This is a genomic window from Serpentinimonas barnesii (genome assembly GCF_000696225.1).
Taxonomy (GTDB): domain Bacteria; phylum Pseudomonadota; class Gammaproteobacteria; order Burkholderiales; family Burkholderiaceae_C; genus Serpentinimonas; species Serpentinimonas barnesii.
In genome coordinates, this window is sequence record NZ_BAWN01000006.1 from 1 (window position 1) to 55,704 (window position 55,704).

At 67.1% G+C, this 55,704-nt stretch carries 52 protein-coding genes, 1 tRNA gene and 1 other RNA gene (1 of these 54 only partly in view); 26 read left to right on the forward strand and 28 right to left on the reverse strand.

Going from position 1 to position 55,704, the window contains the following annotated elements; genetic code table 11:
* Positions 1–415: 415 nt before the first annotated feature.
* The 4 genes from ssrA to ompA all read right to left on the reverse strand — a co-directional run bounded on the left by ssrA (position 416) and on the right by ompA (position 3,071).
* Positions 416–804, reverse strand: a transfer-messenger RNA (tmRNA) gene (gene ssrA, locus SRAH_RS11890).
* 12 nt (positions 805–816) lie between these two features.
* The gene (locus tag SRAH_RS01840; RefSeq protein ID WP_045475830.1) at positions 817–1,485 is read right to left on the reverse strand and encodes an HAD-IA family hydrolase; all 669 of its coding nucleotides are present in this window, start codon (positions 1,483–1,485) and stop codon (positions 817–819) included.
* The gene (gene ubiG, locus SRAH_RS01845) at positions 1,482–2,195 is read right to left on the reverse strand and encodes a bifunctional 2-polyprenyl-6-hydroxyphenol methylase/3-demethylubiquinol 3-O-methyltransferase UbiG (protein WP_029461654.1); all 714 of its coding nucleotides are present in this window, start codon (positions 2,193–2,195) and stop codon (positions 1,482–1,484) included. Before ubiG ends, SRAH_RS01840 begins: the two co-directional genes overlap by 4 nt.
* A 159-nt stretch (positions 2,196–2,354) precedes the next feature.
* Complete coding sequence (gene ompA, locus SRAH_RS01855; protein WP_029461655.1) at positions 2,355–3,071, reverse strand: outer membrane protein OmpA; 717 nt, start codon at positions 3,069–3,071, stop codon at positions 2,355–2,357.
* A gap of 328 nt (positions 3,072–3,399) precedes the next feature.
* Here ompA and gyrA point away from each other — a divergent pair, with 328 nt between their 5' ends.
* From gyrA to SRAH_RS01910, 11 genes are all read left to right on the forward strand, one after another.
* The gene (gyrA, locus tag SRAH_RS01860) at positions 3,400–6,144 is read left to right on the forward strand and encodes a DNA gyrase subunit A (protein WP_029461656.1); all 2,745 of its coding nucleotides are present in this window, start codon (positions 3,400–3,402) and stop codon (positions 6,142–6,144) included.
* 43 nt (positions 6,145–6,187) lie between these two features.
* A complete protein-coding gene (gene serC, locus SRAH_RS01865) occupies positions 6,188–7,345 on the forward strand; it encodes a 3-phosphoserine/phosphohydroxythreonine transaminase (RefSeq protein ID WP_029461657.1) in 1,158 nt (385 codons plus the stop codon).
* A gap of 96 nt (positions 7,346–7,441) precedes the next feature.
* Positions 7,442–8,647 carry a prephenate dehydratase gene (pheA, locus tag SRAH_RS01870; protein WP_082210013.1) on the forward strand — a complete coding sequence of 402 codons (1,206 nt, stop codon included), beginning with the start codon at positions 7,442–7,444 and terminating at the stop codon, positions 8,645–8,647.
* A 12-nt stretch (positions 8,648–8,659) separates the two neighbouring features.
* Positions 8,660–9,649, forward strand: a complete 990-nt coding sequence (locus SRAH_RS01875) for a prephenate dehydrogenase (RefSeq protein WP_076606960.1) — start codon at positions 8,660–8,662, stop codon at positions 9,647–9,649.
* A gap of 23 nt (positions 9,650–9,672) precedes the next feature.
* Positions 9,673–11,739: a bifunctional 3-phosphoshikimate 1-carboxyvinyltransferase/cytidylate kinase gene (locus tag SRAH_RS01880; RefSeq protein ID WP_029461660.1), complete on the forward strand. Its 2,067-nt coding sequence runs from the start codon at positions 9,673–9,675 to the stop codon at positions 11,737–11,739.
* A gap of 163 nt (positions 11,740–11,902) precedes the next feature.
* Positions 11,903–13,582 carry a 30S ribosomal protein S1 gene (rpsA, locus tag SRAH_RS01885; RefSeq protein ID WP_029461661.1) on the forward strand — a complete coding sequence of 560 codons (1,680 nt, stop codon included), beginning with the start codon at positions 11,903–11,905 and terminating at the stop codon, positions 13,580–13,582.
* Between the two features lie 7 nt (positions 13,583–13,589).
* The gene (locus SRAH_RS01890; RefSeq protein WP_045475833.1) at positions 13,590–13,898 is read left to right on the forward strand and encodes an integration host factor subunit beta; all 309 of its coding nucleotides are present in this window, start codon (positions 13,590–13,592) and stop codon (positions 13,896–13,898) included.
* A 73-nt stretch (positions 13,899–13,971) separates the two neighbouring features.
* Positions 13,972–14,265, forward strand: coding sequence for a lipopolysaccharide assembly protein LapA domain-containing protein (locus SRAH_RS01895; protein WP_029461663.1), 294 nt, complete (start codon positions 13,972–13,974; stop codon positions 14,263–14,265).
* Complete coding sequence (locus SRAH_RS01900; RefSeq protein WP_029461664.1) at positions 14,255–15,403, forward strand: lipopolysaccharide assembly protein LapB; 1,149 nt, start codon at positions 14,255–14,257, stop codon at positions 15,401–15,403. Before SRAH_RS01895 ends, SRAH_RS01900 begins: the two co-directional genes overlap by 11 nt.
* 21 nt (positions 15,404–15,424) lie before the next feature.
* On the forward strand, positions 15,425–17,050 hold the full coding sequence (locus tag SRAH_RS01905) for an FAD-dependent oxidoreductase (protein WP_029461665.1): 1,626 nt from the start codon (positions 15,425–15,427) through the stop codon (positions 17,048–17,050).
* Positions 17,047–18,699: an acetolactate synthase large subunit gene (locus tag SRAH_RS01910; protein WP_029461666.1), complete on the forward strand. Its 1,653-nt coding sequence runs from the start codon at positions 17,047–17,049 to the stop codon at positions 18,697–18,699. Before SRAH_RS01905 ends, SRAH_RS01910 begins: the two co-directional genes overlap by 4 nt.
* Before the next feature lie 23 nt (positions 18,700–18,722).
* On the opposite strand, the gene gcvP is transcribed toward SRAH_RS01910, so the two are convergent.
* From gcvP to SRAH_RS01965, 11 genes are all read right to left on the reverse strand, one after another.
* Positions 18,723–21,749 carry an aminomethyl-transferring glycine dehydrogenase gene (gene gcvP / locus SRAH_RS01915; RefSeq protein WP_029461667.1) on the reverse strand — a complete coding sequence of 1,009 codons (3,027 nt, stop codon included), beginning with the start codon at positions 21,747–21,749 and terminating at the stop codon, positions 18,723–18,725.
* Between the two features lie 163 nt (positions 21,750–21,912).
* The gene (gene gcvH / locus SRAH_RS01920; protein ID WP_029461668.1) at positions 21,913–22,278 is read right to left on the reverse strand and encodes a glycine cleavage system protein GcvH; all 366 of its coding nucleotides are present in this window, start codon (positions 22,276–22,278) and stop codon (positions 21,913–21,915) included.
* Positions 22,279–22,326: 48 nt separating this feature from the next.
* Entirely contained in the window at positions 22,327–23,508 is a 1,182-nt protein-coding gene (gene gcvT, locus SRAH_RS01925; RefSeq protein WP_045475835.1) for a glycine cleavage system aminomethyltransferase GcvT, read from the reverse strand.
* A gap of 175 nt (positions 23,509–23,683) precedes the next feature.
* The gene (locus tag SRAH_RS01930; protein ID WP_029461670.1) at positions 23,684–23,908 is read right to left on the reverse strand and encodes a hypothetical protein; all 225 of its coding nucleotides are present in this window, start codon (positions 23,906–23,908) and stop codon (positions 23,684–23,686) included.
* A 121-nt stretch (positions 23,909–24,029) separates the two neighbouring features.
* Complete coding sequence (locus tag SRAH_RS01935; protein WP_029461671.1) at positions 24,030–25,718, reverse strand: electron transfer flavoprotein-ubiquinone oxidoreductase; 1,689 nt, start codon at positions 25,716–25,718, stop codon at positions 24,030–24,032.
* A 177-nt stretch (positions 25,719–25,895) separates the two neighbouring features.
* On the reverse strand, positions 25,896–26,111 hold the full coding sequence (locus tag SRAH_RS01940) for a hypothetical protein (RefSeq protein WP_029461672.1): 216 nt from the start codon (positions 26,109–26,111) through the stop codon (positions 25,896–25,898).
* A gap of 110 nt (positions 26,112–26,221) precedes the next feature.
* Positions 26,222–26,368 (reverse strand): lmo0937 family membrane protein, encoded by a 147-nt coding sequence (locus tag SRAH_RS12540; protein ID WP_149028906.1) that lies wholly within the window; start codon positions 26,366–26,368, stop codon positions 26,222–26,224.
* A gap of 102 nt (positions 26,369–26,470) precedes the next feature.
* Positions 26,471–26,686: a YMGG-like glycine zipper-containing protein gene (locus SRAH_RS01950; RefSeq protein ID WP_029461673.1), complete on the reverse strand. Its 216-nt coding sequence runs from the start codon at positions 26,684–26,686 to the stop codon at positions 26,471–26,473.
* Between the two features lie 167 nt (positions 26,687–26,853).
* On the reverse strand, positions 26,854–27,609 hold the full coding sequence (locus tag SRAH_RS01955; RefSeq protein ID WP_045475837.1) for a Crp/Fnr family transcriptional regulator: 756 nt from the start codon (positions 27,607–27,609) through the stop codon (positions 26,854–26,856).
* Between the two features lie 120 nt (positions 27,610–27,729).
* Positions 27,730–28,878 carry a cytochrome-c peroxidase gene (locus SRAH_RS01960; RefSeq protein ID WP_082210028.1) on the reverse strand — a complete coding sequence of 383 codons (1,149 nt, stop codon included), beginning with the start codon at positions 28,876–28,878 and terminating at the stop codon, positions 27,730–27,732.
* 115 nt (positions 28,879–28,993) lie between these two features.
* Positions 28,994–29,986 carry an NADPH:quinone oxidoreductase family protein gene (locus SRAH_RS01965; RefSeq protein WP_029461676.1) on the reverse strand — a complete coding sequence of 331 codons (993 nt, stop codon included), beginning with the start codon at positions 29,984–29,986 and terminating at the stop codon, positions 28,994–28,996.
* A gap of 101 nt (positions 29,987–30,087) precedes the next feature.
* Between SRAH_RS01965 and surE the strand changes: the two genes are divergently transcribed.
* From surE to rlmD, 4 genes are all read left to right on the forward strand, one after another.
* Positions 30,088–30,951, forward strand: coding sequence for a 5'/3'-nucleotidase SurE (gene surE / locus SRAH_RS01970; protein WP_082210014.1), 864 nt, complete (start codon positions 30,088–30,090; stop codon positions 30,949–30,951).
* The gene (locus SRAH_RS01975; protein ID WP_045475839.1) at positions 30,948–31,796 is read left to right on the forward strand and encodes a protein-L-isoaspartate(D-aspartate) O-methyltransferase; all 849 of its coding nucleotides are present in this window, start codon (positions 30,948–30,950) and stop codon (positions 31,794–31,796) included. The genes surE and SRAH_RS01975 overlap by 4 nt, the downstream gene beginning before the upstream one ends.
* Positions 31,797–31,898: 102 nt before the next feature.
* Positions 31,899–32,837 (forward strand): peptidoglycan DD-metalloendopeptidase family protein, encoded by a 939-nt coding sequence (locus SRAH_RS01980; RefSeq protein WP_232840965.1) that lies wholly within the window; start codon positions 31,899–31,901, stop codon positions 32,835–32,837.
* Positions 32,837–34,396 carry a 23S rRNA (uracil(1939)-C(5))-methyltransferase RlmD gene (gene rlmD, locus SRAH_RS01985; protein WP_082210016.1) on the forward strand — a complete coding sequence of 520 codons (1,560 nt, stop codon included), beginning with the start codon at positions 32,837–32,839 and terminating at the stop codon, positions 34,394–34,396. The genes SRAH_RS01980 and rlmD overlap by 1 nt, the downstream gene beginning before the upstream one ends.
* A 63-nt stretch (positions 34,397–34,459) precedes the next feature.
* Here the strand turns inward: rlmD and SRAH_RS12830 are convergent, their stop codons facing one another.
* Positions 34,460–35,077 (reverse strand): hypothetical protein, encoded by a 618-nt coding sequence (locus SRAH_RS12830; protein WP_197537842.1) that lies wholly within the window; start codon positions 35,075–35,077, stop codon positions 34,460–34,462.
* A gap of 108 nt (positions 35,078–35,185) precedes the next feature.
* Positions 35,186–35,875 (reverse strand): Bax inhibitor-1 family protein, encoded by a 690-nt coding sequence (locus SRAH_RS02000; RefSeq protein WP_029461681.1) that lies wholly within the window; start codon positions 35,873–35,875, stop codon positions 35,186–35,188.
* Positions 35,876–35,999: 124 nt separating this feature from the next.
* On the opposite strand from SRAH_RS02000, the gene SRAH_RS02005 reads away from it, so the two are divergent.
* The 9 genes from SRAH_RS02005 (at position 36,000) to SRAH_RS02045 (ending at position 44,722) form a co-directional block, all read left to right on the forward strand.
* A complete protein-coding gene (locus SRAH_RS02005) occupies positions 36,000–36,407 on the forward strand; it encodes a GlcG/HbpS family heme-binding protein (RefSeq protein WP_029461682.1) in 408 nt (135 codons plus the stop codon).
* Between the two features lie 18 nt (positions 36,408–36,425).
* Positions 36,426–36,872 carry a nickel-responsive transcriptional regulator NikR gene (gene nikR / locus SRAH_RS02010; RefSeq protein WP_045475844.1) on the forward strand — a complete coding sequence of 149 codons (447 nt, stop codon included), beginning with the start codon at positions 36,426–36,428 and terminating at the stop codon, positions 36,870–36,872.
* Positions 36,873–37,054: 182 nt separating this feature from the next.
* Positions 37,055–39,130, forward strand: coding sequence for a TonB-dependent receptor (locus SRAH_RS02015; RefSeq protein ID WP_171816016.1), 2,076 nt, complete (start codon positions 37,055–37,057; stop codon positions 39,128–39,130).
* On the forward strand, positions 39,130–39,915 hold the full coding sequence (locus SRAH_RS02020; RefSeq protein WP_045475846.1) for a DUF4198 domain-containing protein: 786 nt from the start codon (positions 39,130–39,132) through the stop codon (positions 39,913–39,915). Before SRAH_RS02015 ends, SRAH_RS02020 begins: the two co-directional genes overlap by 1 nt.
* The gene (locus SRAH_RS02025; RefSeq protein ID WP_029461686.1) at positions 39,912–41,462 is read left to right on the forward strand and encodes an ABC transporter substrate-binding protein; all 1,551 of its coding nucleotides are present in this window, start codon (positions 39,912–39,914) and stop codon (positions 41,460–41,462) included. Before SRAH_RS02020 ends, SRAH_RS02025 begins: the two co-directional genes overlap by 4 nt.
* On the forward strand, positions 41,462–42,406 hold the full coding sequence (locus tag SRAH_RS02030) for an ABC transporter permease (protein ID WP_029461687.1): 945 nt from the start codon (positions 41,462–41,464) through the stop codon (positions 42,404–42,406). Before SRAH_RS02025 ends, SRAH_RS02030 begins: the two co-directional genes overlap by 1 nt.
* An 8-nt stretch (positions 42,407–42,414) precedes the next feature.
* Positions 42,415–43,236: an ABC transporter permease gene (locus tag SRAH_RS02035; protein WP_171816017.1), complete on the forward strand. Its 822-nt coding sequence runs from the start codon at positions 42,415–42,417 to the stop codon at positions 43,234–43,236.
* Complete coding sequence (locus tag SRAH_RS02040) at positions 43,233–44,021, forward strand: ATP-binding cassette domain-containing protein (protein ID WP_052369046.1); 789 nt, start codon at positions 43,233–43,235, stop codon at positions 44,019–44,021. The genes SRAH_RS02035 and SRAH_RS02040 overlap by 4 nt, the downstream gene beginning before the upstream one ends.
* Complete coding sequence (locus tag SRAH_RS02045) at positions 44,018–44,722, forward strand: ABC transporter ATP-binding protein (RefSeq protein WP_029461690.1); 705 nt, start codon at positions 44,018–44,020, stop codon at positions 44,720–44,722. The genes SRAH_RS02040 and SRAH_RS02045 overlap by 4 nt, the downstream gene beginning before the upstream one ends.
* Before the next feature lie 185 nt (positions 44,723–44,907).
* On the opposite strand, the gene SRAH_RS02055 is transcribed toward SRAH_RS02045, so the two are convergent.
* Complete coding sequence (locus SRAH_RS02055) at positions 44,908–45,120, reverse strand: (2Fe-2S)-binding protein (RefSeq protein ID WP_029461691.1); 213 nt, start codon at positions 45,118–45,120, stop codon at positions 44,908–44,910.
* 195 nt (positions 45,121–45,315) lie between these two features.
* Here SRAH_RS02055 and SRAH_RS02060 point away from each other — a divergent pair, with 195 nt between their 5' ends.
* Together SRAH_RS02060 and SRAH_RS02065 are read left to right on the forward strand one after the other, a co-directional pair.
* Positions 45,316–45,744, forward strand: a complete 429-nt coding sequence (locus SRAH_RS02060) for a MerR family transcriptional regulator (protein ID WP_029461692.1) — start codon at positions 45,316–45,318, stop codon at positions 45,742–45,744.
* A gap of 76 nt (positions 45,745–45,820) precedes the next feature.
* Positions 45,821–45,897: transfer RNA gene (locus SRAH_RS02065), tRNA-Pro, on the forward strand.
* Between the two features lie 208 nt (positions 45,898–46,105).
* Here the strand turns inward: SRAH_RS02065 and SRAH_RS02070 are convergent.
* The 10 genes from SRAH_RS02070 to dnaJ form a co-directional block, all read right to left on the reverse strand.
* On the reverse strand, positions 46,106–46,525 hold the full coding sequence (locus SRAH_RS02070) for a HEPN domain-containing protein (protein ID WP_029461693.1): 420 nt from the start codon (positions 46,523–46,525) through the stop codon (positions 46,106–46,108).
* Positions 46,522–46,887, reverse strand: a complete 366-nt coding sequence (locus SRAH_RS02075; protein ID WP_029461694.1) for a nucleotidyltransferase domain-containing protein — start codon at positions 46,885–46,887, stop codon at positions 46,522–46,524. The genes SRAH_RS02070 and SRAH_RS02075 overlap by 4 nt, the downstream gene beginning before the upstream one ends.
* 285 nt (positions 46,888–47,172) lie before the next feature.
* Positions 47,173–48,663: an NAD-dependent succinate-semialdehyde dehydrogenase gene (locus SRAH_RS02080; protein ID WP_029461695.1), complete on the reverse strand. Its 1,491-nt coding sequence runs from the start codon at positions 48,661–48,663 to the stop codon at positions 47,173–47,175.
* Between the two features lie 70 nt (positions 48,664–48,733).
* Entirely contained in the window at positions 48,734–49,150 is a 417-nt protein-coding gene (locus SRAH_RS02085; RefSeq protein ID WP_029461696.1) for a type II toxin-antitoxin system VapC family toxin, read from the reverse strand.
* The gene (locus tag SRAH_RS02090; RefSeq protein WP_029461697.1) at positions 49,147–49,401 is read right to left on the reverse strand and encodes a FitA-like ribbon-helix-helix domain-containing protein; all 255 of its coding nucleotides are present in this window, start codon (positions 49,399–49,401) and stop codon (positions 49,147–49,149) included. The genes SRAH_RS02085 and SRAH_RS02090 overlap by 4 nt, the downstream gene beginning before the upstream one ends.
* Before the next feature lie 94 nt (positions 49,402–49,495).
* A complete protein-coding gene (locus tag SRAH_RS02095) occupies positions 49,496–50,722 on the reverse strand; it encodes a CaiB/BaiF CoA transferase family protein (protein ID WP_082210029.1) in 1,227 nt (408 codons plus the stop codon).
* A gap of 84 nt (positions 50,723–50,806) precedes the next feature.
* Positions 50,807–51,991: an acyl-CoA dehydrogenase gene (locus SRAH_RS02100; RefSeq protein WP_029461699.1), complete on the reverse strand. Its 1,185-nt coding sequence runs from the start codon at positions 51,989–51,991 to the stop codon at positions 50,807–50,809.
* Positions 51,992–52,066: 75 nt separating this feature from the next.
* Positions 52,067–53,392, reverse strand: a complete 1,326-nt coding sequence (gabT, locus tag SRAH_RS02105; protein ID WP_029461700.1) for a 4-aminobutyrate--2-oxoglutarate transaminase — start codon at positions 53,390–53,392, stop codon at positions 52,067–52,069.
* 53 nt (positions 53,393–53,445) lie between these two features.
* The gene (locus SRAH_RS02110) at positions 53,446–54,813 is read right to left on the reverse strand and encodes an MBL fold metallo-hydrolase RNA specificity domain-containing protein (protein WP_029461701.1); all 1,368 of its coding nucleotides are present in this window, start codon (positions 54,811–54,813) and stop codon (positions 53,446–53,448) included.
* Positions 54,814–54,833: 20 nt separating this feature from the next.
* A protein-coding gene (gene dnaJ, locus SRAH_RS02115; RefSeq protein ID WP_029461702.1) for a molecular chaperone DnaJ crosses the window boundary here: on the reverse strand, positions 54,834–55,704 show its 3' portion. 272 nt of this gene lie beyond the right edge of the window; 871 of the gene's 1,143 nt are visible here — the last part of the coding sequence; the start codon falls outside the window, past its right edge — the gene reads right to left on this strand; its stop codon occupies positions 54,834–54,836.

Genomic DNA, 55,704 nt, shown 5'->3' on the forward strand with positions numbered 1-55,704 from the left:
AGTGGACACGATGGTCTCAGGATGATCGGCTGTCTGCAAGATGGGTTGGCGGGACGCTTACGCATGATCGCCAAGATCGGCGGCACAACGGCGGCGGACTGAAACAGACCCATTCAGCCCGAATACCAGAATCTAGCACTCAGGTATTTTCATATTTCAGTTCTTGACTGGAGAATATCTGCCCGCCACAACTCGACCCTCGCAAGCCATTGATTTTTAACGATCAGGCCTCGCGAGTACTCGCGAGGCTGGCACAGAAAAACAGAGAATTCTCCGTTTTTTGGGCAGTTTTTGAGGGGATTTTGGGGGGTTTTGGGCAGCGGGAAGTCTTCAGCCAAGGCGCGTAAGTATTTGACGCCATTGGGAAAATTCCAAAAAAAATCCCAGCCGGAGAAGGGCTGGGATTGGGGGTGAGTGGTGGAGCTGGGCGGAATCGAACCGCCGTCCGCAAGCCTTCTGTGAGCAGTTCTACATGTGTAGTCGTCTGATTTGGGTCTCGCCGGGTGCGCCGCGCAGCGACACGCTGTGCATCCAGCCAGCAACCTTGAGTCTTACCGTTGCGCAAGTTGCCCGCGCCCCGGCCAGCCTATGTAGATTCCCTTGCAGCCTGGACGGTGCCGGTATTGCTACCTGTACCGCCCTTGCCCAGCCCATTGGCCAACTGTTGCAAGGCTCACCGGGTTAAGCGGCGAGTGCGAAACGTTCGTCGTTTGCAGTTACTTTTTTTCTGCTGATTAACGAGGTGACAGAACCTCGACATGCCCTGCAGCGCATCCGTTCCCACGTCGAAACCAATGCAGCCCCATACAGCTTAGTTTAAGGCATTTCCAGAAAGTTCAAGAGCCCGAGCGGATTTTCTATGGCGGCGTCGGCGCCCCAGGTGTGGGGGTCGTCGGCGCTGCCGATGTAGCCGTATAGCGCCGCTACCGTGGCCATGCCGGCGGCGCGCCCGGCTTCGATGTCGCGCCGGTCGTCGCCCACATAGATGCAGCGCTCTGGGGCCAGCCCCAAGCGGCGCGCCGCCTCCAGCAGCGGCGCTGGGTGCGGCTTGGGGTGTGGGGTGGTATCGCCGCCGATAACCGCCCCCGCACTGGCAAACAGCGGCAAAGCGGCCGTGATGGGCAGGGCGAAGCGCTCGATCTTGTTGGTCACCACGGCCCAAGCCATGCCGTTTTGGAGCAAGGTGGCCACCAATTCGTTCACCTGCTCAAAGGCTTGGGTGCGCTGGTTCATGCAGCCTTGGTAGGTGTCGAAGAACTCGTGTTTCAGGCCTTCGAACTCGGGGTGTTCCGGCCCTAGGCCGAGGGCGGCGTGGATCAGGCCACGGGCTCCGGTGCCCACGGCGGGGCGGTAGTGCGCCACGGGCAGCGGCTCCAGCCCGCGCGCCAGGCGCAGTTGGTCGGCCGCCCAAGCCAGGTCGGGGGCGCTGTCGATCAGGGTGCCGTCGAGGTCGAACAGCACGGCGCGGATGCCGCCAAACTTCACGCTTCGGCCTTTTGTGTGGCCACCAGGTAGTTGACGCTGGTGTCGGCGTTGAGCCAATAACGGCGGCTGAGCGGGTTGTACTGCAGGCCGCGCATGGCTTGCGCTTGCAGACCGGCCGCACGGCAGTGCCCCACCAGTTCGCTGGGGCGTATGAACTTGGCGTACTCGTGGGTGCCTTTGGGCAAGAGATTGAGCACGTACTCGGCCCCCACAATGGCAAACAAAAAGGATTTGGGGTTGCGGTTGAGGGTGGAGAAAAACACCCAGCCGCCGGGTTTGACCAAGGTGGCGCAGGCGCGCACCACCGAGGCCGGGTCGGGCACGTGTTCGAGCATTTCCATGCAGGTGACCACGTCGTACTGCCCGGGCTGCTCCAGCGCCAGTTGCTCGGTGCTGACTTCGCGGTAACGCACGCGTGGCGTTTCGGCCTCCAGCGCGTGCAACTGGGCCACCTTGAGCGCCTTGCTGGACAGGTCTATGCCCAGCACGTGCGCGCCCTTGCGCGCCATGGCGTCGGAGAGGATGCCGCCGCCGCAGCCGACGTCGAGCACCGTTTTGTCTTTCAGCGGGGTGAGGGTTTCGATCCACTCCAGCCGCAAGGGGTTGATCTGGTGCAGCGGGCGAAACTCGCTCTCCGGGTCCCACCAGCGGTGCGCCAGCTCGGAGAATTTGGCCAGTTCGGCCGGATCGGCGTTGAGGGTTTTGTCCATGGTGGAATTATGGCCCGACTGCGGCAAAAAAATAAAAACCAGCCGTTGCGCCCGGGCATCAAGCCGCATCACAAGCCCGGGCATAAAAAAACCGCGCCCAAAGCGCGGTTTTAAGAGAGCAGGGCAGGGGCTGATGCACCCACCCAAGCTCGGCAGGGATCAGTTGCGGCGGGTGCCCACCACTTCGATCTCGACGCGGCGGTTTTGTGTGCGGCCTTCGCGGGTGCGGTTGTCGGCCACGGGCTGGGTTTCGCCCTTGCCTTCGGTGTACACGCGGTCGGCGCTGATGCCTTTGCTTACCAGATAAGCCTTGACGGCTTCGGCGCGGCGCTCGGACAGGCCTTGGTTGTAGGCGGCGGCGCCGGTCGCGTCGGTGTGGCCGACGGCGATGATCACTTCGAGGTTGATCGGGGCGATTTTTTCGACCAGATCGTCGAGGCGGGCACGGCCTTCAGGCTGCAGCACGGCGCTGTCGAAGGCAAAGAAGGCATCGGCCGAGAAAGTGACGCGTGCGGCTGCAACTGGAGCGGGTGCAGGGGCGGGAGCCGGTGCGGCGGCAGGTGCTGGAGCCGGAGCAGCCGCCGGGGCAGGAGCCGGAGCCGGTGCGGGAGCAGGAGCCGGTGCGGGAGCGGGAGCAGGAGCCGGTTGGGGCACGATCCAGCCATCGCAGCCAGGAGCGGCCGTGGCCGGGGTCCAGCTCGCGTTGCGCCAGCACAGGCGGTCGGCGCTGCGCCAGACGGTGCCGTCGGTGGCGCGCCAGTTGTCGATCGTGGCGGCAGCTGGGGCACCGTGGTTGTGGGCGTGGGCCGGCATGCCCGCAACGGAAGCCAGGGCGACAGCGGCAAACAGGGCAGCGATTTTGTTCAGTTTTTTCATTGCGTTCCTCTTAATTAGGGTGTGAACTGGAAATCAACCGAAGCCTTGCAGCTTCGCCCGAAAGTTCGACCATTGTGCCACAAGCCCGCCGCACCCCGATGCACGCGCGCTAACTGGTGCGCCAACGGCGCGGGGTCCGATACGAAACTGTTGCACGATCGCAACAGCCTTTGCATTCCAGCAGACTTCACGCAATGACCCGGGGCAGCCGAAGCTCAGTCGCTGGGGTGGTTGGTCGCTTCACACCGAGCGTGCGGCTGGGCCAGGCCCGCGCGCCAGCGCCTAAAATGTCGGATTGCCTTCTCTGTATAGCCTACCCTGCCGCCCCATGACTGCTTTCGCCAAGGAAACCCTGCCCATCAGCCTCGAAGAGGAGATGCGGCGCAGCTACCTCGACTACGCCATGAGCGTGATCGTGGGCCGGGCCTTGCCCGATGCGCGCGATGGCCTCAAGCCGGTGCACCGGCGCGTGCTGTTTGCCATGCACGAACTGGGCAACGACTGGAACCGGCCCTACAAAAAATCGGCGCGCATCGTCGGTGACGTGATCGGTAAGTACCACCCGCACGGCGACAGCGCGGTCTATGACACGATCGTGCGCATGGCGCAGGATTTTTCGCTGCGCCACCTGCTTGTCGATGGGCAGGGCAACTTCGGCTCGGTCGATGGCGACAACGCCGCCGCCATGCGCTACACCGAAATCCGGCTCTCCAAGATCGCGCACGAGATGCTGGCCGACATCGACCAAGACACGGTGAACTTTGGCCCCAACTACGACGGCAGCGAAAAAGAGCCACTGGTGCTGCCGGCGCGCTGGCCCAATTTGCTGGTCAATGGCTCGACCGGCATTGCGGTCGGTATGGCGACCAACATTCCGCCGCACAACTTAAGCGAAGTGGTCGATGCCTGCCTGCACCTGCTGCGCCACCCGCAAGCCAGCGTGGATGACTTGATGGAAATCATCCCGGCGCCCGACTTCCCCACCGCCGGCATCATCTACGGCATCCACGGCGTGCGCGAGGGCTACCGCACTGGCCGTGGGCGGCTGGTGATGCGCGCCAAATGCCATTTCGAAGACATAGACCGCGGCCAGCGCCAGGCCATCGTGGTCGATGAGCTGCCGTATCAGGTCAACAAAAAGACGCTGCAAGAGCGCATGGCCGAGCTGGTGCACGAGAAAAAAATCGAGGGCATCAGCCACATCCAGGACGAATCCGACAAATCCGGCATGCGGCTGGTGATCGAGCTCAAGCGCGGCGAAGTGCCCGAGGTGGTGCTCAACAACCTGTACAAGCAAACGCAGCTCCAAGACACCTTTGGCATCAACATGGTGGCCCTTGTCGATGGCCAGCCCAAGTTGTGCAACCTCAAGGATTTGATCGACATTTTCCTGCAGCACCGGCGCGAGGTGGTGACGCGGCGCACCGTGTTTAAGCTGCGCAAGGCGCGCGAGCGCGGCCACGTGCTGGAGGGGCTGGCGGTGGCGCTGGCCAATATCGACGAGTTCATCCGCATCATCCGCGAATCGGCCACGCCGGTGCAGGCGCGCACCGAGCTCATGGCGCGGCACTGGGACAGCCAACTGGTGCGCCAGATGCTCACCCGCACCCGCGCCGACGGCAGCAGCGTGAATGCCGACGACTACCGCCCGGACGCGCTGGAGCGCGAGTTCGGCATGCAGCCCGAGGGCCTGTACCGCCTGAGCGAGACACAGGCGCAAGAAATTTTGCAGATGCGGCTGCAGCGCCTGACCGGGCTGGAGCAAGACAAAATCGTGGCCGAATACCGCGCTGTGATGGCCGAAATCGACGATTTGCTCGACATCCTGGCCACGCCGCAGCGGGTTTCGCAGATCATCGCCGACGAACTCACGGCCATCAAAACCGAGTTTGGCCTCACGCGGCTGGGCGCGCGGCGCAGCACCATCGAGCACAGCGCGCACGACCTTTCAACCGAAGACCTGATCACCCCGACCGATATGGTGGTCACGCTCAGCCACGGCGGCTACATCAAGAGCCAGCCGCTGGGCGAGTACCGGGCACAAAAGCGCGGCGGGCGCGGCAAGCTGGCCACTGCCACCAAAGAGGACGACTGGATCGACCAACTCTTCATCGCCAACACGCACGACTGGATTTTGTGCTTTTCCAACCGCGGCCGCCTGTACTGGCTCAAGGTCTGGGAGGTGCCATCGGGTTCGCGCGGCTCGCGTGGGCGCCCGATCGTGAACATGTTCCCGCTCGCCGAAGGCGAAAAAATCAATGTGGCGCTGGCGCTCACCGGGTCCAACCGGCGCTTCCCGGCGGACCAGTATGTGTTCATGGCCACCGCCATGGGCACGGTGAAAAAGACCGCGCTCGATGAGTTCTCCAACCCGCGCAAGGCCGGCATCATTGCCGTCGATCTGGACGAGGGCGACTTCCTGATCGGGGCCGCGCTCACCGACGGCCACCACGACGTGATGCTGTTCTCCGACGGCGGCAAGGCGGTGCGTTTCGATGAAAACGATGTGCGCCCGATGGGCCGCAACGCGCGCGGCGTGCGCGGCATGATGCTCGAAGAAGGCCAGCGCGTGATCGCCATGCTGGTGGCCGAGGCCTCCGAGGCCACCGAATCCGACACCGCATCCGACACCCCAACGGGCAGCGCCAGCGCCGCACCCCGCGCCAGCGTGCTGTGCGCGACCGAAAACGGCTATGGCAAGCGCACCGCCATCAGCGAATACACGCGCCACGGCCGGGGCACCAAGGGCATGATCGCCATCCAGCAAACCGAGCGCAACGGCAAGGTGGTGGCCGCCACCCTGGTGCACCCGGAGGACGAAATCATGCTGATTACCGACAGCGGCGTGCTGGTACGCACCCGGGTGGCCGAAATCCGCGAGATGGGCCGCGCCACCCAGGGCGTGACCCTGATCGCCACCGACGCCGGCGCCAAGCTCAGCGGCTTGCAGCGCGTGGTGGAAAACGACGCCGCCATTTCGACCGGGGCTGGGGTGGGTGAGGAATCGGAGCCTGCGACTGACGAACCCGGCCCAGCCCCCACCCCGGCCGCCGACGACGCTGCGGCCGAATGAACCCAAGCCCTGCCGCATTTGCCCCCCTCCACCGCAGCCCCCCATGACCCGCCCCTACAACTTCTCCCCCGGCCCCGCCACCCTGCCCGAGGCGGTGCTGCAGCAAGCCGCCGACGAAATGCTCGACTGGCACGGCAGCGGCATGAGCGTGATGGAAATGAGCCACCGCGGCCGCGACTACGGCCCCATCATCGAGCAGACCGAGGCCGATTTGCGCGAGCTGCTGGCCATTCCGGCGCACTACAAGGTGCTGTTTCTGCAAGGTGGGGCGCAGGCGCAAAACGCCGTCATCCCGCTCAACCTGGCCGCGCTCAAGCCGCAGCGGCAGATGGATTACGTGGTCACTGGCAGTTGGAGCCAAAAGTCGGCCCAAGAGGCGGCCAAATACGGCGATGCGCAGGTGGTGGCCGACGCAGCCCAGCCCTTCAGCCCGGCAGCGGGCGGCCAGAGCGGCTACACCCACATCCCCGACCCCGCCACCTGGCGCCTGCGCCCCGAGGCCAGCTACCTGCACCTGTGCAGCAACGAAACCGTGCACGGGGTCGAGTTTCACGAGCTGCCCGACTTGCGCGCGCTCGGCAGCCAGGCCCCGCTGCTGATCGATTTTTCCTCGCACGTGCTGTCGCGCCCGCTGGACTGGAGCCGGGTGGCGCTGGCTTATGGCGGGGCGCAAAAAAACATCGGCCCGGCTGGCCTGACGCTGGTGGTGCTGCGCGAAGACTTGCTCGGCCACGCGCTGCCAATCTGCCCCAGCGTGTTCGACTACCGCCTGCAAGCGGCGAACCAGTCAATGCTCAACACCCCCCCGACCTACGCCATTTACCTGGCCGGCCTGACGCTGCAGTGGATCAAGGCGCAGCGCGAAGTGGTGGGCCAGGGCCAAGCCGAGTTGCGCGGGCTGGCGGCGGTGGAGGCGCGCAACATCGCCAAGGCGCGCCTGCTCTACGACTGCATCGACGGCTCACAGCTTTACGAGAACCGGGTCGATCCGGCCTGCCGCTCGCGCATGAACGTGCCCTTCTTTTTGCGCGACGAATCGCGCAACGCCGCCTTTTTGGAAGGGGCCGCCGCGCGCGGGCTGTTGCAGCTCAAGGGCCACAAAATGGTGGGTGGCATGCGCGCCAGCCTCTACAACGCCATGCCACTGGCGGGCGTGCAGGCGCTGGTGGAGTGGATGCGCGAGTTCGAGCGCCAGTCCTGAGGGGGGCGGCAGATCGAGGCCCGATGGCACCTACTTGCATCCGATTGCAGCCTGATCCACCCCCCATCGCCCACCCCATCTCTCACCGCCCCGCCCATGCAGCCGCCCGCCCCCAAACCTTGCGCCGCCCCTGACACCAACGCGTGCCCAACCCCAGCAGCCGCTGCGGCCAGCCCGGCGCAATCGGCTCCGGCATCGGCCCTTGCCCAGCCAGTGCAGCAAACCCCGGCCCTGGCCGATTTGCGGCTGCAGATCGACACCCTCGACGCCCAACTGCTCGCGCTCCTGAACCAGCGCGCCCGCGTGGCCGAGCAGGTGGGGGCGATCAAGCGCGCCGAAGGCTCGCCGTTTTTTCGGCCGGACCGGGTGGCGCAGGTGATCGAGGGTTTGCAGGCGCGCAACGGCGGCCCGCTGCTCAACCAACACGTGGGCGCGATCTGGCGCGAGATCATGTCGGCCTGCCTGGCGCTGGAAGCCCCGCAGCGGGTGGCGGTGCTGGGCCCGGCGGGCACCTTCAGCGAGCAGGCGGCGGTGGAATACTTTGGCAGTGCCGCCAACCTGATTTTTTGCAGCAGCTTCGACGAGGTGTTTCACGCCACCGCCGCCGGCACGGCGCAGTTTGGCGTGGTGGCGATTGAAAACAGCACCGAAGGCGTGGTCACGCGCTCGCTCGATCTGTTTTTGCGCTCGCCGGTGCACGTGGTGGGCGAAGTCAGCCTGCTGATCCGCCACAACCTGCTGCGCCAGCTCAACACGCTGGATGGCATCGAGGGGGTGCTGGCGCACCCGCAGGCGCTGGCGCAGTGCCAGCACTGGCTGGCGCTGCACCTGCCGCAGGCCGAGCGGCGCGCGGTCGAGAGCAACGCCGAAGGGGCGCGGCTGGCAGCGGCCAACCCGGCTTGGGCGGCGCTGGCCAGCGAGCGCGCTGCGGCGCAGTTTGGACTGCACATCGTGGCGCATGCGGTGCAGGACGAAGCCTACAACCGCACCCGCTTTGCCGTGATCTGCTTGCCGCAGACCATGGCCATGCCGCCGCCTTCGGGGCGCGACTGCACCAGCCTCGTGCTCTCGGTGCCGAACCGCCCCGGCGCCGTGCACGATTTGCTGGTGCCGCTCAAGCAGCACGGGGTGCAGATGACGCGCTTCGAGTCGCGCCCGGCCAAATCGGGCCAGTGGGAGTATTACTTCTACATCGACCTGGCCGGCCACCCGAGCCAGCCCCACGTGGCTGCGGCCTTGCAACAGTTGCAGGGCCTGTGTGCGTTTTACCAGGTGCTCGGGGCCTACCCGGTGGCCGAATGAGAGGGCCACGATATGTTTGAGCAACTCGGCCTGATCGGCTGTGGCCTGATGGGCGGCTCCTTTGCGCTGGCGCTCAAGCGCGCGGGCTTGGTGCGGCGGGTGGTGGGCTACAGCAAATCGCCGCTCACGCTGGCGCGCGCCCGTGCGCTGGGGGTGATCGATGTCGAAGCGCCATCGGCGTTGCTGGCGGTCTCGGGGGCCGATCTGGTGCTGGTCGCCGTGCCGGTGGCGGCCTGCGCCGACACCTTCAAGGCCATCCGACACCTGCTGGCCCCGCAGGCGCTGCTGCTGGATGTGGGTTCGACCAAGGCCGACGTGGTGGCGGCGGCGCGGCAGCACCTGGGCGCGCACCTGCCGCAGTTCGTCCCGGCGCACCCGATTGCCGGCAAAGAGTCGGCCGGAATCGAGCACGCCGACGCCGAGCTCTACCGTGGCTGCCAGGTGATTCTTACCCCGCTGCCCGAGACCGACCCGGAGCAGACCGTGCGCGCGCAGCGGCTCTGGGGCGCGCTCGGGGCACAGGTGCGCCAGATGGAGCCGCAGGCGCACGACGCCGCCTACGCCGCCGTCAGCCACCTGCCGCATTTGCTGGCCTTTGCCGCCCTCAACGCCTTGCTGGCGCAGCCGAAGGGGCCGCAGTGGCTGGGGCTGGCCGGGCCGGGTTTCAGGGATTTCAGCCGCATTGCCGCCAGCGACCCGACCATCTGGGGCGATATTTTGCTGGCCAACCGCACCGAGGTGCTGGCGCAACTGCAACATTTCCGCGATGCCCTGGCTGCTCTGGAAGGCGCCATGCAGCAGCGCGACACGGCGGCGCTCCAGGCCCTGATCGGCCACGCCAGCCGAGGCCGCAGCCAGCATGCCCAGCAATGGCCGGCAGGCGGGCAGGGCGGGGCGGGTGCGGCTGCAAATGCGCATGCCGCTCCGGCTGCCACAGCGCCGGCCCTGGGTGGTGCCAGCAACCCCGCTGGCGCACCCGAGCCCCGGCTCTGCCTCGAATAATTCGGCCCCCCAACACCCGCCCCATGTACGCCACCGCCTTTCTCGACCTCCCCCCCTTGCACCGCGCCGGTGGCACGGTGCGCCTGCCCGGCTCCAAGAGCATCTCGAACCGGGTGCTTCTGCTGGCTGCGCTCAGCCAAGGCCAGACCCGGATCGAAGACCTGCTCGACTCCGACGACACCCGCGTCATGCTGACCGCGCTCGACGCGCTGGGCTGCCGCTTGCAACGCCACGGCCCGCACAGCCTCACGGTGCACGGCCTGGGCGGGCAACTGCCGGTGCGCCAAGCCAGCCTGTTTTTGGGCAACGCCGGCACCGCCATGCGCCCGCTGTGTGCCGCGCTGGCCCTGCTGGCCTGCCAGCACGGGGCGGCTTTCGAGCTCAGCGGCGTGGCGCGCATGCACGAGCGCCCCATCGGCGATTTGGCCGACGCGCTGCGCCAGCTCGGCTGTCCGGTGCAGCACCTGGGCCAGCCCGGCTACCCGCCGCTGCGCGTGGGCGACGGCGCGCCGCACGCGCTGCGGCTGGCCGAGCCCATCCGCGTGCGCGGCGACGTATCGAGCCAGTTCCTCACCGCCTTGTTGCTGGCGCTGCCGCTGGCGGCGCAGCAGCAGGCGATTGAAATCGAGGTCGTGGGCGAGCTCATCTCCAAGCCCTACATAGAAATCACGCTGGCGTTATTGGCGCGCTTTGGCGTGGCGGTGCAGCGCCAAGGCTGGCAGCGCTTTGTCATACCCGCCGGCAGCCGCTACGCGTCGCCGGGGCAAATCCACGTCGAGGCCGACGCCTCCTCGGCCAGCTACTTCATCGCGCTCGGGGCCATCGCCCAGCCCAGCCCAGGGCACAGCGGCATCACCATCGAAGGCGTGGGGCTGGACTCGATCCAGGGCGACATCCGTTTTGTGGAAGCCGCGCGCGCCATGGGGGCGCAGATCGAAGGCAGCGCCAATGCGCTGCACGTGCGGCGCGGCGCCTGGCCACTCAAGGCCATCGACCTCGACTGCAACGCCATCCCCGACGCCGCCATGACGCTTGCCGTGCTGGCGCTCTACGCCGACGGCCCCTGCACCCTGCGCAACATCGCGAGCTGGCGCGTCAAGGAAACCGACCGCCTCGCCGCCATGCGCTGCGAACTCAGCAAGCTTGGCGCCTCAGTGGAGGAGGGGCCCGATTATCTGCGCGTGCACCCCCTGCCCGCCGATGGCCGCGGCTGGCAAACGGCCAGCATCCACACCTACGACGACCACCGGGTGGCGATGTGCTTTGCGCTGGCCGCCTTCAACCCGGCGCAACTCGGGCTGCGCATCGAAGACCCCAAGTGCGTGGCCAAAACCTTCCCCGATTTTTTCGAGACCCTGTTTGGCGTCTGCCAGGCGCAGCCGTCGCACATCCCGGTGCTGTGCATCGACGGCCCCAGCGCCTCCGGCAAGGGCACGCTGGCGGCCGAACTGGCGGCGCGGCTGGGCTACCACCTGCTCGATTCGGGCCTGCTGTACCGGCTGGTGGGGCTGGCGGCCGAGCGCGCCGGGCTCGACACCGCAGCCGCCGCCTTGCAGCAGCCCCAGCAGGCCGCCGCCTTGGGCCGGCTGGCGCAGCAGCTCCTGGTGCGCTTCGAGCAGGGCCGGGTCTGGTTGGGCCACGAGGATGTGACAGACGAGGTGCGCAGCGAAGCCGCCGGCATGGCGGCCTCGCGCGTGGCCGTTGTGCCCGAGGTGCGCGCCGCCTTGCTCGACTTGCAACGCAACTTCCGGCGCTTGCCCGGCCTGGTGGCCGACGGGCGCGACATGGGCAGCGTCATCTTTCCCGACGCCGCGCTCAAGGTTTACCTCACCGCCAGCGCGGCCCAGCGTGCCCAGCGGCGGCTGTGGCAGTTGCAAGAGCGGGGCGAAAGTGCTACAATTAAAGACCTTTTGGCTGACTTAGAGGCACGCGATGAGCGCGACCGCTCGCGCAGCGCAGCGCCTTTGAAGCCGGCCGAAGGAGCCCTCCTGCTAGACAACTCCGCCCTGAGCATCGAGCAATCGGTGCAGCAGGTGTTGGACTGGTGGCAGGCAAGTCCGGTGTTGCGCCCAAGCGCTGCGCTGGAATAGCAAGTTAAGCAGGCCCCAAAGGCCCCGCCGGCTGTTTCTGTCAGCCGCAGGCCCGAGGGTTCACAACCACGAAACCCGCAGCGCCCATTGGCCTTGCGTTTTTGCACCCGCCGCATGCCTTGCGCTCACCCCCTTGCAAGGCGCTCGCGGCACAGGAAGCCCCATGTCTGAATCTTTTTCCGCCCTATTTGAAGAGTCGCTCAAGCGCGCCGAAATGCGCCAAGGCGAGGTCATCACCGCCGAAGTCGTGCGCATCGAGCACAACCACGTCGTGGTCAATGCCGGACTCAAGTCCGAAGCCTACGTGCCGATTGCCGAGTTCAAGAACGATCAGGGCGAACTCGAAGTCCAAGCCGGCGACTTCGTCTCGGTGGCCGTGGAAGCGGTCGAAAACGGCTACGGCGACACCATCCTGTCGCGCGACAAAGCCAAGCGTCTGGCCTCTTGGATGGCGCTGGAGCGCGCGCTCGAATCGGGCGATTTCGTCACCGGCACCACCAGCATCAAGATCAAAGGCGGCCTCAAGGTCATGGTCAACGGCATCAGCGCCTTCCTGCCCGGATCGCTGGTCGACAGCCGCCCCACCAAAGACCTCAGCCCCTACGAGAACAAAACGCTCGAATTCAAGGTCATCAAGCTCGACCGCAAACGCAACAACGTGGTGCTGTCGCGCCGCGCCGTGGTCGAGGCCTCGATGGGCGAAGAACGCGCCAAGCTGCTCGACACCCTGCGCGAAGGCTCGATCGTGCACGGCGTGGTCAAAAACATCACCGAATACGGCGCCTTCGTCGATTTGGGTGGCATCGACGGCCTGCTGCACATCACCGACATGGCTTGGCGGCGCGTGCGTCACCCTTCCGAGGTGGTGCAACCGGGCCAAGAAGTCACGGCCAAAGTGCTCAAGTTCGACGCCGAGAAGCAGCGCGTCAGCCTAGGCCTCAAGCAAATGGGCGACGACCCCTGGATGGGCGTGGCGCGCCGCTACCCGGCCAGCACGCGCATGTTCGGCAAGATCACCAACATCGCCGACTACGGCGCCTTTGTTGAGCTCGAACCGGGCATCGAAGGGCTGGTGCACGTCTCTGAAATGGACTGGACCAACAAGAACATCGCCCCCAACAAACTGGTCGCCCTGGGTGACGAGGTCGAGGTGATGGTGCTCGAGATCGACGAAGACAAGCGCCGCATCTCGCTGGGCATGAAACAGTGCCGCGCCAACCCTTGGCACGAGTTTGCCGAAGCCACCAAGCGCGGCGACCGCGTCAAGGGCCCGATCCGCTCCATCACCGACTTCGGCGTGTTCGTCGGCTTGGCCGCGGGCATCGACGGCTTGGTGCATTTGTCCGACCTGTCTTGGAACGAAGCCGGCGAAACCGCCGTGCGCAACTTCAAGAAAGGCCAAGAAGTCGAGGCCATCGTGCTGGCGGTCGATGTGGAGCGTGAGCGCATCAGCCTCGGCATCAAACAGCTCGACGGCGACCCCTTCACCACCTTCGTCTCGATGAACGACAAGGGCGCCAGCGTGACCGGCAAGGTCAAGACGGTGGACGCCAAAGGCGCCGAAATCGACCTCGGCAGCGACGTGATCGGCTACCTGCGGGCTTCCGAAATCGCGCGCGACCGGGTTGAAGACGCTCGCAACGTGCTCAAAGAGGGCGATGAAGTGACGGCCGTGGTGGTCAACGTGGACCGCAAGACGCGCAACATCCAGCTTTCGATCAAAGCCAAGGACATGGCCGAGCAGCAAGAGGCGATGGCCAACCTGAGCCAGCAAAATGCGGGCAATGCGGGCACCACCAGCCTCGGGGCCCTGCTGCGCGCCAAGCTCGACAACAACGGTTGACCCGGCCATGACGCGCAGCGATCTGGTGCAGGCTTTGGCAGAGCGCTTTGGCCAGTTGGGTCAGCGCGATGCCGAATTGGCCGTCAAGACGATCCTGTCGGCCATTGCGCAGGCCTTGGTCAAGGGCCAGCGCGTCGAGGTGCGCGGTTTTGGCAGCTTTACGCTAAACGAACGCGCGGCGCGCATGGGCCGCAACCCGCGCAGCGGTGCGAGCGTGGCCATCGAGGCCAAGCGCGTGCCGCACTTCAAACCCGGTAAAGCCCTGCGCGAGCAGGTCGATGCCGGGGGCGCGGCCTCCCGTTCAAATTCCGCTTGAGTGCGCCAGCGCGTGTGCAAGGGTGTGGGGGCGCGCAAGCCCGCTACAATCTTGCACACCACTGGGGGCAAGCGTGAATTACCTCTCGTGGCTGCTCAAGGCAGCCATTTTTTTTGTCGTGTTTGCGTTCGCGCTCAACAACCAAGGCGCCGTTCGTCTGCATTTGTTTTTTGGTGCCTACTGGGACGCCCCGCTGGTGCTGGTGGTGCTGGCGGCGCTGGTGCTGGGTGTCGCACTGGGTGTGGCGGTCATGACGCCGCTGTGGCTGCGCGCGCGCCGGGCGGCACGGGCCGCAGTGGCTGCACCGGTCAGCCACACCGAATCCAAAGCAAGCGGCGGCGGCGAACCACCTCCTCATGGAATTTGACCTAATCAGCCTGCTCTGGGGCCTGCCGGCGGCATTTGCGCTGGGCTGGCTGGCTTCGCGCTTCGATTTGCGCCAGATGCGGCTAGAAAACCGGCGCGCCCCCAAGGCCTACTTTCGGGGCCTGAACCACCTGCTCAACGAGCAACACGACCAGGCCATCGACGCCTTCATCGAGGCGGTGCAAAACGACCCCGACACCTCCGAGCTGCATTTTGCGCTGGGCAACTTGTTTCGCCGCCGCGGCGACTACGACCGCGCGGTGCGGGTGCACGAGCACCTGCTGGCGCGCGCCGACTTGTCGGCCCGCGAGACCGAGCGTGCGCGCCATGCGCTGGCGCAGGATTTTCTTAAGGCGGGCCTGCTCGACCGCGCCGAGGCGGCGCTGTTGCGGCTCGAAGGCACCCCGTTGCAAACCGATGCCCGATTGGCCCGTCTGGCCATTTACGAGCGCACGCGCGACTGGAGCCAAGCGGGCGCAATGGCCGAGCTGCTCGAGGACGCCGGTCGTGGCAGCTTTCAGTTGCGGCTGGCGCATTACCGCTGCGAGCAAGCCGCCACCTTGCGCCAGCAGCAGCACACCACCGAGGCCTTGGTGCTGCTGGAGCAACTGGTGCAGCGCATCCCCGAATCGGCGCGGGCTTGGGTGCAGCTGGCCGATTTGCGCCACAGCCTGCAGCAGACCGAAGGGGCTTGGGATGCCTTGCAGCACCTGGTGCAGCACACGCCCTCGCACCTGCCGCTGGTGGCGCACAATCTGGCGCTGTGGGGCAAACGCCTGGGGCGCACCCAGGCCGTGCGGGCCACACTGCAACAGTGGAGTCAGCAGCACACAGCCTCGCTCGACGTCACGCAAGCCTTGGCCAGCCTAGAAGACGATGTGCAAGCGGCGCGCGCCCGTTACCTCGAACACTTGAGGCGAGAGCCCTCGCTGGTGGCCGCCAACCTGTGGCTGGGTGGGGCTCACTGGGGCCTGCCAGAAGAAGAAAGCCTCATCAAACCGGCGCTCGAGCGCGCCTGCGAGCCGCTCAAACGCTACCGCTGCGCCGGCTGCGGCTTTGAGGCGCGCCAGTACTTCTGGCACTGCCCCGGCTGCCAGAGCTGGGACAGCTACCCGCCGTTGCGCATCGAAGAGATCTGAACGTTCCCAAGGAATCCTGCCATGCCCACCCTGCCGCGCACCGAGGTCCTAGTCATCGGCGCTGGGCTGGCCGGCTTGGTGACGGCGCTGGAGTGCCTGCGCGCTGGTCGGCGCGTCACGCTGCTGGACCGCGACACCCCAGAGCGTCTGGGCGGTCTGGCGCGCTGGGCTTTTGGCGGCATGTGCCTGATCGATACCCCGCTGCAGCGGCGCAAGCGCATCCCCGACAGCCCCGAGCGGGCCTTGCAAGACTGGCTGCGCTTTGGCGAGCTCGATGCCAGCGAAGTGTGGCCCCGGCGCTGGGCCGAACATTACGTGCAGCGCAGCACGCCCGAGGTTTATGAGTGGCTGCTGGGTCACGGCCTGCGCTTTTTGCCTGCCGTCAACTGGGTCGAGCGCGGCCAGTACGGCGAGGGCAACAGCCTGCCGCGCTACCACGTGCTGTGGGGCACCGCCGCGCACCTGACGCAGACCGTCATCGCCGCCTTGCAGCAAGCCGCACGCAGCCGTGGCAGCGATCGCCTGCTGCTGCGGCATCGGCACCGCGTCACCGAACTCACGCGGCTGGCGGGCCGTGTCAATGGGGCCATCGCCATCGACGAAGCCAGCGGGGTCGAGCAGGTTTTCGAGGCCGATCATGTGGTGGTCGCCACCGGCGGGATCAACGGCAGCCTGGAGCAGGTGCGCCGCCACTGGCCGACTGGCTCAGCGCCACCGCCCGATCTGCTCAACGGCGCCCACCCCTACGCCGACGGTGTGTTGCATCAGCGCGTGCAGGCCTTGGGTGGGCAGGTCACGCACGCTGGGCGAATGTGGAACTACGCCGCCGGGGTGCCGCACCCACAGCCGCATTTCGCTGGGCATGGGCTCTCGCTCATACCCTGCAAATCGGCGCTCTGGCTCGACAGCAGCGGGCGGCGCATCGGGCCGCAAGCGCTGGTCACCGGTTTTGACACCCACGCCCTGTGCCAGCAGGTGGCGGCGCAACCGCGCGGCTACACGTGGCAGTTGCTCAACTGGCGCATCGCCGCCAAGGAGCTGGCGATTTCCGGCGCCGAACACAACCTGCACATCCGCGAGCGCAACTGGCTGGCGTTTTTGCGCGAAACCCTGCTCGGCAACCACCGGCTGGTGCGCCAGATGCTGGCCGAGAGCCCGCAGTTCATCGCCGCCGACACCCTGCCCGAGCTGGAGCAGCGCATGAACGCGCTCGCTGGCAACCCAGACCTGGCCCCCGGCACCCTGCAAGCCACCGTGGCCGCCTTCGACGCCCAGTTCAGCGCCGGGCTGGCGCACTGCAACGACGATCAAATCCGCCGCATCCTGCACGCCCGGCTTTGGGGCCCCGATCGGCTGCGCACCTGCGCCCCGGCGCCCTTGAGCCAGCCCGGGGCCGGGCCGTATATCGCCATTCAGGTGCGGCTTATCTCCCGCAAGAGCCTGGGCGGCTTGCAGACCGACTTGCACAGCCGGGTGCTCGACCACACCGGCCAGCCGCTGCCCGGCCTCTACGCCGTTGGTGAGGCAGCCGGTTTTGGTGGCGGCGGGGCCTGCGGCAAACGCTCGCTGGAGGGCACCTTCCTGCCCGGCTGCATCCTCACGGCGCGCGCCGCCGCTCGCCACCTTGCCCTTGGAGACACCCCATGAACGGCGCCCATGCCCTGCTCAAAACCCTGGTCGATGCCGGTGTCGACACCTGCTTCACCAACCCCGGCACCTCGGAAATGCACTTCGTCGCCGCGCTCGACCGCACGCCGCAGATGCGCGCCGTGCTGACCTTGTTCGAAGGCGTGGCCACCGGGGCCGCCGACGGTTACGCACGCATGGCCGACAAACCCGCCGCCACCCTGCTGCACCTAGGCTGTGGCTTGGGCAACGGCTTGGCCAACTTGCACAATGCGCGCAAGGCCCGGGTGCCGCTGCTCAACATCGTGGGCGACCACGCCACCAGCCACGTGCAGCACGACGCACCCTTGCAGTCGGATATTGAGACCGTGGCGCGCAACGTCTCGCTCTGGGTGCGCACCTCGGCCAGCAGCCCAGCGCTGTGCCAGGACGCGCTCGATGCCTTGGCCGCCTGCAAGGGCCCACCGGGTGCCGTCGCCACCCTGATCTTGCCGGCCGACGTCTCGTGGGGTGAGGGCGCGCAGCCGCTGGCAGCGGCCCCTGCGGCCGCGCCGCCCTTGGCCAGCACCGATGCGTTGGAGCGTTTGGCCCGTGTGCTGCAAGGCCCGGGGCGCAAAGCGCTGCTGCTGGGCGGCCGCGCACTGCGCCAGACGGCCCTGCTGGCGGCGGCGCGCCTGGCCGCGCACACCGGGGTGCAACTGTTTGCCGAAACCTTCCCGACCCGCATGCAGCGCGGGGCCGGCCTGCCCGCCGTCGAGCGCATCGCTTATCTGGCCGAACTGGCCGCGGTGCAACTGCGCGGCCTCGATCATTTGGTTTTGATCGACGCCAAAGAGCCGGTCTCGTTTTTTGCCTACCCCGGCCAAGCCAGCCGCTTGGTACCCGAGGGCTGCACGCTGCACACCCTGTGCAGCGCCGAGCAAGATGTGGCTGGAAGCTTGGAACAACTGGTGCAGACCGTGGGAGCCGCACAAGCCACGCCCGCCTTGCAGCCGGCCCGGCGCGCCCCGCGCCCGAGCGGCAAATTCAGCGCCGACAAGGTCTGCAAAGCGCTGGGGCACCTGCTGCCCGAGCGCGCCATCGTGGTTGATGAAGCCCAGACCTCCGGCCTGCTGCTGCCGCTCTACAGCGCCGGTGCGCCGGCGCACGATCTGCTCACCCTCACTGGCGGGGCCATTGGCCAGGGCATGCCCTGTGCCGTTGGGGCCGCCTTGGCCTGCCCAGATCGGCCGGTGATCTCGCTCAACGGCGACGGCTCGGCCATGTACACCCTGCAAGCGCTCTGGACCATGGCGCGCGAGCGGCTGCACGTGATCAACATCGTCTTCAACAACCGCAGCTACGCCATCTTGAACCTGGAGTTGCAGCGCGTCGGGGCCGAAGCAGGCGGGCGGGCCGCGCAGCAGCAGTTCGACCTGAGCCAGCCGCCGCTGGACTTTGTGGCGCTGGGGCAAGGCATGGGCGTGCCCTCGCGCCGCGCCCGCAGCACCGAAGAATTTCTGGACGCGCTCGAGCACGCCCTGCGCACCCCCGGCCCGCACCTGATCGAAGCGGTGGTGCCGCGCTCGGTCAGTGGTCTGAAGCTGCGCTTGTTGCCCTATCTGCTGCACTCGCTGCGGCATTTGCCGCGCCCCATGGCGCTCGGCATCAAGCGCGCCGTGGCGCCTTAAACGAACTGGTCCGGTGTTAGGGCTTAGGGCAATTCCTCCAGCGGCGGGCAGGAGCAAAACAGGTTGCGGTCGCCGTAGACGTTGTCCACGCGCCCAACCGGGGGCCAGTATTTGCCGGCCAAGGCGCTGCCGTGCAGGGCGGCCGCCACTTCGCGCGGGTAGGGGTGCGGCCAGTCGGAGCGCGTGAGCTGCGCGGCGCAGTGCGGGGCGTTTTTGAGCGGGTTGTCGTCGCGCGGCCAGTGGCCGGTTTCGATCAGGCGGATTTCCTCGCGGATGGCGCTCATGGCGGCGATGAAGCGGTCCAGCTCGGGCAGCGGTTCGCTCTCGGTGGGTTCGACCATCAGCGTGTTGGCGACCGGAAAGCTCAGGGTGGGCGCGTGAAAACCGTAGTCGATCAGGCGCTTGGCCACGTCTTCGGCCATGACGCCGCAGCTTTCCTTGAAGTGGCGCAAGTCCAGGATGCATTCGTGCGCCACGTGCTGCTCGCGGCTGGCGTAGAGGGTGGGGTAGTGCGGCGCCAGGCGGCGGCTGATGTAGTTGGCGCTCAGGATGGCGCTCTCGGTGGCGGCGCGCAGGCCGTCGGCACCCATCATGCGGATGTACATCCACGAGATCGGCAGCACGGCGGCATTGCCCAGCGGTGAAGCTGATATAGCCCCCACGCTTGCCGCTGGTGCGGCTGCGCTGCCCCCCGAGGGGGTGCTCGCCAGCTTGGGGCGGCCCGGCGCTGGCTCGGTGGCCCCCACGCTTGCCGCTGGCGCGGCGCTGCCGGCGTACGCCCCCACGGCCTGCGCGCTGGCGTGGCCGGGCAGGTAGGGCAGCAGGTCGGGCACCACGCACACCGGGCCGACGCCGGGGCCGCCGCCGCCGTGCGGGATGCAGAAGGTTTTGTGCAGGTTCAGGTGGCTCACGTCGCCGCCGAACTCGCCCGGCGCCGCCAGGCCGACCAGCGCGTTCAGGTTGGCGCCGTCGATATAGACCCGGCCGCCGTGGCGGTGCACCAGCGCGCACAGCTCGCGCACCGAAGTCTCGAACACGCCGTGGGTGCTGGGGTAGGTGATCATCACCGCCGCCAGCCGCTCGCTGTACTGCTCGCACTTGGCTTGCAGGTCGGCCAAGTCCACGTTGCCGGCCTCGTCGCAGCGTGTCACCACCACTTGCAGGCCCACCATCTGCGCCGTGGCCGGGTTGGTGCCGTGGGCCGACTGCGGGATCAGGCAGATGTCGCGCTGGCCCTGCCCGTTGGCGGCCTGCCAGGCGCGGATGGCCAGCAGACCGGCGTATTCGCCCTGCGAGCCGGCGTTGGGCTGCAAGCTGATGCCGGCGTAGCCTGTGGCCTCGCACAGCCAAGCGCGCAGTTGCTCGTCGAGCAGGCGGTAGCCTTGCATCTGCTCGGCCGGGGCGTAGGGGTGCAGGTGCGCGAACTCGGGCCAGGTGATGGGAATCATCTCGCTGGTGGCGTTGAGCTTCATGGTGCAGGAGCCGAGCGGGATCATGCTGCGGTCCAGCGCCAAGTCCCGATCAGACAGTGACCGGATGTAGCGCAGCATGGCGGTCTCGCTCTGGCAGCGCTGGAACACCGGGTGCGTCAGGTAGGCGCTGGTGCGGCGCAACGCGGCCGGAATGCGCGGCTCGGTCTCATGCTCCAGCTCGCCCAGGCAGGTGAGCGCGTGCGCGCCGTCGGCCAGCAGGCCCCAGAGCTGGTACAGGTCGGCGCGGGTCGTGGTTTCGTCTAGGCTGATACCCACCCAGGCCGCGCGCTCGCCCGCACCCGCATAGCGGCGCAGGTTCATGCCTTGGGCTTGTGCGCGCTGGTGCAGCGCGGCGGCGGCGTCGGCGCTGCCCAGATCGAGCGTGAGGGTGTCAAAGGCGCTCTGGTGCAGCAGCCGCAGCCCGAGCTGCTCCAGCCCGGCCGCCAGAATGGCGGTGTAGCGCGCCACGCGCTCGCCGATGCGGCGCAACCCCTGCGGCCCATGATAGACCGCGTACATGCTGGCCACCACGGCCGGCAGCACCTGTGCGGTGCAGATGTTGGAGGTGGCTTTTTCGCGCCGGATGTGCTGCTCACGCGTCTGCAGCGCCAGCCGGTAGGCGCGCTGGCCGTGGGCATCCACGCTCACCCCCACTAGGCGGCCGGGCAGCGAGCGCTTGAAGGCGTCGCGGCAGGCCAGAAAAGCCGCGTGCGGGCCGCCCGCGCCCATGGGCATGCCGAAGCGCTGGCTGCTGCCAAAAACGATGTCGGCGCCCATCGCGCCGGGTTCCTTGAGCACGGTCAGGGCCAGCAGGTCGGTCGCCAGCAGCAGCGCCGCGCCTTTGGCGTGGATGGCGTCGGCGCTGGCCTGCCAGTCGGCCAGCCAGCCGCTGCTGCTGGGGTACTGGTTGAGGGCGGCGAAGTAGTGGTCTTGCTGCAGCGCGGCCTGCCATTCCTCGGCCGAGTGCAGCAGTTGCACGCTCAGGCCGAGCGGCGCGGCGCGGGTTTGCAGCACCTCGATGGTCTGCGGGTGGCAGTCGGCGCTCACCAAAATCGTGTGGCCGCTGGCCTTGACCGAGCGCTTGGCCAGCGTCATGGCTTCGGCGGCGGCGGTGGCCTCGTCGAGCATGGAGGCGTTGGCGATGTCCATCCCGGTCAGGTCGCAGACCAGGGTCTGGAAGTTGATCAGCGCCTCCATGCGGCCCTGCGAAATCTCGGCCTGATAGGGCGTGTAGGCGGTGTACCAGGCCGGGTTTTCCAGGATGTTGCGCAAAATCACGCCCGGCGTGTGGGTGCCGTAATAGCCCTGCCCGATGAAGCTGCGCAGCACCTGGTTTTGCTGCGCGATGGCCTTGAGTTCGGCCAGCGCCGCCGCCTCGCTCACGGCCGGCGGCAGTTGCATGGTTTGCGAACGCACGATGCCCGGCGGCACGATGGCCTCGATCAGGGCGCGGCGCGACTCGATCCCGATGGCGCGCAGCATCTGCGCCTCATCGGCGGCGCTGGGGCCGATGTGGCGGGCATGGAACTCGGAGGTGTTTTCGAGTTCGCTCAAGGGGGTTTGGGCAGGGTGGGTCATCGCGAGCGGGCAGCAGCGGGGTGAATAGGGGTGTGGCGGAGTGGCCGATGAGGGGGCGCGAGCGGTGTGCGCTCAGGCTAGCCGCTGCGCATCTGGAGCGTGAAAACGGCGGGCACGCAGCGCATGCAGCGCAATCCCTCTACTGGGCGCGCTCACTTGGCGCTCACTGCGTCAACTGGGTGTAGGCGGCTTCGTCGAGCAAGGCATCCAGTTCGGCCGGTTGGCTGAAGCGGATTTTGAAAAACCAGCCCGCGCCCAGTGGGTCGGAGTTGGCCAGCGCCGGGTCGGCGCGCAGCGCCTCGTTGACTTCGAGCACGGTGCCGCTGAGCGGCATATAAATGTCGGACGCCGCTTTCACGGATTCGACCACGCCGGCCACGGCTTTTTGCTCCAACGCCGCGCCGATTTCGGGCAGTTCCACAAACACCACGTCGCCCAGCGCGTCTTGCGCATGCGCCGTGATGCCGACGGTGGCGCAGTCGCCTTCGACGCGCACCCATTCGTGGTCGGGGGTGAATTTCAAACTCATCGGTCTATTCCTTGCATGGGGGTGGGGCGCGCCAAGCGCGCAAACAGTTTACCCGCGATGGTAGCGGGTGGGAACGAAGGGCAGGGCGCTCACCGTCATGGGCACCGGCTTGCCGCGCACCACGGCGTGCAGAACGGTGCCTACGGCGGCGCATTCGGGGGCCACGTAGCCCATGGCGATGGGCTGGTTCAGGCTCGGGCTGAGCAGCCCGCTGCTCACCTGCCCAACCGGCGTGCCGCTGGGGCTTTGCAGCAGCGCCGGTTCGCGCACCGGCACGCGCTCGCTGGCAATCAGCCCCACGCGCTTGCGCGCCAGCGGCAGGCGGCCTTCGAGTTCGGCCAGCACGCGCTCGGCCGCCGGAAAGCCACCGGCGCGGGCACCGCCGCTGCGCCGCACTTTTTGTACCGCCCAGCCCAGTGCTGCTTCGGCCGGGGTGGTGCTGGGGTCGAGGTCTTGGCCATACAGGCACAGCCCGGCTTCGAGCCGCAGCGAGTTGCGCGCCCCCAAGCCGGCCGGCTTCACTTCGGCTTGCGCCAGCAGCGCACGCGCAAAGGCTTCGGCCACGGGCGCGGGTAGCGAGATCTCAAAGCCGTCTTCGCCGCTGTAGCCGCTGCGCGTGAGGTACAGGTCGTGGCCCTGCCACGCCAGTGCCGCACCCTGCATAAAAATCAGCTTTTCAGCCCCCGGCAGCAGCCGCTGCAGCGCCACAGCGGCCAGCGGGCCTTGCAGCGCCAGCAGCGCCTGCTCGGGCAAGGGTTCAATCGTGCAGCGCGACCCGATGCGCTGCTGCAGGTGCGCCAGATCGGCCGCCTTGCAGGCCCCGTTGAGCACCAGCCCCAAGTGCGCGTCGCAGCGGACGAACATCAGGTCATCGATGATGCCGCCCGCGTCGTTGAGCAGCAGGCCGTAGCGCTGCTGGTTCAAACCCAGACCGAGCACGTCCATGGGCAGCAGGGTTTCGAGGGCGGCGGCGGCGTCGGGGCCGTGCAGGCGCACCTGCCCCATGTGCGAGACGTCGAACAAGGCGGCGCTGGCGCGGGTGTGCAGGTGCTCGGCCAGCAGGCCCTGGCCCGGCCCTTGGTACTGCACCGGCAACTCGTAGCCGGCAAAGGGCACCAAGCGCGCGCCCAGTTCTTGGTGCAGCGCGTGCAGCGGGGTGCGTTGCAGCGCCGGGGCGGGCGGGGTGGCAGCAGCGGCTGCGGGTTTTGAGTTGGGTTGAAGGGCGCTCATGGACGCAGACTGTAGCGCAGAAAACGGGCCCAAGCAGCGGGCCAAAAAATGGTCTGTTATCAAAAAAGACTGCCGTTAAAAAAGCCGCAACCCACAGGGGGTGCGGCCCGCATTCAGCAGCAAGCGCCGAATCGCAAAATCCGGCCCATGGCTGGAGCTTGCTTGTGAAGGTGCCTCAGTCGGCTTCGCCTTCAAGGTCGTCGGCCTCATCGACGATGGCCTGGGCCGCGAGGAAGTATTTGTTGGTGGCCAGATCGCGCACGGTCTTGATGCCAAAAGCCGCTTCCAGCTTTTGGGCGTCGGCAGCCGAGACGCCATGCAGCGCATCGACCGGGGCGTCGGCCACTTCGGCCAAGGGCAGGCCTTTGTAGGCCTTGTCCAAAACTTTAGAGAAATCCATGCTTGCTCCTGAGGGTTGAAAAACAATGAGGGGGTTGACCGATTGCGCCGGGGTTGGGTTCCCCAAGGGGCGCTCCAACCCAAGCTGTTGCGTACCCTAACACAGGATTTTTACGCCCTTATCACATCCCCGCGTAATTTGGTCCGCCGCCGCCCTCGGGCGTGACCCAGACGATGTTTTGCGTCGGGTCTTTGATGTCGCAGGTCTTGCAGTGCACGCAGTTTTGGGCGTTGATCTGCAGCCGCTGGCCGCCGCCCTCGGCATCGACAAACTCATACACCCCGGCCGGGCAGTAGCGGCTCTCGGGCCCGGCGTAGCGCGCCAGGTTGGTCTGCACCGGCACGCTGGCGTCGCGCAGCGTCAGGTGCGCGGGCTGGTGCTCGTTGTGGTTGGTGTTGCTCACAAACACGCTGGAGAGGCGGTCGAAAGTGAGCTTGCCGTCGGGCTTGGGGTAGTCGATGCGCGCGCACTCGGCCGCCGGGCGCAAATAACCGTGGTCGGGGGCATGGCGGTGCAGCGTCCAGGGCGGGCGCTTGAGGCCGATTTTGGGCAGCAGCCAGTGCTCGACGCCGGTCATGAGCGCGCCCACGGTGTTGCCTTTTTTGAACCAGCTTTTGAAGTTGCGCGATTCATCCAGTTCTTGGTGGAGCCAGCTTTGCTCAAAGGCGGCCGGGTAGGCGCTCAGTTCGTCGCCGCTGCGGCCAGCCTGCACGGCCTCAAAGGCGGCCTCGGCGCACAACATGCCGGTTTTGAGGGCGGCGTGGCTGCCCTTGATGCGCGCCGTGTTCAGGTACCCCGCTTCACAGCCCACCAAGGCACCGCCGGGAAACACCGTTTTGGGCAGGCTCAGCAGGCCACCGGCAGTGATGGCGCGCGCGCCGTAGCCGATGCGCTTGCCGCCCTGGATGTGGGCGCAGATGCTGGGATGGGTTTTCCAGCGCTGCATTTCCTCGAAGGGGCTCAGCCACGGGTTGGCGTAATCGAGCCCCACCACGAAGCCCAGCGTGACCCTGTTGCCCTCTAGGTGGTACAAAAATCCGCCGCCATAGGTGCGGCTGTCGAGCGGCCAGCCGGCGGTGTGCACCACCAGGCCCGGTTTGGCCTGCGCGGGCGGGATTTCCCACAGCTCTTTGATGCCGATGCCGTAGGTTTGCGGGTCTTTGCCGGCGTCGAGCCCAAAGCGCTCGATCAACTGCTTGCCCAGGTGGCCGCGCGCACCTTCGGCAAACACGGTGTATTTGGCGTGCAGCTCCATGCCCAACTGGAAGTCTGGCCCCGGCTGCCCGTCTTTGCCCAGCCCCAGGTGGCCGGTGGCCACGCCCTTGACCGCGCCGGATTCGTGGTACAGCACCTCGGCGGCGGCAAAGCCGGGGAAAATCTCCACGCCCAGCGCCTCGGCCTGCTCGGCCAGCCACTTGCACACCGCCCCGAGGCTGATCACATAACAGCCTTGGTTGTGAAAATTGCGCGGCACCAGCCAGTCCGGCGTGCGCGTGGCTGATTTTTCCTTCAGGAATAGCACATCGTCGCCGCTCACAGGCTGGTGCAGCGGGGCGCCGCGCTCTTTCCAGTCGGGCAGCAGCTCGTTTAGGGCGCGCGGGTCCATCACCGCGCCCGACAAAATGTGCGCGCCGGGCTCGGAGCCCTTTTCCAGCACGCACACGCTCAGATCGGCCCCCTTTTCGGCTGCCAGTTGCTTGAGGCGGATGGCGCAGGCCAGCCCGGCTGGGCCGCCGCCGACGACGACCACGTCGTATTCCATGGCTTCGCGGGGGCCGTGTTGCTCCAATAGCGCTGAGGGAGTTTTCATGGGTGGATTGGACTGAGGGAGTGCGGGTGGGCTGGTCTCGAAACTTACGCTGAGCTTTCGCTCTGGCGGCCAATTGTAGGCCAGCGCTTGTCGACGCCACACAGCCCATGCCGCACACGTGCCACGCCTGCGGCACCGTGCCAGGCGGATGCCGATCGCCAGTCCTGCAGCCGCAGCCTACTTGATGCGCGCCAACACCAGCAATCCACCCACCACAATCGCCCCGATGCTGGCCCAAATGGGAATGTTCACGGTCTGCTTGTCTTGCACCGTCAGTCCGATCGGCCCCAGCACGGCCTGATGCGTCTCTTGGGTGTAGGTGAAGCCGCCATACAGCAGGCCGAGGGCACCCGCCACGATCAAGGCGAAACCCAGTATTTTGATTGCATTAATCATTTTTCACCTATTGAAGCAGGATGCATGGGGCCCGCGTTGGCACGCGCACCCAGTGCGGCTCACCCCGATCCGGCTGCGCCTCTGAGCACAGCACGGGTGGAGAGTGGTTAAAGGCGGCGACCCTGGATCACGCGCAGCAGGATCACGATGATCGCGATCACCAGCAGGAGGTGGATCAGGCCGCCCAAGGTGTGCGCGGTTACCAGGCCCAGCAGCCAGAGGATGCCCAAAACGATTGCAATGGTGTACAACATGTCGCGTTCCTTAAGCTTGTCGTTGGAGCGCCAGGCGCTCGGATGGTCGCGGTGCCTGCCGGCCTTGCATCGCCGTCTTGGCGTGGTGCGCAGCGGCCAACATCATCTCCCCACTTCGTGGCCGATGACGCCGCCGACCGCTGCGCCACCCACGGTGCCGAGTGGGCTACCGCCCGTCAGGATGGCGCCGCCGATCGCACCCGCCCCGGCACCGATGACGGTGCTTCTTTCTTGCGACGACAGGCCGGTGCAACCGCTCAAGCCCAGCAGCAGGGTGGTGGCGGCCGTGGCGATGGCAAATTTTTGTAGGATTTTCATGAGGATTCCTTGATGAGGCAAACGCGGATCGGGCCAAAGGCAGGGCGCCTGAGCAAGATGCAGAGGGTGCCTGCATGCTGGTTCCGATGCACCAAGAATAGGGCCGGCCCGCATGGCTGTCTGTCTGCTGGCGCACATAGGCTGCGTGCAGGTGGCGCCGCACGGCGTTATTTCGATGCGGCGTCTGTTGGGGTGTCGTTGCCATCCTGCCGGTAGCGCACATCGCACAGCAGGCGCTCGAGTTCGGTCTTCACCACGGCATAGCACTCGCAGGCGCGGGCCTCCAGCCCGGCACGGTCCTGCACCGCAATGTGCCCGCGGCGGTAGCTGATCACGCCCGCACGCTGTAGCCGGCCAGCCGCCTCGGTGATGCCTTCGCGGCGCACGCCCAGCATGTGGGCGATCAGCTCTTGCGTCATAAGCAACTGGTTCGACGGCAGGCGGTCGAGCGTCAGCAGCAGCCAGCGGCACAGTTGCTGCTCCACCGAGTGGTGGCGCGTGCAGACCGTGGTTTGTGCCATTTGCGTCATCAGCGCCTGGGTGTAGCGCAGCAGCAAGCGCTGGAACAGGCCGGCGCGCTTGAATTCCTGCCGCAGCGTGGCAGACGCCATGCGGTAGGCCTGGCCCGCAGTCTGCACCACGGCCGAGCTGGACGTGGTGTCGCCACCCATGAACAGCGAGACGCCAACCACGCCTTCATTGCCCACGCCGGCCGATTCGGCCGAGGCGCCGGATGCCATCACGTAGTGCAGCGAGACAATGGCGCTGGTCGGAAAGTAGGCGTGTTGGAGTTGGCTGCCGGGTTGGTAGAGCGTGTCGCCGACTGCCAGCTCGACCCGTTCCAGATGCGCCAGCAGGGGCTCAAATTCTGCCGCAGGAAGGGCGGCGAGCAAGTGGTTCTGGCTGGGGTGCGACGTTGTCATGGGGGCAGGCGCAACTTTATACGAAATGCGGCCTGCCCCATGAAAAAAGCCACCGCAAGGGGCTGCGGTGGCTTTGCAAGTGGCCTGCACACCCAGTGGGTGCGCACGGCCAGCCTCAACTCAGTTGAAGGGGTTGGGCCGCGGGGTGCGGTCCGACGATGGCGGCAGATGCGGAATGGTGAAGGTGGGTTGGTCGCCGGTCAGGGTTTTCAGGAAGGCCACGATCTGCGCGTTTTCTTGGTCGCTAAAGCGCCGCCCGAGTTGCAGCCGCCCCATCACATCGACGGCTTGCGTCAGGGTGTTGGCGGCACCGTCGTGGAAGTAGGGGTAGGTCATGTCCACGTTGCGCAGCGTCGGCACCTTGAAGTTGAAGCGGTCGGCGTCTTTGCCGGTGACGGCGGCGCGGCCCACCGCGCTGGCACCGGCCAGGCTGTGGTAGGGCTCGACCACGCCCATTTTCTGGAAGGCGTTGCCGCCCAAGTTCACGCCGTTGTGGCAGGCCATGCAACCGGCTTGGTTGAACAGGCGGTAGCCGGCCAGCTCGTTGGCGTTGAGCGCGGTGGTGTCGCCCTGCAGCCAGCGGTCAAAGCGCGAGTTGGGCGTGAGCAGGGTTTTTTGGAACTCGGCCAAGGTGGCGGTGACCTGGTCCATGGTGATGCGCTCTTGCCCGAACACCAGCCGGAATTGGCGCACGTACTCGGGGATCGACTCCAGCATGTCGATGGCCAGCTCGTGGGTGAACGCCATTTCGGCCGGGTTGGCGATCGGGCCACCGGCTTGGGCCTGCAGGTTGGCGGCGCGGCCGTCCCAGAACTGCGCGATGTTGAGCGCGGCGTTGAACACGGTGGGCGAGTTCAGCGTGCCGGCTTGCCAGCGGTCGCCGATGGAGACGCGCAGGTTGTCGGAGCCGCCGCGGCTGACGTTGTGGCAGGAGTTGCAGGAGATGAAGCCCGAGCGCGACAGGCGCGGCTCGAAGAACATCATCTTGCCCAAGTTGGCCTTGCCGATGTTAATGCTCTGTGGAGGGGTGATCGGGGCAAAGAGGTGGCGAAACGGGTCGTCCGCTCCCGCCGGCGCGGGCGGAATGGGGGGCACTGCCGCCCGAGTGGCCGCAGGGGCCGCAGCCGGGGCGGCGCCGCGCGCGGCCGCAGCGGCAGGGGCTGCAGTGGGGGTGGCGGCGGGCCCGCTGCGCGCTGGCGCAGGGGACGAGGCAACGGCATAGCCTGCAGCGGCAAGCGCTACGGCAGCGGCGATGGCTTTGATCTTCATGGAGCACTCTCCTTCGGGGTTGGTAAACATTTGTTACATCCAATGTAAACCCCGAAGGAACCAAAAACATTGACCTAGATCAAGGCGGCCGCCGAATTGGGCCGGGTACAACAGCTCAATCAGGGTTGAGCAGCACCAGTTTGCCCATGACCTGGCGCCGGCCCATCAGCGCCAGCGCCTGCGGCAGTTCGCTCATGGGCAGGGTGCGGTCGATGACCGGCTTGATCCGGCCTTGCGCCATCCACTGCACCAGGGTTTGCAGCATGGCGGCGTTGGCTTGGGGTTCGCGTTTGGCGTACTCGCCCCAGAACACGCCCACCACCGAAGCCCCTTTGAGCAGCGGCAGGTTCAGCGGCAGGCTCGGAATCGGGCCAGCGGCAAAGCCGATCACCAGGTAGCGGCCACGCCAAGCGATCGAGCGCAGCGCCGGTTCGGCCAGATCGCCCCCGACCGGGTCGTAAATCACGTCGGGCCCTCGGCCGCCGCAGGCGGCTTTGATGGCCTCGCGCAAGCTGCCCTCGGGTCGGTGCACGCTGTAGTCGATGGTCTGGTGCGCCCCCACTTGCTGGCACAGGGCACACTTTTCGGCACTGGAGGCGGCGGCCACTACCGTGGCACCGGCTTGGCGAGCGATTTGTATGGCCGCCGTGCCCACCCCGCCCGCTGCCCCCAGCACCAGCACCGTTTCGCCGGCCTGCAGGGCAGCCCGGTCGAGCAGGGCGTGGTAGGAGGTGGCGTAGGTCATGATGAAGGCGGCGGCGTCGCTCAGGGCCAAGCCGGGGGGCAGTGGCAGGCACAGCGCCGCCGGGGCCAGCGTGTGGGTGGCAAAGCCGCCGGTGCCGCTCAGGCAGGCCACTGCCTGACCCACTTGCAGGTGCGTCACCCCCGCACCCACGGCGCGCACGATGCCGGCGTACTCGGCCCCCGGCACAAAGGGCGGGGTGGGTTTGAGCTGGTATTTGTTCTGGACGATCAGCAGGTCGGGGAAGTTCAGGCTGGCGGCCCGAATTTCGATCAGCACCTGCCCGGCTTGCGCTTGCGGGGTGGGCTGCTCTTGCCAGCGCAGGGCGTCGATGCCGGTCGGGTTCTCGCAAATCCAGGCGTGCATGCTCGTCTCCTCAAGGGGTTGGGGTGCGGTCATCATAGGTTTGGCGGCGCGCAGGCAGCGGGCCGCGCTGTCTCGGCAGCGACGGCCTACAATCCTGCGCAATGAAGATCCTTTTGTCCAACGACGACGGTTATCAGGCGGCGGGCATCGTGGCCCTGTACGAGGCCCTGCGCGAGGTTGCCAGTGTCGAGGTGGTGGCGCCCGAGCACAACAACAGCGCCAAGTCGAACGCGCTCACCTTGCACTCGCCGCTCTACGTGCACACGGCCCCCAACGGCTTTCGCTACGTCAACGGCACCCCGGCCGACTGCGTGCACATTGCGCTTACTGGGCTGCTGGGCTACACGCCCGATCTGGTGGTGTCGGGCATCAACAACGGCGCCAACATGGGCGACGACACGATCTACTCCGGCACCGTCGGGGCGGCCATGGAGGGCTATTTGTTTGGCATCCCGGCCATTGCCTTTTCGCAAACCGAAAAGGGCTGGCGGCACCTGGACGCGGCGGCCGCCAAGGCGCAGGAGCTGGTGCGGCACCTGCTGCCCTCGGTGCAAGCCGCAGCGCAGCCGCGCACGGCCGAGCACCCACACCCGGCCGAGCCGTGGCTGCTCAACGTCAACGTGCCCTGCCTGCCTTTGAACGCCTTGCGCGGCTTCAAGGTGGTGCGGCTGGGGCGGCGCCACGCGGCCGAGCGCGTGATCACCCAAGTCAACCCACGCGGCGACACCATGTACTGGATCGGCAGCGCCGGCCCGGCCAAGGACGATTCCGAAGGCACCGATTTTCATGCCGCCGAGCACGGTTTTGTTGCCGTGACACCGCTGCAGGTGGATTTGACCGACCACGCACGCCTGGCCTACTGGGGCCAGTCGGTGGCGCAGTGGTCGCGCGCCCCCCGCCCGCAGGCCTCTGAGGCCCAGCCGGAGGCGGTGCCCGGACCCCCAGCGGAGCCCGCCCAGCCATGAACCGCCCCAAGCCCGCAGCGGCTCCGGCAGCGGCGGGCGCCAAGCTCCCGGGCACACGCCCGGCCTTTCCGGCGCAGATACCGGGTTTGCGGCCCCCCCAGCCTGCGGCACGCGGCGCGGCAGCAGCCCAAGCGGCCAAGTCGCTTGGTTCGGGCGGGGCGGGTGGGTTGGTCGGGGCCTTGGCTGCACCCCGGGGCAGTGGGCTGGATTCCGAGGCGGTGCGGCTGGCGCTGGTGCGCCGGCTGGTGGCGCAAGGCCTGCAGCACCCGGCGGTGGAGCGTGCCATGGCCACGGTGGAGCGGCACCGCTTCGTCGATACCGGGCTGGCCTCGCAAGCCTACGAAGACATCAGCCTGCCGATCGGGCTGGGGCAGACCATTTCGCAACCCACCACGGTGGCGCGCATGCTGGAGCTGCTGTGCGCAGGCCGAGCGCAGCCGCTGGGGCGGGTGCTGGAGATCGGCACCGGCTGCGGCTACCAGGCGGCGCTGCTAAGCCTGCTGTGCCGCGAGGTCTACAGCATTGAGCGCCTGCGCGGCCTGCACGAGCGCGCGCGCGACAACCTGCGCGAGCTGCGGCTGCCCAATCTGCACCTGATCCTGGGCGACGGCATGCTCGGCTACCCGGCCGGTGCGCCCTATGCCGGCATCGTCGCTGCTGCCGCCGGGCCAGAGTTGCCCGCTGTGTGGCAGGAGCAATTGGAAATCGGGGGTCGCTTGGTGGCGCCGACGGAACTCAGGCCGGGGCAACAGCATCTGGTGTTGATCGAGCGCACGGCCCAGGGTTGGAATCGGCAGGTGCTCGATGCGGTGCGCTTTGTCCCCCTAAAATCTGGGGTGGGCTGACTCTGTGCCGGCCGGATGGGATCATTGATGGGGTATCGAATGGATGCAAGGTTTGCGCCCAGTGGGGGGCAGGGTTTGGGTGGGTGCACCGCAGGCGCTGAATTGGGCTTGACCCAGGGGCGGGTTGGCCGCTCCTCGGCCCTTTGGGGCGGTTTGGCCCTGAGCGCCTTGCTGCTGCTGGGCTGCGCCGCACCGTCGCAGCAGCGGGCCCCGGTGACCGAGCGCAGCCCACAGCCCGCAGCCCGGGCCGCCGCCGCGCCTTTGCCACCCGGCGCAGAAAACGCCGGTCAGCCGGGCTTTTACACGGTGCGCCCCGGCGACACCCTGATCCGCATCGGCCTAGAAACAGGCCAAAGCTGGCGCGACATCGCCGCTTGGAACGGCATCACAAACCCAGACCGGATCGAAGTCGGGCAGGTGCTGCGCGTGGCGCCGCCCGAAACCACAGTGGCTGCGCGCCCAGTGGCTGCGGCCCCGGTTGCCGCAGCGCCCGCAGGGGCGGCCCCAGCCCAAAGCGCGGCCGGCACCACGGCGGCACCGGTGGCCACCCCCAGCGTGCAAGGCCGTGCGCTGACCGACACCACCCCGCCAGCGGCAGCGCCCGAGCCAGCCCGTGCTGCGCCCGGCACCGCAGCGGCTGCGGCGGCCCCGGCCCCGGCAGCGGCAGCCGCCGACACCATCAGCCTGATCTGGCCGGCTGCCGGCCCAGTGATCGACGCCTTTGACGAGTCGCGCAACAAGGGCATCGGCATTGGTGGCCGCGCCGGCGACCCGGTGCTGGCGGCGGCGGCGGGCCGGGTGGTGTACGCCGGAGCCGGTCTGCGCGGTTATGGCAATCTGGTCATCATCAAGCACAACAACACCTTCCTTACTGCCTACGCGCACAACCAGGCGCTGCTGGTGCGCGAAGACCAGGTGGTGCGCCAAGGCCAACGCATCGCCGACATGGGCAGCAGCGACGCCGACCGCGTCAAGCTGCACTTTGAGGTGCGGCGCCAAGGGCGTCCGGTCGATCCGGCCACATTCTTGCCTCGGCGTTGATGGCCAGCACTGCAACTCCAGCGGCATGTTCCGAGCCTGTCAACGCTTCCGTTTGCACCGAGCCAGCCGCCTGCCCTGAAACGGTTGCCCTGCCGTGCGCCAGCCTGCCACCTGCGGGTTGGCTGCGCGTCGATGCCATGGACCTCGAGGCCCAAGGGGTGGCGCGGCGCGCCGATGGCAAGGTGGTGTTCATCGACGGCGCCCTGCCCACCGAATGGGTGAGCGCCCAGACGCGGCGCAGCAAAAACCAGTGGGAACAGGCCGATCTGAGCGCGATACACCGCGAATCGGCCTTGCGCGTGCAACCGCGTTGCCCGCACTTTGGCCTGCACGCCGGGGCTTGCGGGGGCTGCAAGATGCAGCACCTGGATGCGGCGGCCCAGGTGGCGGTTAAGCAGCGGGTGCTGGAAGACAACCTCTGGCACCTGGCCAAGGTACGCCCTGACTCGATCCTGCCTGCCATTGCGGGCCCGGCCTGGGGCTACCGCTACCGGGCCCGGCTGTCGGTGCGCTACGTGCACAAAAAGGGGCAGGTGCTGATCGGCTTTCACGAACGCAAGAGCCGCTATGTGGCCGATATGCGCGTCTGCCCGGTGTTGCCGCCGCATGTGAGTGCGCTGCTGCTGCCGCTGCGCGAACTCTTTGGCAGCATGGACGCGCGCGAGACCTGTCCGCAGATCGAACTGGCGGTGGGCGATGCGGTGACGGCACTGGTGCTGCGCCACTTGCACCCCTTGAGCGAAGCCGATTGCGCCCGCTTGCGCGCCTTTGCGCAAAGCCACAGCAGCGCCGAGGCCCCGATCCAGTGGTGGTTGCAGCCCAAAGGCCCCGACACCGCGCACTTGCTGGATGCTGGCGCGGGGCAGCCCTGCCTAGACTATGCCCTGAGCGAGTTCGGGCTGCGCATGCCTTTTAGGCCGACCGACTTCACCCAAGTCAACCCCCACATCAACCGGGTGCTGGTGGGGCGTGCGGTGCGATTGCTGGCGCCACAAGCCCACGAGCGCGTGATCGACTGGTTCTGTGGCCTGGGCAACTTCACCCTGCCTTTGGCGACCCGGGCGCGTGAGGTGCTGGGCATCGAGGGCAGCGCATCCTTGGTGGCGCGGGCCCAGGACAACTGGGCCGAGAACCAGCGCCAACGCGGCGGGCTGGCGCCAACGCGGTTTGAGGTGCGCAACCTGTTTGAGATCACGCCGCAGCAGTTGTGCGCCGATGGGCTGGCCGACAAGTGGCTGGTGGACCCACCGCGAGAGGGTGCTTTTGCGCTGATCAAGGCGCTGGCCGATTGGCAGCAGGCCCAAGGTGGCCACGGCGGCCAAGAGGGCCAAGGCGGCCTAGAGGGCGCTCCCCAGGCCGCAACACTTGGCACGACGGATTGGCGCCCCCCGCAGCGCATCGTTTACGTAAGCTGCAACCCGGCCACGCTGGCGCGCGATGCTGGGCTGCTGGTGCACCAGGCCGGCTACCGCTGCGCAGCGGCGGGGGTGGTGAACATGTTCGCGCACACGGCGCATGTGGAGAGCATGGCGGTGTTCGAGCGGGCCGACGCAAGCTAACCCGCTGCCCAAGCCTTTGCTGCGGCCAGAGCAGCCCTTGCGCCGACTGTTGCCAATGGCGCGCTAGCGTGCGGGCGCTGGGGCGGGCGCCGTGGGAGCGGCTGCTGGAGCAGGGGTTGCCAAGCCCGGACGCGGGGGCAGCGGCACCGTGCCCGGCGTGGCCCCACCCGGAGGGGTGGCCGGCGCGGCAGGCCGTGGGGCTGGGGTGGCCGCCGGTGCGGCGGGAGTGGCCGGGGTCGGGGCGGGTGCCCCTGCGGCACGGGGGGTGGTAGCTGGGGCGGCCGGTGTGGCCGCCGGCGTTGGGGCCGTTGGGGCGGGTGCTGCCACCACTCCGGCCGGCGACACTGGCAACACCTGCTCCGTCGGGGCCGCTGCGGCCGGTGCAGGCTGCTGCGGCATGCCTTGGATGTCGTTGTCGCGCATGTGCTGGTCCATCTCGCGCCAGCCTTCAAACATCTCGGCCCTGGACATGCGCGGGTTCGAGGCAAAACAATCCTCGATGCTGCGCACCGCGTGGCGGCAAGCCGCGCCCACCGCCCGCGCCTCGGCTGCTTGGCGTTGGGTGGCCATGCCGGGGGTTTCCAGCCCCAGCATCTCGCAGCCGCTAAGCAGCAACAAAGCGGGCAGGGCAGCGAGCAGCCACCAGCGGGACAGGGGAAGGCTTGCAGGGCGGGAGGGCATGGTGAGGCTCATTGTGATTCAAAGCGCCGTGGGCGTGTCAAGAAAAAGGGGGGCGCAGGCCCCCCAGATTCATGTTTCAAGGCCGCACGATCGGGCCTTGGGGTCGGCTCACTCGTCGCCCATCAGGCCCAGCAAAATCAGCAGGCTCTGGAAGATGTTGAACAGGCTCAGGTAGATGCCCATGGTGGCCATGATGTAGTTGGTCTCGCCGCCATCGACGATGCGTTTCAGGTCCACCAGCAGCAGCGCGCTAAAGAGGCCAATGGCCATCGTGCTCAGTGCGGCCATCCAGATCGGGCTGCCCACGAAGATGTTGATCACCATGCCCACGATCAGCACCAGCACGCCCATGAACAGCCATTTGCCCAGGCCTTCAAGGTCGCGCTTGATCACGGTCGAGAGGCTGGACATGACGACAAACACCCCGGCGGTGCCGGCAAAGGCCGTCATCACCAGGCTGGTGCCGTTTTGCATGCCCAGCACCATCGCCAGCAGGCGCGACAGCATCAGGCCCATGAAGAAGGTGAAGGCCAGCAGCAGCGGCACCCCGAGCGCCGAATCTTTGGTCTTGTGGATGGCGTACATGAAGCCAAAGGCCCCAGCCAAAAACACCACTAGGCCCGTCATGCCGCCGAGTGAGGCGGTGATGCCGGTGGCTACCCCGACCCAAGCGCCCAGCACGGTGGGCAGCATGCTCAGGGCCAGCAGCCAATAGGTGTTGCGCAGCACCCGATTGCGCTGCTGTGCTGAAACGGTGGTGGAGCCAAAGCGGCCCCAAGATTGTGCGGGTTGGTTCATCTGGCAAAACTCCTTGTAAAGCCTAGAGCGGATTCTAGCGCCGGCGGGCCGATAATGTGCACCTGACCAAGCAGAGCCATCTTCAGCTTGCTGCTGATAGACACACCAACCCCAAGGAAAGTTCATGAAAACCAAACCCGTGCTCGAACTCACAGACATCAAGGCCATCGCCGCCGCCGCCGAAGCCGAGGCGCACAAAAATCACTGGGCCGTCACGATCGCCATCGTGGACGACGGCGGACACGCCTTGTGGTTGCAGCGCCTAGACGGCGCACCCGCCATTTCGGCGCAGATCGCCACCGCCAAGGCGCACACCGCCGCGCTCGGGCGGCGCGAAAGCAAGGCCTATGAGGACGTGATCAACCAAGGCCGCACCTCGTTTCTGAGCGCCCCGACCTTGCAAGGCATGCTCGAAGGCGGCGTGCCGATTTTCAAAGACGGGCAATGCCTGGGCGCGGTGGGGGTGAGCGGCGTCAAGTCGCCCGAAGACGCGCAGATCGCCAAGGCGGGCATCGCGGCGCTGGGGCTTTGAGTCCAGCAGCGCACAGCCATGAAACGCCTGACCATGTCGCTCGACGATGAGCTGGCCGAGGCCTTCGAGGCCTTGGTGCGCGAGCGTGGCTACGAAAACCGGTCCGAAGCCTTTCGCGACCTGCTGCGCCACGATTTGGGCAGTGTGCGCTTGCAGCAAAGCCCGGAGCAGCCCTGCGTGGCCATCCTGACTTATGTGTACGACCACCACCGGCGCCAGCTCTCAACGCGCCTGACCGATTTGCAACACGAGCACCACGAACTGACGGTCTCGACGATGCACGCCCACTTGGATCATGACCATTGTGTCGAGGCCGTGATCTTGCGTGGCCGCGCGGCGGCCGTGCGCGAATTTGCGCAGTCCGTCATCACCCAGCCGGGGGTCAGCCACGGTCAGTTGCATCTGGTGCCGATGACGCTGCACCACGATCACGGCCATCCGCACCTGGTGCCGGCCGCCATCTGACGGCCGGGTTGATGGCCCGTCCTTGCGGCCTAGGGTTTTTACGGGGTCAAAAACAGTTGCCGCCTTGCGCTGGTATGAGATAAGATTAAATCCTCATAATTCATACCATTTTGGGGCAAGGCATGGACTCTCAAACGTGGCGCTCGGTCAGGGCCGCCCGGTGCTGGTGCTTGGGGTTGAGCGTGGGGCTTGCTGCCAGCGCAGCAGCCACTGAGGCGCATGAACTCGAGCCGGTTTTGGTCACGGCTCCAGCCGAGCGCCGCACCGACGCGCTGGCGCTCGATCTGCCAACCGGCATGGGCAGCCGCTTGGGTTTGACGCCGCAGCAGACCCCGGCCGCGCTCTACCTGCTCACCAGCGAACAGATGCAGGAACGGGGCCAACGCAGCACGCAGGAGGCGCTCGAGAGCGCGCCCGGCGTGGTCAGTGGCCAGTGCTTTGGCTTTACTTGCGTCTCGCTGCGCGGTTTCTCCGGTGCTCTGCAGACCCCCTTCCTGTTCGACGGCCTGCGCTACCCTGGTTTGGCGATGTCGCCGCGCGGCACTTTTGTCTATGACCGCATCGAGGTCATCAAGGGCCCCTCGTCGGTGCTGCACGGCCTGGGTTCGGTGGCCGGGGCGGTCAATTTCGTCACCAGGCCGGCCGATGGCCAAGAAGAGCGCCAATTGCTGCTTGCCACCGACAGTTGGCAGAACCACAACTTGGGGCTGGGTCTGGGTGGAGCTTGGTCGCCGGAGCTGGCGTACCGTTTTGATTTCAATGCCATCGAGGCCGAGCGCGGATCCTCGGGTTGGGTCGATCGCACCGCTTACCGCTACGTGCACGCGGTGGGGGAGCTGGCTTGGCGCATCAACCCCCGCTTGCGCCTGAGTCTGTCGGCGCAGAAGCTGAAAGACGAAGGCGAGTGGTATTTTGGCACCCCGCTGGTTGATGGTCGGCTCGACGAACGGGTGCGCGAGCGCAATTACAACGTCAGCGACAGCCACATGCGCAAACGGGCCGAATGGCTGCGCCTCAATCTGCATTACGACATCAGCTCGCAACTGCGCTTGCGCAACGAGACCTACGCCAACGAGGAGTGGCGCAGTTGGCGCAACGCCGAGGTGCATCGCTTCAACCCGCAGACCGGGCGGGTCGATTTGTCGGACTTTATGCACATCGTGCACGACCAAGCCTTGCTGGGCAACCGCACCGAACTGAGCGCCGAACACCCGCTGCTGGGGTTGCCCAACCGGTTCGTGCTCGGCTTTGACTGGTCGCGCAACCGACACCAGCGCGCCAGCAATACGCCCTTTGCGGCCCCTGCCGTCTCGGTTGATTTTTTCCATCCGCAGCCGCCGCCTTTTGTTAGCACCTCGCCTTTTTTGCCGGTGCGCCGCACCGTGCTCGATCAGCAAGCCTGGTTTGCCGAGAACCTGCTCTCGCTCACCGACACCTGGAGGCTGTCGCTGTCGGCGCGGCACGACCGCATCGACCTCGACTCCTATGATTTGCGCCTGGGCAGCCACTTCGATCGGCACTGGAGCGCCAATTCTTGGCGCGTCGGCACGTTGTGGGACCTGTCACCGGGTTTGACGCTCTACGCCCAGGTTGCGCGGGCCTTCGAGCCGCCGGCTCAGGTGGTGACGCTGACGCCGGCGCAGCGCCATTTCGACCTCACCCAAGCGCGCCAGACCGAGCTTGGCTTCAAGGGCCAGTTGCCCAACGGGCGCGGCGAAGTGACGCTGGCACTGTTTGACATCGTGCGCAACAACATCCTGACGCGCGACCCCATGCAACCCGGGCAGACGATTCAGATTGGGCAACAAAGCAGCCAGGGGATGGAGTTCGATCTGTTGTGGCGGCTCAGCCCGCACTTGACGCTGGGTCTCAATGGCACCCGGCTCAATGCGCAGTTTGATCGCTTCATCGAAAGCGTGGGCGGGGCGGCGGTGTCGCGCGCCGGTTTGCTGCCGCCCGATACGCCCGAGAGCGTCACCAAGCTGTATGCGCGCTGGCAAGCGTCCGACACCCTTCAACTGCACGCCAGCCTGCGCCATGTCGGGGCCCGCTCGGCCAATAATGCCAACACGGTCTGGCTACCCAGCTACACCACCATGAACCTCAGCCTGGCTTGGTGGGTCGGTCAGGGCGAGTGGGCGCTGCACTTGCGCAATGTGTTTGATGAGCGCTATCTGTCGCGCTCCTACGGCGGCGGGGCGCAGGCTTTGCTGGGCGAGCCACGCGCGCTCGAACTGTCTTACACGGTGCACTTCTGATGCGCCGCCTCCGGTCTTTGGGGCTGATGCTGCTGCTGTGCGCTGCGAGCGCGGCGCAGGCTCACGACACCTGGGTGCAGCCGCTGCCGCTGCGGCCGCTGCCGGCCCAGCCGCTGGTGTTGGAGTTGTCGGCCGGGCATGGTTTGCAGCCCTTGAGCGCGCCCAAAAAGCGGCGCCTGCGCAGCCTCGGGCTGATCGGCCGCCCGTGCCAGCCTGTGGCGTGGGTGCGCTTGCGCAATCGGGTGCGGGTGCGCTTCGGACTGACCGCACCGGGTCTGTCTTGCGCGGCCTTGAGCACGCGGGCCAGCCTGATTGAAATCCCCCCTGCCGGGGTCGATGCCTACTTGGCCGAGGTGCAGCCCGCTGCAACGGTGCTGCAAGCCTGGCAAGCCCAACGCGCCCGCGCCCAGCCGTGGCGGGAGCGCTATGCCAAAGACGCCAAGGCCTATTTTCGTGCCGGTGCGGGCGGCTTGCCTTGGAAAAAAGTTCGCGCAATCGGTCAAACGCTGGAAATCGTGGCCTTGCGCGACCCGACCCGGCTGCGCCTGCGCTCGAGCTTGCGCGTCGAACTGCGCCAGCACGGCCTGCCGGTGCCGGATGCGGCGTTGCGGCTGTTTGACCGCAAGGGCGAGCGGCTGCTGCGCACCGATGCCGCAGGTCGCGCAACCCTGGCGCTGCGCTGCCGAGGCCGCCAATTGATCGCCACCACCTTGCTGCAGCCACCGGCGCCTGTTGGCGCAGCGTGGAACAGCCGTTTTGCCACCCTGTCTTTCAGCGTCCCATGAACTTTGCCTTCACACGCCGCCAGTTGCTGGGAGTTACAGGGGCCACGGCGCTTGCTTGGCCTGCGCTGGCTCACGGTTTCGCGGGTTTGCGCGTGGCCGTCGGGCCAGACCGCTACAACGTCGATCCGCAGCGCTTCACCTTTACCGTGCGCGGCCCGCACGCACAGATCGCTGAAACCGGGGTGCGACCCGACGCACACTTTAGGCCCGCGCCGCTGCTGTTTGAGCGCTGGCAAGTGCGCCAAGGCCACTACCGCATCACCTTGCGCGCCAAGCTGCGACACCACGACGGCAGTGCCTTGGACAGCGATGCGGCCATCGCTGCCTTGCGCCAGGTCGGGCAGAGCCGGTCTGATTTTCTGCAAATCGACCCCGCCAGCCTGCGCCGCGTCGATGCACGCAACTTTGTATTCAGCTCGCGCACCGGATCAAACCTGGTGATCGAGAACATGTCGCACCGCGCCACCTCGCTGTTTTCGCAGCACAGCGACCGGCGCGTGGCACCGGCTGGCACCGGCCCATGGCGCTTCGTGCGCTACGAGCCCAACCGGGCCCTGGAACTGGTGCGCAACCCGCAGTACTGGGGGCCGCCTGCGGTGCAGGAACGCATGGTTTTCCAGTTTGTCCCCGACCCCATGGCGCGCCTGTTGGCGCTGGCGGCGGGCGAGGTCGATCTGATCGCCGAGGTGACGCCGCAAATGTTGTTGGCCCTGAACGACTCGATGCCGGTGCGCTTGCACGCCTCGCGCCCAGTGTCGTACTTGGCGCTGTTGGTGAACCTGCACGGCCAGCCGCCTTTTACCCGACTGGCTGACCCCAGGGTGCGGCGCGCGCTGGCGCTGAGCATCGACCGGGCCGCCGTGGCGCGGGTGCTGTATGCCGGCCGGGGCATTGCGGCGCGTGGTCTGCTGCCGGACTGGATGTTTGGTTTGGGCCCGCATGTGCAGGGTTTTGGCTACGACCTGGCCGAGGCCAGCCGCCTGCTCGATGCCGCCGGCTGGCTGCGCGGCCGCGACGGCCTGCGCACGCGCGCCGGCGAGGTGTTGCGGCTGCGCTTGGTGGCGGCTTTTCCCAATCTGGCTGCGGTGGCTCCCTTTCCCGAGTTGTTGCAACAGATGGTGCGCCAAGTCGGCATCGGGATCGACATCGTGGCAGTCGAGGACGACGCGCTCTACGGTCAACGCTTCCTGGAGCCGGGGGCGGGCGATCTGTTTCTGGAATTGGCCGGCAATACCAATCTGGACCCCACGTTTTTGCTCTACAACCTGTTTCACAGCCAAACGCCTTGGCGCGGCTACCGCCACATGGCTGCGGGCAAGGCGCTGGATGCCGCCCTCGATGAAGCGCGTCGCACCGATGACCCGCAGCAGCGCTTGGAGGCGGTGCGGCGTGCGCACCGCGCTGTCGTGGACGAAGCCATTGCAGCAATTGCGGTGCTGCACGTGCCGCAGTTTGTGCTCGCCCGTCCGGGGCTGGAGGTGCCGATGTTCGAGCACCGCGACTGGATCGACTACGGGGCGGTGCGCCCGTTGCTGGGGCGGGGCTGATGCGCCAATGGCTGTTGCGACGCTTGCTCGCGCTGCCGCTGCTGCTGCTGGCCATGTCGGTGCTGACATTTGCTTTGGTGGCGGCGGCCCCGGGCGACCCGGTGCTGACCGAAGCCTTGCGCCAAGGCATCGCGCTGACGCCCGAAAACCACGCCGCCTTGCAGCGCCAACTCGGGCTCGACGGCAGCTTGGCCGAGCGCTATGGGCGCTGGTTGAGCGCCACTTTATCGGGCGACTTGGGGCGCTCGATCGCCAGCGGGCGACCGGTGGCGCAAGAGCTCGGCGCCCACGCCGGGCCAACGCTGCTGCTGGCGGCAACCGCCTTTGCGCTGGCTGTGCCGCTGGCGCTGCTGGCAGGGCTGGCGGCGGCGCTGGTGCGCAGCGCCTGGGCGGCCGCTTGCTGGCGCGCCTTGGCGGTGCTGCTGGTTTCGCTGCCGGGTTATTGGCTGGCCTTGCTGGCCTTGTACCTGTTTGCCGTCCACTGGGGCCTGACGCGGGTGATTGGGCAGGCTGCGCCAGCCGACCTGTGGCTGCCCGCCGGGGTGTTGGCGCTGCTGATCGCGGCACCGGTGAGCCGCCTGATTCGGGATCGGGCCTTGCAGGTGATGAGCGAGGCCCCCTTTCGCCTGGCCCTCGCGCAGGGTTTGTCGCCCGCGTTGCTGGTGCTGACCCGCATCCTGCCGGGCACCTTGGTGCCGAGCATCAGCCTGTGGGCCAATGCCTTCGGGGCGCTGCTGGGCGGCGCGGTGGTGATCGAGACCGTGTTTGGCTGGCCTGGCCTTGGGCGTCTGGTGCTGCAAGCCATTGCCGAGCGCGATCTGCCCATTTTGCAAGCCTATTTGCTGCTGATGGGCGTGGTCTATGTGTGCGCCAATCTGCTCGCCGATGCCTTGGCAGCGTGGCTCGACCCGCGCATACGCGCCGGCATCGTGGGGCCGCAATGAGCCGCCGCTTGAGCACGACCCAGGTCGGACTGTTCCTGCTCGCCCCGTTGCTGCTGCTGCTGCTGTGGCCGACGGCCTGGTTGCCGCACGACCCGCTGGCACAGGATTTGCTGCGCCGCCTCGAGGCACCCTCCAGCACCTACTGGCTGGGCACCGACGTGCTGGGGCGCTGCGTGCTGTCGCGCGTGCTGGCGGCGGCGCGGCTGTCGCTGGGTGCGGCGCTGGCGGCGTCGGCGGTGCTGCTGGCGCTGGCCTTGCTCTGGGGCGTGACGGCGGCATGGTGTGCGCAATCGGCGCGCTGGCGCCTTGTCGATGCCCTGCTGATGCGCAGCGCCGACGTGCTGCTGGGCTTCCCGACCTTGGTGCTGGCCTTGGCCATCATCGGCGTGTTCGGGCCCTCGTTGCTGACCGTTTTATTGGCCTTGATCGTGGCTTGGACGCCAGGGCTGGCGCGCATCGTGCGCATCCTGGCGCTGCAAGCGCTGCAGCGCGACTACGTCGCCGCCGCGCACGCAGCCGGCTTGTCGCAACTGCGCATCGTCTGGCGCCATGTGCTGCCGCAACTGCTGGCACCGCTGGCTGCGCTGGCCAGCCTCGAGACGGCGGGCGTTATCTTGGCGCTCTCGACCTTGAGTTTTCTGGGTTTGGGGGCGCAGCCTCCGACACCCGAGTGGGGGGTGATGCTCAACGAAGCGCGCGCCTTCTTTCAGACCGCACCGCACCTGCTGTGGGCCCCGGGGCTGGCGGTGTTGTGGGCCACGCTGGCTTTCAATCTGGTCGGTGAAGGTTTGCGCGAGCGGCTCGAACCCCGGCTGCCGTTGCGCTGGTGAGGGTCAAAGCCGTGCCGGATCCGCTGTTGCAAATTCGGGAGCTGTCGGTGCAAGCCGCGGGTGGGCCGGTGTTGCTCGATCGCTTGGCGTTCGATCTGGCTGCCGGTGAACGGCTGGCGCTGCTGGGTGGCAGCGGCGCGGGCAAGTCCGTGTTGGCCCAGTGCCTGCTCGGGCTGCTGCCGCCGCCGCTGTGCTGGCGCTCCGGCTCGATCCGGTGGCAGGGCCAGGAAATGGGCCTGCTGTCCCGTAAACAATGGCACGCGCTGCGCGGCGTTGGCATTTTTTTGATATTCCAGAGCCCAGGGGCTTTGCTGGATCCCTTGCTCAGCGTGGGTTATCAGCTTGGGCAGGTGGCGCAGCGTGCCCAGCGCCCAGCCGCAGCCGTGGAGCAGGCCTTGGCGTTGGTGCAACTGCCTGCGCTGGTGCTGCGCCGTCATGCGCACCAGTTGAGCGGGGGCATGAAGCAGCGTGTGCTGTGCGCCATGGCGTTGTTGCTGCGGCCCCAACTGGTGATAGCCGACGAACCCACCAGCAGCTTAGACGATGCAACCGCCCAAGAGGTGCTGTGCGCGCTGCGGGCCATGCAGCAAGCCACAGGCTGTGCGCTGCTGCTGATCACCCACGACCTGCGCCTGGTGCGCGAGCACGCGCAGCGGGTGCTGGTGCTCGAGCGCGGCCGTATCGTCGAGCAAGCCCCGGTAGCGTGTTTTTTGTCTGCGCCAGCCAGCAGCGCCGGCGCGGCGCTGGTGCAGGCGGCGCGCTGGTTGGATGGAGAGGCTGCATGAGCGCGCCCGGTCGAGTCCAATCCGTGCTGCGGCTGCGCGCAACCGACCTAAGCCACCGCTGGGGGCCGCAGCAGCCACCGGTGCTCGACTGCGTGGGGTTGGATCTGCACCAAGGCGAGGTGGTGGGTCTGGTGGGCCGCTCCGGTAGCGGTAAATCGACCCTGGCCCGTTGCTTGGCCGGGCTGCTGCAGCCCAGCAGCGCCAGCTTGAGTCTGAACGGGCAGGTGCTGACGGCGGCCAGAACCCTGCCCCAGCGGCGCGCCATCCAATACGTGTGGCAGGAGCCGCAGTGCGCGCTTAGCCCCTACCGCAGCGCCATGGCCTCGGCGGCCGAACCGCTGGAGGGTTTTGGGCTGGCTGATCGGCTGGAGCGGCCCCAGCGGGCGGCGCAGATGCTGCAACGCATGGGCTTGACGCGATCCGACATGCAGCGCTTGCCGCATCAGCTCTCGGGTGGGCAGTGCCAGCGCGTGGTGTTGGCGCGTGCTCTGCTGGCCGAGCCACAGGTGTTGTTGCTCGACGAGCCTTTTTCGGCTCTTGATAGCGTGACCACGGCGGCGCTGTTGCAAGATTTGAGTCAAGTGCTGACCGAACATCGGCTGGCGGTGTTGCTGGTCTCACACGACCGGGCGCTGGTGCGCCGTTTGGCGCAGCGCGTGCTGGTGCTGGAGCAGGGGCAACTGAGGGTTGTGGCTGACTAATGCCGGCGCCGCATGTTCAGCGTGCAGTGGCAAGGTCGGCTGCGGCGCTGGGGCCGATGGCCTGATTCGATCCGGTTTGGGTGTTTGGGTGGAGCGGATTGAGATTTAACGCCGCAGCAGCCACCACGCCAGCCCGCACGTGATCACCAGTGAGAGCAATAAGCCGATCCACATGGGGTGCTCCATCAAAGGGGAGTCGCCACAGCCAGTTCTTGGTGCAAGTGCAGCAAGCGCTGGCTCGGGTGGCATTCTGACCAGATGCGCCGCGCCGCGTGCTCGCACTGGCCGCACTGGGTGCCCACGCCGTGCTCGAACTGGATCGCATCGAAACCCTCGCCCTGCTGGGCGCAGGTGGCGATGGTCTTGTCGCTGACCCGGTGACACACGCAGACGATCATGGAAGGGCTCCTGAAGGATGTAGGTGGATGATAATCATTCGCAATCCTTCAGGCAAGACATTTCGTATAACCATTAGTAGAAAAGGGAAATTGGGTGTTTTTGAGGCCTTTGCGGGTTTAACTGGGTCAAACCGCCTTTGCATTTGGCTGCGCTTCGGGTAGATTCGCTGCTCTACGATTTAAAACCTAGTGACCATGACTACGGAGCTGCCTCCCATCCCGGCCAAGCGCTACTTCACCATCGGTGAGGTGGGCGAACTGTGCGGCGTCAAGCCGCATGTGCTGCGCTACTGGGAGCAGGAGTTCACGCAACTGCGGCCCATGAAGCGGCGCGGCAACCGGCGCTACTACCAGCACCACGAGGTGCTGATGATCCGACGCATCCGCGATCTGTTGTACGAGCAGGGCTTTACCATCCAAGGCGCGCGCAACCGCTTGCAGGAGCTGGCGCAGCATGAGCGCGAGCAGCGCCGCAGCGGCGCCGCAACCCTGGCCCCCGCCGAGTTGGCGCACGAAGACGATGCCATGGAGCCGCACGACAGCGAGGCTGGCGCCCTCAACGACTGGGCCGCCGTGCGCGCCGAGCTGATGGCGATTCGCCGCCTGCTGGAGCCATCGGCCTGATGCGGGTTGGGGCGCGTGCAAAGCGGTCAGGCGCCTTGAGCGAATCCGATCAAACGGCGTGCTAGAATTCGGGCTTCGGCGTGTAGCGCAGCCTGGTAGCGCACTTGCATGGGGTGCAAGGGGTCGCGAGTTCGAATCCCGCCACGCCGACCATTTACTGATTCAAAGGCCACCAAGGACGTAACCTTGGTGGCCTTTTTCATTGGCAAATGAAGGGCTTACCGTGCAAGGGTGGACAGTGGCAGCCATTGACAGCCAGAGCGTTATCGGAGCAACAATCCGGGGAGCACGCCCATGCTGACCGATGCCCAATGCCGCAACGCCACTTTCGGCTAAGCGGCCTCCCTTTGCGTTCTTTCGATCAATTCGGCTGGTCGGGCTCCTGTCCAGCGGCCACCAACAGCTTTTGCATGGCCGCGACGAACTGGCGCGCCTGTTGCACCAGTTCGGCGGCATCGGGCATCGCGATCGATGAACCGTCGTAATCGGCCACCCAGCGCGATTCCTCCGCGCGCTTGAGTTGGCGGCCCAATTCCTTGCTGACGCGCCCCGCTTTGACCAAGTGTGCGCTGAAGGTATTGAGCAGACCTCGATGGGTTTTCCCCAAACCTTCACCGGCGGGTACGTCGGTGGCCATCAATGCCGCTTGGGCAGCATCGAACATCGCGTAGTACGCGCGGTTGCACGCGCCATCGGCATCACCCATATCAAGCAAGGACTGGGCAGATGCCAGAGCACGCTCTGCTTTGGCCATCAGCGTATGGACCGACTTGCCCCTCATGCGACCCGCACCCCTTCGCGCAAGATATTGGCCAACAAGGCCGGGTTGAAGTGCTGCTCGGGGTGCTCCCATTCGTCTTCCCACACGGGCAGTGGGGAGATGTTGATGCCGGTGTCTAGCAACACGTCGTAAGCGGCGTCGGAAAGCTGGAGTTTGGTGGGCAAAAAAGCTTGGTGCACGCCGGCAAGCACAACAGCTACGTCGGCATCGCTGTCTGGTCGGTGCGTGCCACGGGCCCGGCTGCCAAACACAATGAGTTGCCGCGGGTGGTGCGTGCGCTCGATCAAGCCCTTGAAGCGGCGCACCGCGTCTTGCGTCAGCGGGTCCAGTGGGGTGTGGGTGGCGGTGGGCGAGGTCTGCATCAAGGCCTCCACCACGCATGCACGGCCCCCCGCGCGCTGCCTTGCCACGGCAACGGTCCGGAGGTATGAGCGCTAGCAGGCAACATTCTGAGACCTCAAGCAAACCAAGCACATAGCGGCATTAGACCACGACCAACCGGCTTTCACCTATGCCCTCTCCGGCTCAAGCCTCGCACCGAAGGGCTGCAAGGAGTCGATGCGTGTCTTCGTTGGTATTTGCCAGAGTGAACGCGCCGTGTGGCTGGATTTGCCTGCCCTGCAGGTGCTGCAGTTCAGCCAGTGTCTTCAACGCTGCACATCGCCGACGCAGACGTACTTCATCTCTAGGTACTCGTCGATCCCGTGGTGCGAGCCTTCGCGCCCCAAGCCGGATTGCTTGACGCCGCCAAAGGGCACGTGCTCGGTGGCCAAAATCCCTACGTTGACGCCCACCATGCCGTATTCCAGCGCCTCGCTGACGCGCCAGATGCGCCCCACGTCGCGGCTGTAGAAGTAGCTGGCCAGGCCAAATTCGGTGGCGTTGGCGGCGGCGATGGCCTCGGCTTCGGTGTGGAACTTGAACACCGGGGCCAGCGGGCCGAAGGTTTCTTCACGCGCGCACAGCATGGCGGCGTGGCAGTCGGCCAGCACGGTGGGGGCGAAAAACTGCCCGCTGCCGAGCGCGCCCAGGCGCTGGCCACCGACCAACACCCTTGCCCCCTGGGCCAGCGCGTCATCGAGGTGGCGCTGCACCTTGTCGAGGGCGGCGGGCTCGATCAGCGGCCCGATGCTCACGCCGTCGGCAAAGCCGTTGCCCACTTGCAGCGCGCCCACCTTGGCCGCGAATTTCTGCAAAAACGCTTCATAGACCCCGGCCTGCACGTAGAGCCGGTTGGCGCAGACGCAGGTCTGGCCGGCGTTGCGGTACTTGCTGGCCAGCGCGCCTTCGACGGCGCTGTCGAGGTCGGCGTCGTCAAAGACGATGAACGGTGCGTTGCCGCCGAGTTCGAGCGCGAGTTTTTTTACCGTTGGGGCGCACTGCGCCATCAGGATGCGCCCGACTTCGGTCGAGCCAGTGAAGCTCAGGTGGCGCACCGCGTCGCTGGCGCACAGCACTTTACCGATGGCGATGGATTGGGCGCTGTCGGCGCTGAGCACATTGAGCACGCCAGGTGGCAGGCCGGCGCGCAGCGCCAGTTCGGCAGCGGCGAGCGCGGTCAGGGGCGTGAGTTCGGCCGGTTTGACGATCACCGGGCAGCCGGCCGCCAGCGCCGGGGCCACTTTGCGCGTGATCATGGCCAGCGGAAAGTTCCACGGCGTGATGGCGGCGCAGACGCCGATGGGTTGCTTGAGCACCAGCAGGCGCCGGTTGTTGTCGAATTGCGGCAGGGTTTCGCCGTTCACGCGCTTGGCTTCTTCGGCAAACCATTCGACGAAGCTGGCCCCGTAGGCGACTTCGCCGCGCGTTTCGGCCAGCGGTTTGCCTTGCTCGGCGGTCATGAGCCGCGCCAGGTCTTCCTGGTGGGCCAGCAGCAGATCGAACCAGCGCCGCAAAATCTGGCTGCGCTGCTTGGCACTCTGGCTGCGCCAAGCCGGCCAAGCGGCCTCGGCGGCGGCAATGGCCTGCTGCGCCTCGGCGGGCCCTAGGTTGGCCACATCGGCCAGCTTGGCGCCGGTGGCCGGGTCGAAGACATCGAAACGCTGGCTGCCCGGCACCCAGCGGCCGTCGATCAGGGCGTCGGTTTTGAGCAGGGTGGGGTCGCGCAGCAGGCTTAATGGGCAGGTGGGGGTTTGCATGGGTGGTGCTGGATTTTGGGGTGTGGTGGGTGGGACAGGGCGTGGGGCATGAGGCAAGCTGCGCGCAGTGTCAGTCCCAGGGGTTGATGAGGCGCAGGCCGGCGGCTAAAAAAGGGCCGGTATCGCGCGTGGCAACCATCAATCCGTTGGCCAGGGCGACAGCGGCGATCAAGGCGTCGGCGGTATCGATGCCTTGGCCCGCCTTGCGGACCCTAGCCAACAATTCGGCATAGGCTTGGGTGCAGGCCATGTCGAAGGGCAGCACGCGCCCCGCAAACAGTGGCAACACCTGCCGTTCAAGTTGCTCGTGCAAGGCCGTGCGGCGCTTTCCTGTGGGCAGCAAGGCCACACCGGCGCGCAATTCGGCCACGGTCATGGCCGACAGGTAGAGCGTTTCCAGCGCTTGCGCGTCAAGCCACGCCCCAACGCGGGTCGCGGGCGCAGGGCGCATCGGCTCCGAAAGCACGTTGGTGTCGAGCAGGATCATTCAAAGCCTGCGGCTCGGGCCGGGGAGGTGCCGGGCGTGCGTTCAAAGAGGGCGAATTCTGCGTCGCTGAGCTGGGCTTGGCGGCCGATCTCGGTGAGCAGCGAACCGAGCTTGACCCGGCCCTGCGGCCTGACGGCCGCTTCCAGCATGTCGCGCAGTTCGGCCTCGATGCTGCGGCCGTGCAGCGCCGCCCGCACGCGCAGGGCGCGATGCACCTCGGCGGACACATTTCGGACGGTCAGGGATGGCATCTTGCAAAACCCATTGCTGCTTCAAGTGCCTGCACTTTAGCAGAGTGCAAGCATGGGTGCAATGCCCCGTCTTTGGGTGGATTAGGGGGTCTGTTCAGCCATCGCGCAGCGGATTCCAGCGCGCTTGGCCGGAGTCGAGCGCGGGCGGGGGCAGCGGGGCGCGGGGGCGCTGGCCGTCGAGCAGGATCGGGTGCGCCAGCGCGGGCGGGGTGCCCGGTGCGCCCTCGGTGGCACCCGCTTGGGCCGAAAGGATCAGGCCGCGTGCCGCCACTTGGGGATGCTCCAGCACCTGCGCCACGTCCAGTATGGGGGCGCACGGTATGCCCAAGGTGTCGAATAGGGGGCGCCAGTCGGCGGTGTCGCGCTGGCGCAGCGCCGGGCTGATGAGCTCGATCAGCATTTGGCGGTGTTGCACCCGCGCTGGGTTGGTGCTAAAGCGCGCATCGCGCGCCAGCGCCGGCTGGCCGATTGCCTCGCACAGGCGGCTGAACTGGGCGTCGTTGCCCACGGCCAGCACCAAGTGGCCGTCACGGGTGGCAAAGACTTGGTAGGGCACGATGTTGGGGTGCGCGTTGCCCATGCGGCTGGGCCGGGTGGCGCCGATGAGCTGATTGCTGGCTTGGTTGGCCAGCATGGCCACTTGCACGTCGAACAAGGCGGCGTCGATCACGCGCCCGCGCCCGGTACGACCGCGTTCGTGCAGCGCGGCCAGAATGGCGCTGCAGGCATAGACGCCGGTGAGCAAGTCGGTCACGGCCACACCGACCTTTTGCGGCTCGCCCTCGGGCGTGCCGGTGACGCTCATGAGCCCGCCTTCGGCTTGGATGGCGAAGTCGTATCCAGCATTGGGCGACAACGGCCCGCTCTGGCCGTAGCCGGTGATGGAGCAGTAGATTAGGCGCGGGTTGAGGGCTTGCAGGTTGGGCGCATCGAGCCCGTAGCGCGCCAGTTGGCCAACTTTGTAGTTTTCGATCAGCACGTCGGCCTCGCGCGCGAGCTCGCGCACCCGCTCGATGCCTTCGGGCTGGGTCAGGTCGATGGCGACCGAGCGCTTGCCGCGGTTGGCGCAGATGAAGTATGCCGATTGGCGCTGCTCGCCTTCGCCCCACCAGGGCGGGCCCCAGGCGCGGGTGTCGTCGCCGCAGCCGGGGCGCTCGACCTTGATCACGTCGGCGCCGTAGTCGGCCAGTATCTGCGCCGCCCAGGGGCCGGCGAGCACGCGCGAGAGGTCGAGCACGCGCACGCCTTCGAGCGGGCGCGGTGGTGCAGCGGGTGTGGGCGCGGCGGCGGGGTCGGCGGGGAATGGGGTGGGTGGGGGCATGGCGGTGTGGCGCGCGGCGAGGGGGTGGGCTGCGGTGGGCGAAGGCGGCGGCGTGCGGGGCAAGTGGGTAGGGCTGAGGGCGGCTCAGTTGGCAAAGGCGGCAATGCCGGTGATGGCGCGCCCCAAGATGAGGGCGTGCACGTCGTGCGTGCCCTCGTAGGTGTTGACCACTTCGAGGTTGACCAGGTGGCGCGCCACGCCGTATTCGTCGCTGATGCCGTTGCCGCCCAGCAGGTCGCGCGCCAAGCGGGCGATGTCGAGCGCCTTACCGCAGTTGTTGCGCTTGAGCAGGCTGGTGAGTTCGATCGCGGCCTTGCCTTGGTCTTTCAGGCGCCCCAGGCGCAAACAGCCTTGCAGGCCGAGTGCGATCTCGCTCACCATATCGGCCAGTTTTTTCTGCACCAGTTGGTTCGCGGCCAGGGGGCGGCCAAACTGCTGGCGTTCCAGCACGTACTGGCGCGCGCGCTGTAGGCAGTCTTCGGCGGCACCGAGCGCGCCCCAAGCGATGCCGTAGCGGGCGCTGTTGAGGCAGGTGAAGGGGCCTTTGAGGCCGCGCACCTCGGGCAGGGCGTTTTCATCGGGGCAAAACACCTCATCCATCAGGATTTGCCCGGTGACGCTGGTGCGCAGCCCCACTTTTCCGTGCAGCACCGGGGCGCTCAGGCCGGCCCAGCCGCGCTCGAGCAAAAAACCGCGAATCTGGCCTTCCTCGTCTTTGGCCCAGACCAGATACAGGTCGGCGATGGGGGCGTTGGTGATCCAGGTTTTGCTGCCGCTCAGGCGGTAGCCGCCGGGGACTTTGACGGCGCGGCTGCGCAGGCCGCCGGGGTCGGAGCCGTGGTCGGGCTCGGTCAGGCCAAAGCAGCCCACCCATTCGCCGCGCGCCAGCCGGGGCAGGTACTGCTGCTTTTGCGACTCGCTGCCAAACTCAAAAATCGGCACCATCACCAGCGAGCTTTGCACGCTCATCATGGAGCGGTAGCCGCTGTCGATGCGCTCGACCTCGCGCGCCGCCAGTCCGTAGCTCACGTAATTGAGCCCGGCGCCACCGTAGGCTTCGGGCAGGGTCGGGCCGAGCAGGCCCAGCGCGCCCATTTCGTTGAAGATGGCGCGATCGGTGTGTTCGTTGCGAAAGGCATCGCGCACGCGCGGCAGCAGGGCTTGCTGGCAGTAGTCGCGTGCGGCCTCGCACACGGCGCGCTCATCGGCGCTGAGCTGGTCGTCGAGCAGAAAAGGGTCGGACCAATCGAAGCGGGGGCTGGAGGTCATGGGGGCTCCCAAGGGTGGGCGGTGCCTGCCGCCAGTGGCGCACCGATTGGGCAAGTTTAGCGCCCCAGCGGGCTGCTACTGAGGCTTCGGCACGTGTTTGGCCGCCGCCAGCGCCGCGCCCAGCAGCGCCAGCCCTTCGTCGAGCAGGGCGTCGGAGGCGGTCAGGGGCACCAGGATGCGGATCACGTTGGCGTACAGGCCGCACGAGAGCAGCACCAGCCCGCGCGCCAGCGCTTCGGCGCAGACGCGCTGGGTCAGCTCGGGGTTGGGCTGTTGCAGGTTTCCGGCTTGGAATAACTCGATTGCCAGCATGGCCCCAAGGCCGCGCACGTCGCCGATTTCGGGGTGTTGCGCCGCCAGCGCCTGCAAGCCAGCCCGCAGCCGCGCGCCCACGGCCTGCGCACGCGCCAGCAACTGCTCTTGCTCGAACACATCGAGCACAGCCAGCGCGGCGGCGCAAGCCAGCGGGTGCCCGGCGTAGGTGCCGCCTAGGCCGCCGGGGCCGGGGGCGTCCATGAGCTCGGCGCGGCCGATCACGGCAGCCAGCGGAAAGCCGCCGGCCATCGATTTGGCCATGGTGATGAGGTCCGGGCAGGCCTGCGGCCCCCACTGCTCGCAGGCCAGCCAGGTGCCGGTGCGGCCGGCGCCGGTCTGGATTTCGTCGGCAATCAGCACGATGCCGTGGCGGTCGCACAGGGCGCGCAAGGCCTGCGCAAACTCGGGTGGGGCCACGTAAAAGCCGCCTTCGCCCTGCACCGGTTCCAGAATGATGGCGGCCACGCGGCTGGCCTCCACGTCGTACTTGAACAGGTGTTCGAGCGAGCGCAGCGCGTCGGCCACGCTCACGCCGTGCAGCGGGTTGGGGAATTCGGCGTGGTAGATCTCGGCCGGGAAGGGGCCAAAGCCGCTTTTGTAGGGCGCAACCTTGCCGGTGAGCGCCATGCCAAGCAGGGTGCGGCCATGAAAGCCGCCGCCAAAGGCGATCACTGCGGAGCGCCCGGTGGCGACGCGCGCAATCTTGACCGCGTTTTCTACCGCCTCGGCCCCGGTGGAGAGGAAAAACGCCTTCTTGGCAAAGTCGCCCGGGGCCTTGGCCAGCAGGCGCTCGGCCAGCTCCACGTAGGGCTCGTAGGCCAGCACCTGGAAGCAGGTGTGGTGGTACAGATCGAGTTGCGCTTTGACGGCCTGCACGATGCGCGGGTGCCGGTGCCCGGTGTTGAGCACCGCGATGCCGCCGGCAAAGTCGATGTAGCGCTGGCCTTCTACGTCCCAAACTTCGGCGTTGTCGGCGCGCTCGACGAACACCTCGTAGGTTTGGCCCAAGCCACGGGGCAGGGCGGCGCGGCGGCGCGCCATCAGGGCGGCGTTGGTGGGGGCAAGCGGGGGGGAGGGGGCGTTCATGGTTGTGGAGGTGGAGCGAACGTTGCAGTCTGCTTGAACGCAGGCCGGAGGTCTCAAACCGCCCAAGTCGAGCCGTGCTCGGGCACCAAGGCGCTCCAGCGCAGCTCGGTTTCGATGCGGCGGCGCAGGGTGTCGGCGGCTTCGGGTTCGCCGTGGATGACGAAGGCGCGCTGCGGCTGACCCGGAATGGCGCGCAGCCAGTTCAAAAGCTGCGGCGCGTCGGCGTGCGCCGAGGAGGAGTGCAGTTGCAGCACCTCGGCGCGCACCGGCCAGTCTTGGCCGTGTATGCGCAGGCTGGCGCCGCCGTTGGCGAGCGTGGCCCCGCGCGTGCCCGCAGCCTGAAAGCCGGTGAGCAGCACCAGGTTGCGGTGGTCGCCCAGGTACAGTTGCAGGTGGTGCAGCACGCGGCCGCCGGTGGCCATGCCGCTGGCCGACAAAATCACCTTGGGGCCGTGCTGGCGCGCAATGGCTTTGGACTGGTCGGCGCTGCGCGTCATGGTGGCGGTGCGCGCCATGGCGCTGCACTCGGCGGCGCTCAGGCGGTGCTGGCCTAGGTGTTGCGCGAACAGCTCGGTGCTCTCGATCGCCATTGGGCTGTCCAGAAACACCGGCAGCGCCTGCGGGATGCGCCCCTGCTGCTTGAGCACCGCAATGGCGTGCAGCAGCGCCTGTGCGCGCCCGACCGCAAACACCGGCGCGACCACGGTGCCGCTGCGGGCGGCAACGCGCTGCAGCGGTTCGGCCAGTTCGTCGATCAGGTTCTCGCTCGGGTGCTCGCGGTTGCCGTAGGTGGATTCCACGAACACCGCATCCGCCCCCGGCGGCGCTTCGGGCGGGAACATGAGCAGGTCGTCGCAGCGCCCGAGGTCGCCCGAAAACAGCAGCCGCCGCCCGCCCACTTCGAGGTAGAGGCTGGAGGCACCCAAAATGTGCCCGGCCCCATGAAAGCGCGCCTGCCAGCCCGGCAGCGGCTCAAACAAATGCAGCGGCGCCACGCTGTGCAATTGCTTGAGGCACTTGCGTGCGTCTTGTTCGGTGTAGAGCGGCAGCGCCGGCTGGTGTTTGGAAAAGCCCTTGCGGTTGGCGAACTGGGCGTCTTCTTCCTGGATGTGGCCGCTGTCGGGCAGCAGGATGCGGCACAGGTCGCGCGTGCCCGGCGTGCACCAGACCGGGCCGTGGTAGCCCTGGCGCACCAGCAGCGGCAGGTAGCCGCTGTGGTCGAGGTGCGCGTGCGTGAGCGCCACGGCGTCGATGCCGCCGCCTTCCAAGCCCGGCAGGGCGGACCAGTTGCGCAGCCGCAACTGCTTGTAGCCTTGGAACAGGCCGCAATCGACCAGCAGGCCCTTGCCCGCATGCCGCACCAAAAACTTGGAGCCGGTGACAGTACCGGCCCCGCCCAGAAAGGTGACTTGGACGCTCATGCGCTCATTGGATCACAAAATCAGAAGAAAAACGCCTTCGCTTTCTCGAACCAGCCCTTGTCGTTCGGGCTGTGTTTGTTGCCGCCCTTTTGGAACGATTCCTCCAGCTCGCGCAGCAGCTTGCGCTGGTGTTCGGTGAGCTTGACCGGGGTTTCGACGTTGATGTGGCAGTACAGGTCGCCGGGGTAGCTCGAACGCACACCCTTGATGCCGCGCCCGCGCAGCCTGAAGGTCTTGCCGTGCTGGGTGCCTTCGGGGATGTCGATGGTGGCTTTGCCGCCCAGCGTGGGCACGGCGATCTCGCCGCCCAGCGCCGCGGTGCTGATGCTCACCGGCACGTGGCAGTGCAGGTCGTCGCCCTCGCGCTCGAACAGATCGTGCTTGCGCAGCCGGATCTCGATGTACAAATCGCCCGCCGGGCCGCCGTTGCGGCCGGGCTCGCCGTTGCCGCTGGAGCGGATGCGCATCCCGTCGTCGATGCCGGGCGGGATTTTGATTTCCAGCGTTTTGTGCTTCTTGACCTTGCCTTGGCCGTTGCAAGCGGTGCAGGGCTCGGGGATGATCTTGCCGCTGCCGTGGCAGTGCGGGCAGGTCTGCTGCACACTGAAAAACCCTTGGCGCATCTGCACCACGCCGGCGCCGTTGCAGCTCGGGCAGGTTTTGACGCTGGTGCCCGGCTTGGCGCCGCTGCCGTGGCAGGTTCCGCAGTTGTCCCAGCTCGGGATGCGAATTTCGGACTCTTTGCCCGCGGCGGCTTCTTCGAGCGAGATCTCCATCGCGTAGGACAGGTCGCTGCCCCGATAGACTTGGCGCCCGCGTCCGGCACCGCCGCGCTGGCCACCAAAAATATCGCCAAAAATATCGCCGAACGATTCGGAAAAGCCACCAAAA

Excerpts from the sequence above, each read along its gene's own strand:
- ubiG (WP_029461654.1), bottom strand. The coding sequence starts at position 2,195 with ATGGACAAAACCCTCAACGCCGATCCGGCCGAACTGGCCAAATTCTCC.
- ompA (WP_029461655.1), bottom strand. The coding sequence starts at position 3,071 with ATGAAAAAACTGAACAAAATCGCTGCCCTGTTTGCCGCTGTCGCCCTG.
- gyrA (WP_029461656.1), top strand. The coding sequence starts at position 3,400 with ATGACTGCTTTCGCCAAGGAAACCCTGCCCATCAGCCTCGAAGAGGAG.
- serC (WP_029461657.1), top strand. The coding sequence starts at position 6,188 with ATGACCCGCCCCTACAACTTCTCCCCCGGCCCCGCCACCCTGCCCGAG.
- pheA (WP_082210013.1), top strand. The coding sequence starts at position 7,442 with ATGCAGCCGCCCGCCCCCAAACCTTGCGCCGCCCCTGACACCAACGCG.
- SRAH_RS01875 (WP_076606960.1), top strand. The coding sequence starts at position 8,660 with ATGTTTGAGCAACTCGGCCTGATCGGCTGTGGCCTGATGGGCGGCTCC.
- SRAH_RS01880 (WP_029461660.1), top strand. The coding sequence starts at position 9,673 with ATGTACGCCACCGCCTTTCTCGACCTCCCCCCCTTGCACCGCGCCGGT.
- rpsA (WP_029461661.1), top strand. The coding sequence starts at position 11,903 with ATGTCTGAATCTTTTTCCGCCCTATTTGAAGAGTCGCTCAAGCGCGCC.
- SRAH_RS01890 (WP_045475833.1), top strand. The coding sequence starts at position 13,590 with ATGACGCGCAGCGATCTGGTGCAGGCTTTGGCAGAGCGCTTTGGCCAG.
- SRAH_RS01900 (WP_029461664.1), top strand. The coding sequence starts at position 14,255 with ATGGAATTTGACCTAATCAGCCTGCTCTGGGGCCTGCCGGCGGCATTT.
- SRAH_RS01905 (WP_029461665.1), top strand. The coding sequence starts at position 15,425 with ATGCCCACCCTGCCGCGCACCGAGGTCCTAGTCATCGGCGCTGGGCTG.
- SRAH_RS01910 (WP_029461666.1), top strand. The coding sequence starts at position 17,047 with ATGAACGGCGCCCATGCCCTGCTCAAAACCCTGGTCGATGCCGGTGTC.
- gcvP (WP_029461667.1), bottom strand. The coding sequence starts at position 21,749 with ATGACCCACCCTGCCCAAACCCCCTTGAGCGAACTCGAAAACACCTCC.
- gcvH (WP_029461668.1), bottom strand. The coding sequence starts at position 22,278 with ATGAGTTTGAAATTCACCCCCGACCACGAATGGGTGCGCGTCGAAGGC.
- gcvT (WP_045475835.1), bottom strand. The coding sequence starts at position 23,508 with ATGAGCGCCCTTCAACCCAACTCAAAACCCGCAGCCGCTGCTGCCACC.
- SRAH_RS01930 (WP_029461670.1), bottom strand. The coding sequence starts at position 23,908 with ATGGATTTCTCTAAAGTTTTGGACAAGGCCTACAAAGGCCTGCCCTTG.
- SRAH_RS01935 (WP_029461671.1), bottom strand. The coding sequence starts at position 25,718 with ATGAAAACTCCCTCAGCGCTATTGGAGCAACACGGCCCCCGCGAAGCC.
- SRAH_RS12540 (WP_149028906.1), bottom strand. The coding sequence starts at position 26,368 with ATGTTGTACACCATTGCAATCGTTTTGGGCATCCTCTGGCTGCTGGGC.
- SRAH_RS01950 (WP_029461673.1), bottom strand. The coding sequence starts at position 26,686 with ATGAAAATCCTACAAAAATTTGCCATCGCCACGGCCGCCACCACCCTG.
- SRAH_RS01955 (WP_045475837.1), bottom strand. The coding sequence starts at position 27,609 with ATGACAACGTCGCACCCCAGCCAGAACCACTTGCTCGCCGCCCTTCCT.
- SRAH_RS01960 (WP_082210028.1), bottom strand. The coding sequence starts at position 28,878 with ATGAAGATCAAAGCCATCGCCGCTGCCGTAGCGCTTGCCGCTGCAGGC.
- SRAH_RS01965 (WP_029461676.1), bottom strand. The coding sequence starts at position 29,986 with ATGCACGCCTGGATTTGCGAGAACCCGACCGGCATCGACGCCCTGCGC.
- surE (WP_082210014.1), top strand. The coding sequence starts at position 30,088 with ATGAAGATCCTTTTGTCCAACGACGACGGTTATCAGGCGGCGGGCATC.
- SRAH_RS01975 (WP_045475839.1), top strand. The coding sequence starts at position 30,948 with ATGAACCGCCCCAAGCCCGCAGCGGCTCCGGCAGCGGCGGGCGCCAAG.
- rlmD (WP_082210016.1), top strand. The coding sequence starts at position 32,837 with ATGGCCAGCACTGCAACTCCAGCGGCATGTTCCGAGCCTGTCAACGCT.
- SRAH_RS12830 (WP_197537842.1), bottom strand. The coding sequence starts at position 35,077 with ATGCCCTCCCGCCCTGCAAGCCTTCCCCTGTCCCGCTGGTGGCTGCTC.
- SRAH_RS02000 (WP_029461681.1), bottom strand. The coding sequence starts at position 35,875 with ATGAACCAACCCGCACAATCTTGGGGCCGCTTTGGCTCCACCACCGTT.
- SRAH_RS02005 (WP_029461682.1), top strand. The coding sequence starts at position 36,000 with ATGAAAACCAAACCCGTGCTCGAACTCACAGACATCAAGGCCATCGCC.
- nikR (WP_045475844.1), top strand. The coding sequence starts at position 36,426 with ATGAAACGCCTGACCATGTCGCTCGACGATGAGCTGGCCGAGGCCTTC.
- SRAH_RS02020 (WP_045475846.1), top strand. The coding sequence starts at position 39,130 with ATGCGCCGCCTCCGGTCTTTGGGGCTGATGCTGCTGCTGTGCGCTGCG.
- SRAH_RS02025 (WP_029461686.1), top strand. The coding sequence starts at position 39,912 with ATGAACTTTGCCTTCACACGCCGCCAGTTGCTGGGAGTTACAGGGGCC.
- SRAH_RS02030 (WP_029461687.1), top strand. The coding sequence starts at position 41,462 with ATGCGCCAATGGCTGTTGCGACGCTTGCTCGCGCTGCCGCTGCTGCTG.
- SRAH_RS02045 (WP_029461690.1), top strand. The coding sequence starts at position 44,018 with ATGAGCGCGCCCGGTCGAGTCCAATCCGTGCTGCGGCTGCGCGCAACC.
- SRAH_RS02055 (WP_029461691.1), bottom strand. The coding sequence starts at position 45,120 with ATGATCGTCTGCGTGTGTCACCGGGTCAGCGACAAGACCATCGCCACC.
- SRAH_RS02060 (WP_029461692.1), top strand. The coding sequence starts at position 45,316 with ATGACTACGGAGCTGCCTCCCATCCCGGCCAAGCGCTACTTCACCATC.
- SRAH_RS02070 (WP_029461693.1), bottom strand. The coding sequence starts at position 46,525 with ATGAGGGGCAAGTCGGTCCATACGCTGATGGCCAAAGCAGAGCGTGCT.
- SRAH_RS02075 (WP_029461694.1), bottom strand. The coding sequence starts at position 46,887 with ATGCAGACCTCGCCCACCGCCACCCACACCCCACTGGACCCGCTGACG.
- SRAH_RS02080 (WP_029461695.1), bottom strand. The coding sequence starts at position 48,663 with ATGCAAACCCCCACCTGCCCATTAAGCCTGCTGCGCGACCCCACCCTG.
- SRAH_RS02085 (WP_029461696.1), bottom strand. The coding sequence starts at position 49,150 with ATGATCCTGCTCGACACCAACGTGCTTTCGGAGCCGATGCGCCCTGCG.
- SRAH_RS02090 (WP_029461697.1), bottom strand. The coding sequence starts at position 49,401 with ATGCCATCCCTGACCGTCCGAAATGTGTCCGCCGAGGTGCATCGCGCC.
- SRAH_RS02095 (WP_082210029.1), bottom strand. The coding sequence starts at position 50,722 with ATGCCCCCACCCACCCCATTCCCCGCCGACCCCGCCGCCGCGCCCACA.
- SRAH_RS02100 (WP_029461699.1), bottom strand. The coding sequence starts at position 51,991 with ATGACCTCCAGCCCCCGCTTCGATTGGTCCGACCCTTTTCTGCTCGAC.
- gabT (WP_029461700.1), bottom strand. The coding sequence starts at position 53,392 with ATGAACGCCCCCTCCCCCCCGCTTGCCCCCACCAACGCCGCCCTGATG.
- SRAH_RS02110 (WP_029461701.1), bottom strand. The coding sequence starts at position 54,813 with ATGAGCGTCCAAGTCACCTTTCTGGGCGGGGCCGGTACTGTCACCGGC.